The sequence below is a fragment of the Luteimonas sp. Soil_N_1 genome (assembly GCF_057656255.1).
In genome coordinates, this window is record NZ_JBDGKS010000001.1 from 2,831,475 (window position 1) to 2,889,145 (window position 57,671).

The window sequence follows — 57,671 nt, forward strand, 5'->3', positions numbered from 1 at the left end:
CCGCCGCGCAACGCCGTTTAGCGTCCGCTTAGCCGAGCCGACCGGCGACCCAATCCGGGACCTCGCCCAGGGCTGCCAGCAGTGCCGGCCCGTCCTCGCCACCACCCTGCGCGAGATCCGGCCGCCCGCCGCCCTTGCCGCCCGCTTTGGCGGCCACGTGGGACAGCAGTTCACCGGCTTTGACACGCCCGGCGGCCGCACCACCGACGCCGGCCACCAGCGCAGCCTTGCCGTCACTCGTGCCCGCCAGCAGGACGACGACATCGCCGAGCTGCTGCTTGAGGCGGTCGACCGCATCACGCAGCGCCTTGGCATCGAGTCCCTCGATGCGCGCGGCCACGATCTTGATGCCCTGCACGTCGACAGCCGACGCGCCCAGGTCCGCGGTCGCGCCACTGGCGGCCTTGGCCTTGAGCGATTCGAGTTCGCGCTCCAGCTGCTTCTGACGATCGAGCAGCGCGCGCAGTCGCTCGCCCACTTCGCCGGCGGTGCCGCCGAGCAGACCGGCCGCCTGACGCATACGTTCTTCGTCGCTGCGCACGTGATCGAGCGCGGCCTGACCGGTCAGTGCTTCGACACGGCGCACGCCCGACGACACACCGCCTTCGGACACGAGCTTGAACAGACCGATGCGGCCGGTGCGATCGACATGCGTACCGCCGCACAGCTCGACCGATTCGCCCATCGTCACCACGCGCACGCGCTCGCCGTACTTCTCGCCGAACAGCGCCATCGCGCCGGAGTCGAGCGCGGATTGCATGTCCATCTGCTCGATGCTCACCGGATGGTTGGCGCGCACTTCGACGTTGACGCGGCGTTCGATCTCGGCGAGTTCCTCGGCCGTCACCGGCTGGAAGTGCGAGAAGTCGAAACGCAGACGCTCGGGCGCGACCAGCGAGCCCTTCTGCGCGACGTGCGTGCCGAGCAGATCGCGCAGCGCGCCGTGCAGCAGATGCGTCGCGCTGTGGTTGAGCACGATGGTGCCGCGACGTGCGGCATCGATCGCGCCACGCACCTGACCACCGCGCTGCAGCGTGCCCGACACCAGACGGCCGACGTGGCCGTGGAACTGGCCCGCGAACTTCTGCGTGTCGTCGACTTCGAAACGCACACCGTCGGCTTCGAGCACGCCGGTATCGCCGACCTGGCCGCCGGACTCGCCGTAGAACGGCGTGCGATCAAGGATCACGACGACCTCGTCGCCGGCCGATGCGGCCTCGACCGGACGCCCGCCCACCAGCAGCGCGAGAATCTGAAGACCATCGGCCTCGTCCTGGTCGTCGCCGACGAAGACGGTCGGCGACAGCTGGGCGACGAGATCGGCCGACAGGCCGGCGCTCGAAGTGAACTTGCCGGCCGCGCGCGCGGTCTCGCGCTGGCGCTGCATGGCGGCGTCGAAGCCGGGCAGGTCGACCTCGAGACCGCGCTCGCGTGCGATGTCTTGGGTGAGGTCGAGCGGGAAGCCGTAGGTATCGAAGAGGCGAAACGCGTCCTCGCCCAGAATCGCACCGTTGCTGCGCGAGGCCACGTCGTCGAAGATCCGCATGCCGGCGTCGAGCGTCTCGGCGAAGCGTTCTTCTTCGGCCTTGAGCGCGCGTTCGACCAGATCGCGCTTCTCGCGCAGCTCCGGATACGCATCGCCCATGACGTCATCGAGCGTGCCGACCATCGCGCTGAAGAACGGCCGGCGCACGCCGAGCATCCAGCCATGGCGAAGTGCGCGGCGGATGATCCGGCGCAGCACGTAACCGCGGCCTTCGTTGGACGGCAGCACGCCGTCGACGATCAGGAAGCTGCAGGCGCGGATGTGATCGGCGATCACGCGCAGCGACTTGTTCTCCAGATCCTGCGTGCCGGTGAGTTCGCCGGCCTTGCGGATCAACGCCTGGAACAGGTCGATCTCGTAGTTGCTGTGCACGCCCTGCAGGATCGCGGCGAGGCGCTCCAGGCCCATGCCGGTATCGACGCACGGTGCAGGCAACGGCACCAAGGTGCCGTCGGACTGCTTGTCGAACTGCATGAAGACCAGGTTCCAGATCTCGATGAAGCGGTCGCCGTCTTCATCGGGTGAGCCCGGCGGGCCGCCAAAATGCGCAGGACCATGGTCGTAGAAGATCTCGGTGCACGGCCCGCAGGGACCGGTGTCGGCCATCTGCCAGAAGTTGTCGGAGGCGAAGGGCGCGCCCTTGTTGTCGCCGATGCGGACGATGCGCTCTTCCGGAATGCCGACCATGTCGCGCCACAGCGCGTAGGCCTCGTCGTCGGTCTGGTAGACGGTGACCAGCAGGCGTTCGGCCGGCAGCTTCCAGACCTGGGTGAGCAGTTCCCACGCCCAGGCGATGGCGTCCTTCTTGAAGTAGTCGCCGAACGACCAGTTGCCGAGCATCTCGAAGAAGGTGTGGTGACGCGCGGTGTAGCCGACGACGTCGAGATCGTTGTGCTTGCCGCCCGCGCGCAGGCAGCGCTGGACGTCGGCCGCGCGCACGTAACTGCGCTTCTCGGCGCCCAGGAACACGTCCTTGAACTGCACCATGCCGGAGTTGGTGAACAGCAGCGTGGGATCGTTGCCGGGCACCAGCGGTGCCGAGGGCACGATGGTGTGGCCCTTGCCCTTGAAGAACTCGAGGAAGTCGCTGCGGATCTGGGCGGTGCTGGTGGGGGTCTGCGTGGTCATGGGCCTGGCGTGACGGACGTACTGGAGGGGGTAAGGGCATCCCCGGCAGCCGCGCGCGCCGTCATCTCGACAGGTGCCGGTCCGGAGCCGTGCCCACAGCCGCAAAGGGTAGCAGGCCCTCCGGGGGCCACGCGCGCCCGGGCCGCGTGCTTCTGCCGCACCTCAGCCCTCCCGCAACGCCCGGACCGCGCCGTAGGCGGTCTCGCCATCGAACCCCCTGCGCAACAGGAAATCCACGGCCTTGCGCCGCAGCGCCGGATCGTCCGCGAATGCACGGGTGTCGTATCTGCGCTCCAGCAGGCTGCGTGCCCGCTGCGGCCAGTCGTTCTCGCCGTCTTCGGCCAGTGCGTCGAACGCGCCGGCGACAACAGCCGCATCGAGCCGGTGGGTGGAGAGCTCGGCCTCGATCCGCAGCGGACCGTAGCCGCCGGCCGCCCGGCTGCGGGCCAGGCTGGCCGCGAACCGGCCGTCGTCCTGCCAGCCCGCATCGGTCATCGCATCGACCGCTGCTGCAGCCGCTTCGGCCTCGATGCCGCGCGCGGCAAGCTTGCGCAGCAGTTCCGGTCGGGAATGTTCGCGCCGGACCAGCAACGACAACGCCCGCTGTGCGGGCGTCATCTGTGGGCGCTTCTTCTTCCGCCCGCCGGGTGGCGCCTCGGGATCAGGCGCAATGCCGGACGTCACACCCCAGGCCTCATCGACTGCGCTGTATGCGGACCCGCCAGCAGGCAGGTCCACATCACTCTCCGCGGCAGCGCCGCCCGCAGCCATCTCAGTCAGCGTCTTCTTGCTCACCGTCCACCGCAACGACCGCCGGCAGCAGCTTCTCGCGGATGCCCGCCTCGATGCGCGCGGCCACTTCCGGGTTGTCCTTGAGATACTGGCGGGCGTTTTCCTTGCCCTGCCCGATCCGCTCGTCACCCGCGCTGTACCAGGCGCCCGCCTTCTCGATCAGCTTCGCCTCGACACCCATGTCGATCAGCTCGCCCTCGCGGCTGATGCCTTCGCCGTAGAGGATTTCGGTGATGACCTGCTTGAAGGGCGGCGCCATCTTGTTCTTGACGACCTTGATGCGGGTCTGGTTGCCGATGATCTCGTCGCCCTTCTTGATCGCGCCGATGCGGCGGATGTCGAGGCGGACCGAGGCGTAGAACTTCAGCGCGTTGCCGCCGGTCGTGGTCTCGGGGCTCTGGCCCGGCATCATGATGCCGATCTTCATGCGCAGCTGGTTGATGAAGAACACCATGCAGTTGCTGCGCTTGATGTTGCCGGTCAGCTTGCGCAGCGCCTGGCTCATCAGACGGGCCTGCAGGCCCGGCAGCTGGTCGCCCATCTCGCCTTCGATTTCGGCGCGCGGGGTCAGCGCGGCGACGGAGTCGATGACGACCATGTCGACCGAGTTCGAGCGCACCAGCATGTCGGCGATCTCGAGCGCCTGCTCACCGGTGTCGGGCTGCGAGACCAGCAGATCTTCGACGTTGACGCCGAGCTTCGCGGCGTACGTCGGATCGAGCGCGTGCTCGGCATCGATGAACGCCGCGACGCCGCCGAGCTTCTGGCACTGCGCGATCGTCTGCAGGGTCAGCGTGGTCTTGCCGGACGATTCCGGACCGTAGACCTCGATGACGCGGCCGCGCGGCAGGCCGCCGATGCCGAGTGCGAGATCGAGCTGCAGCGAACCGGTCGGGATCACCGGGACCACTTCCGACACGCGGTCGCCCATACGGATCACCGAGCCTTTGCCGAACTGCTTCTCGATCTGGCTCAGGGCTGCGGAGAGCGCGCGCTTCTTGTTCTCGTCCATCGTGGTGGTCCTCGTCATTCGTGTTCCGGTCTGGTGGAGGCATCCTCGCAATCGCAGGTCGCACAGGCTGCGACGCTGCGGAGAGGAAGCAAAATTAAGTGGGTAGATGCGTGCCGGTCAGCGGCGCGCGACGCGGATGCCCGTCGGGGAACACCGCGCATGCCATGCGCCGGAGCGGCAAGTCGCTCAACGGTTCGGCCTGACCAGCCCGCAATACAGGCCTTCGATCGCGAAGTCCTGGTCGGGCAGCACCTCGATCGGTGCGTAATCGGGGTTGCGTGGCATCAGACGGATGCGGTCCTTGCCGATCTTCAACAGCTTGACCGTGATCGCATCATCGACGCGGGCGACGACGATCTGGCCCGAGCGCGCATCGCGGGTGCGGTGCACTCCGATCAGGTCGCCTTCGAAGATGCCTTCGTCGCGCATCGAGTCGCCCTTGACCTTGAGCAGGTAGTCGGGCGACGGCGAGAACAGCACGCGGTCGAGGACGAGGTAATCGTCGGAGCCGATGTCGGCACCGATCGGTGCGCCGGCGGCGACCTGCCCGAGCACCGGCAGGCGGAGCGCGTCGCTTGGCGTCGCGCCCAGGGCCAGCGCGTGCTGCGCGTGCTGCACCGGGACCAGCACGCGGATGCCGCGTGCCCGGCCCGGCACCCGCTCGATGGCACCGGCGGCTTCCAGCGCATCGAGGTGGTACTGCGCGGCGCGGACGCCGCTGAAGCCGAATGCGCGGGCGATCTCGGTCTGCGAAGGCGGCATGCCTTCGGCCGCGATGCGCTCGCCGATCATCTCGAGAATTGCGTGCTGGGTCTGGGTCAGGTCCATGGTGAGTAGTATTACTACTAACGCATGGAGGCTGCAAGCTTGGCGTGAGGGAAACCGCGTTGGACGTCAGTCTGTCAGCGGGGCATTGCGAGGTGGGTGGCGTCGAGAGCCTTGCCTGCGCCGCGCGGTGTGGTCTGAATCGAGGCATCCGCCGGCAACGCGCCCTTGCCGTCCAGGTGTGCGTCGACACGGTCGAGCGCGGCGTACACATACGGCAGCAGCGGCACATAGCGCGCGGCGTAGTCCGGGAGGCCGAGGAATCCATCGAAGTGCTGCGCGTTGGCGACCTGCCACAGGCGCACGTCCCGCCCGGCCGCTTGTGCCCAGCCGACGTAGGGCGTGCTGGTGAAGGCCATCGGGATCAGCCCGTCGTCGGTGCCATGGACCACGACCACCGGCAGGCCCGCGCGTGGCAGGCCGACCTGCGTCTCGGCGATGCCGGCCTGGACGCGTTTCGCGGCCGCATCGTCGCCATCGTTGAGCGCGCGCAGGCACTGCAGGCCTGGCAGCAGCGGATCCGCGCCCTCCATGCGTGTGTCGACGAGGCCAACGCCGGCGCCCGGCGGAATGCCGCTGCCGTCGCTCCACCAGGACGCACGCTCAGTCGCGGTCGACGGACGCGGACTGCCATCCGGGCCCTGCGCCGCGTAGCGATAACCGCAAGGATGCGCGTCTGCATCGAAGCGGCCATACGCGGATGCATAGGTCGCGGCGATCGCGCGCCACAGATCGAAGCCGGCCGACAGGGAACCCGCGCGCAGCGCGCCATCGGTCCAGCCATGCGTGCGCAGAATCTCCAACGCAGACCGCGACTGCGCCGCAGGGTCGTTGCCTTCGACCAGACCGGCCGCGCGCAGCGAGGCGCAGCGCGCGGTCCATAGCGGTGCGACCTGTGCGGTCAAAGGTGGCTGCGGCAGGTTGTCGAAGGCGAGCAGCGCGCACGGCATCAGCAGCGCAGCTTCGGTGGTGTAGTCGTAGAGCGAACGCGCGCCCGGTGCATCGACGTGGATGCTGGGCTCACCGGCGACTACGGCATCGAGCCAGTCGCCTTCGAGTTCGGCCGCGCGCAGCACCGCGCCGCCGCCATTGGAGATGCCGACCGCGATGACGCGGGTGCTGTCGAAGTGGAACGGCGCGTCGTCGGGATACGCCTCGCCCAGCGCCTGCAGCGCGAACTCGGCAGCCTGGCGCACGTGGCGGCCCCAGTCGGCCTCGGGGTTGTCGCCGGAATGCGCATGCTTGAACGCAACGCCCTGCCCCGCACCATCCGGCGCGAAGACGGCCTGCGTGCGATCGGCGGACGGCGTGCCGTCGGCCGCGATGCCGATGCCCACATCGGCGTCGAAGTAGTCGGTGCCTGCGCCCTTGTCGGTGTAGGCGACGGCGCAACCCTTCGGCAGACCCCAGGCGCCGGCGACCGCGATCGCGCCGTAGATGCCGCGCGAGCCGGACGACGCCGTGACCACGATGCAGCGGCGTGTGCGGTCGAAGCCGTCGGGCACCTGCACCAGCACGCGGTGCGGCTGCGAGGCGCCGGGTACCGTCGCCAGCGCGTGGAATTCGCGGCCGGGGACACTGGCCAGACTGCCGTAGAGCGTGCCGTAGCCGCCGCCCGGTGCGAGGTCGGCGATGCCGCGCCAGTTCGCCCACAGCGCACGCCGGCGTGCTTCGGCGGCAAGTGGATGTTCGGGGTCAGCGAAGGTCGGCGGCGTCATCGCCTGCAGGCCGGCGAGACCGAGGCCGGCTGTCAGCAGATCGTCGTCGCCCCGGTGGAGGCTGGTGCGCTGGGCGCTGAACATCGTGGCGTCGTCTCCGCGCATCGAGGCAGGATCGCTGCGCGTCGCACTGCCGGCACAGGCGGCGAGCGAGAGCGCAAGGGTGGCGAGGCACAGCGGCCGGAGCATGCGGGTCTTGGTCATGCAGGCACCGTAGCAGCGCGTTCGCCGGCGGCCATCGTACTTTGGTACCAGCCGCGCGGCTGGTCAGGGCTTGCTAGTGTGGCGATCGGATCCGGACGCGGTATTCGACGCCAGCGTTGGCTCCCACCGCGCCGACTCCCGATTCCGAACCCTTGATCCCGGCCCCCGAATGCCCAAGCTGCTGATCGCCGACGACCACCCGCTGTTCCGCGCCGCCCTGCGTGGCGCGGCAGCCGACGCGGCGCCCGACGTCACCACGCGCGAGGCCGAGACGCTCGACGGCGTGCTCGAAGCACTGGAGAACGAGGACGACATCGACCTCGTGCTGCTGGATCTGCACATGCCGGGCAACCACGGGCTGGCAGGACTGGCCGCGATCCGCGCGCAGTTCCCGGCAGTGGCGGTGGTGCTGGTGTCGGCGAACGAGGATCCGCTGGTCGTGCGCCGCGCGCTCGATCACGGCGTCGCCGGCTACATCCCCAAGAGCGCCGGCCTCGACGAACTGCGCGAAGCCATCCGCGCGGTGCTCGATTGCGAGCAGTGGTTGCCGCCCGCGTTGCGCGGCGCGGTCGCGCGCGCGCAGTCGGCGCCGGCCGACATGGATCTCGCCGCGCGCCTCGCGAGCCTGACGCCGCAGCAGTTCCGGGTGCTGCGTCTGGTCGCCGAGGGCCTGCTCAACAAGCAGATCGCCGATCGCCTCGACGTGCAGGAACGCACGATCAAGGCGCACATGTCAGCGATCTTCGAGAAGCTCGGCGCGCGCAACCGCACCCACGCGGGCGTGATCCTGCGCGGCCTGGAAATCAGCGATCCCGCGCTGCGCGTCACCGGTTGAACGCGATCAGTTGGTCCGCCGCAACGGCGGATTGATCCACTGCACCTGCAGACCGCGGCGCTGCGCCTCGCGGTTGACCCGCGCGACATAGTCGTCGTCGGTCGTGATCCGCAGCGGATCCGCTGACTGCATCCGGATGACGCTGGGTGGCGCATCCGCCAGACGGGGCGCGCTGCTGGCGCAGGCCGCCAGCGCGCAGGCCGACAGGACGAGGGTGGTTCGGAGGAAAGACGGCATGGTCGGACTCCGCGGCGACTGGCTCGGCGCAGGCGCGCCGCCGTTACGCACCTGCCCATGCGCTATACACCCGCCTCGCGTACGCCGATCAACCGCCGGTCGGCGCATCCGGTGCGGACCGACGGGCGGCAGCGTTGCCGATCGTGCCGAGTTCGGCGAGCACCGAGGTCGCGTAACAGCCCGCCGGCAATACGAACGACACCTGCAGCCGGTCCGTTGCCTGCCAGGTCCACTGCAGCTCGCCCGGTTGCAGGCGCGTCGCGCGACGTTCCTGCGACAGGCCGGCGGTTTCCAGCCCCTCACGCAGCGCGAGCGCCTGCGGATCTTCGAGCGCCGCGGTTTCGCGTGCGAGTGCTTCGCCGGTGCTGCGCAGCGCGCCGCGGCCCCACAGCGGCGCGGTGGGATGGATGTCCTGCGCAGCGACGCGTGCGTCGAGCTCGGCGCTGGCCGGCTCGGGCCCGAACACGCTGCGGCTGCCGTCAAGCATCCACACCTCGCCATCGAGGCCGGTGTCCCAGTCGCCGGCGTCGACGCGCGCCGCGAGCACGCGGTTGAACAGCGCCGAGCGCGCGGCCGACAACAGCATCGCGCGCTGATCCCGGTCCATGCGCCGACGTGGCGCGGCGAACATGCGCAGCGCCTTGTCGATGTTGCCGCCGTCGTGGCCGAAGCGTTGCTCGCCGAAATAGTTCGGCACGCCGCGCGTGGCGATCGTCTGCAGGCGCGCCTCGATCGCCGCGACATCACTGACCACATCGCGCAGCGTCAGCACGAAACGGTTGCCCGCCAGCGCGCCGCGCGGCAGCTTGCGCGCGTGCCGCGCCTGCGCCAGCACGCGCAGCGACTGGCCATGACCGGTGGCCATGGCTTCGAGCGCGGCGATATCAGGTGCGTCGCGGCCCGGCAGCTGCACGGTGAAACGCTGCGTCGTCAGTGCGTGTCGATCCTTCAGGCCCGCGTAGCCGACCGCGCGGCCGTCGACGTCCGCCCACTGCGCGAGCAGTCGCGCGACGAATGCGGTGTTCATGCCGGTCTTCTCGATCGTCAGCAGCAGGTGCTCGCCCGCGCCGCTGGCCTCGAAGCCGTCGATCTCGTCGACGCGGAAATCCGACGGATGCTGGCGGATCGTCGCCGACAGCACCGGCGCGCCATGCGCGGTCGGCGTACCGGCCGCGATCTCGGCGCTCCCGTCCGGCTCAGCCGACATCGCGCACCAGCAGGCACACCGCCTGCGCGGCGATGCCTTCGCCGCGGCCGGTGAAGCCGAGCTGTTCGCTGGTCGTCGCCTTGACCGAAATGCAGTCGAGCGCGATGCCGAGGTCGTCGGCGATCGCCGCGCGCATCGCCGACGCATGCGGGCCGATCTTCGGCCGTTCGCAGATCACGGTGACGTCGGCATTGCCGACGCGCCAGCCGCGCTCGGCCAGCAGCACGTTGCAATGCCGCAGCAGCGCCCGGCTGTCGGCGCCCTTCCAGCGGTCGTCGGACGGCGGGAAATGCACGCCGATATCGCCGAGCGCGAGCGCCCCGAGCATCGCATCGCACAGCGCATGCAGCGCGACATCGCCATCGCTGTGCGCGAGCACGCCGCGCTCGAACGGGATGCGGACGCCGCCGACCATGACGTGGTCGCCGTCGCCGAAGGCGTGGACATCGAAGCCCTGGCCGATACGGAAATCAGGCGTGGCGGTCATGGGGCGGAGCCTGCAGGAAAACGGGACGGCAGCTTGCCATGGATCGGCGCGCGGGCAAGGCCTGAAGCCGGAAGCGGAAACGCGTGCGCGATGCCGGATCGCGCGGGCACTACGCGACCTGCACCCGTCCAAGCCTCACCCGAAGGGCAAGGCGACAGGTTCGACGGGCGTCACTATCTGCGCGACAACTCGAACTCGAAGCGCGCGAAATCGGCCGGCGTGGTGATCTTGAAGTTGTCCTCGCGGCCTTCGACCAGCAGCGGTCTGGCGCCCTGACGTTCCATGGCCATGGCTTCGTCGGTGACGGCGATGCCGTCGGCGTCGGCAGCTTCCAGTGCGCGGCCCAGTTGCAGGCGGCGGAACAGCTGCGGGGTCAGCGCGCGCCACAAGCGTTCGCGGGGTTCGGTACCGTCGATGCCGCCGTCGTCACCTGCCCGCTTGAGGGTGTCGCGCACGGGTGCGGCAAGGATCGCGCCGACCGGATCCATGCGCCCGCGTTCGAGCAGCGCGTCGAGATCGTCGGCGTGCAGGTTGGGGCGCGCGGCGTCGTGCACCAGCACGAAGTCGTCGGGGCGGACCGATTCGGGCAATGCGTGCAGACCGGCGAGCACCGATGCCGCACGTGTGTCGCCGCCCTGTGCGCGGACCAGCGGCTTGCCGTGCAGCATGGCTTCGGGCAGCAGCGGTGCATCGTCGGCACCAAGCACCAGCACGATGCCGCCGATGCCGGAATGCCCAGCGAGCGCGTCGAGCGTGTGCGCCAGAACGCTGCGCCCACCGGCTTCGAGAAACTGTTTCGGGACCTCGCCACCGAACCGGCTGCCGCGACCGGCGGCCGGCACGATCACCCAGGTGCTCACGGCGTCTGATCCTGCGCGCGGCGCTGCGCGTCCGGATCGAGCGCGTGCTCGGCCGGCAGCGGCGCGATGCGTGCATCGTCGACGACGCGGTAGAAGGTCTCGCCCGGCTTGATCATGCCCAGCTCGCCACGCGCGCGTTCCTCGATCGCCGCCTCACCGGATTTGAGATCGGCGACTTCGGCCGCGAGTGCGGCGTTGCGTTGTTCCAGACCTTCGTTCTGGCGCGCCTGCGTCTCGACACGACCGCGCAGTTCCTCGACCTGCTCGGTCCCGCCCACGCCGAACCACAGCCGGTACTGCAGCCAGGCCAGCAGCGTGGCGAGCACCAGCATCACGACGAGCAAGGCGCGCATCGACGATGTCCTGTGGAATCAGCGCTTCAGCGACACGAACGCATCGCGGCCGGCGTACCGGGCAGCACTGCCCAGGGCCTCTTCGATGCGCAGCAGCTGGTTGTACTTGGCGACACGGTCGCTGCGGCACAGCGAACCGGTCTTGATCTGCGTGGCCGTGGTGGCGACCGCGATGTCGGCGATCGTCGTGTCCTCGGTCTCGCCCGAACGGTGCGACACGACAGCGGCATAACCGGCCGCATCCGCCATCGCGATGGCTTCGAGCGTCTCGGTCAGCGTGCCGATCTGGTTGACCTTGATCAGGATCGCGTTCGCGGTCTTCGAATCGATGCCTTCCTTGAAGATCTTCGGGTTGGTGACGAACAGATCGTCACCGACCAGCTGCACCTTGTCGCCGATGCGGTCGGTAAGCTGCTTCCAGCCCGTCCAGTCGTCCTCGGCCATGCCGTCCTCGATCGTGACGATCGGGTACTGCGCGGCCCAGTCGGCGAGGAAGTCGACGAACTGCTCGCCGCTCAGGCGCTTGTTCTCACCGACCAGGTGGTACTTGCCGTTGTCGTGGAACTCGCTGGAGGCGACGTCCAGACCCAGCAGCACATCGTCGCCCGCGGCGTAACCGGCCTTGCCGATCGCCTCGAGGATCGTGTCGAGCGCTTCGACGTTGCTGCGGAAGTCCGGCGCGAAGCCGCCTTCGTCGCCGACCGCCGTGCTCAGACCGTGGCTCTTGAGCACGGACTTGAGCGCGTGGAAGATTTCGGTACCTGCGCGCAGCGACTCGGAGAAGCTCGAAAAGCCGACCGGCAGCACCATGAACTCCTGGAAATCGACGTTGTTGTCGGCATGCGCGCCGCCGTTGATGATGTTCATCATCGGCACCGGCAGCACCGGCGCGCGGTCGCCGCCGAGCAGCTTCCACAGCGGAATCTTCTTAGACGCCGCCAGCGCATGCGCGTTCGCCATCGAGACACCCAGCAGCGCGTTCGCGCCCAGGCGGCCCTTGTTTTCGGTGCCGTCGAGATCGATCAGACGCTTGTCGAGGCCCGCCTGGTCGGCGGCGTCGAAGCCCTTCAGCGCTTCGGCAATCGCGCCGTTGACGTTGCCGACGGCCTTCTGCACGCCCTTGCCGAGATAGCGCGTCTTGTCGCCATCGCGCAGTTCCACCGCCTCACGGGCGCCGGTCGAGGCGCCGGACGGCACCATCGCACGGCCGAAGCTGCCGTCTTCCAGCGTCACTTCGGCCTCGAGGGTCGGATTGCCGCGGGAGTCGAGGATCTCGCGGGCGTGGATCTTGGCAATGGCGGTCATGGTCGGGTCGAAAGTCTCGTTCGGGGAAAATGGGAGTGCTCAGGCGTCGACGAAGCGCGCTTCCTGGGCCAGGACGTGTTCTGGGATCGGGTGGCCGTCGCGGCGGGCCACGGCCATCTGCGCACGGGTGCCGAAGCCGCCGAGGATACGGCCGTCGTCGAGGAACACCTGCCAGTCCTCGATCTCGGCGACCGCGACGGTCACCGGTTCGGCCGGCAGGGCGCCATCGACGAAGGGCGTGACGATGCGCAGGGTCACCGATGCGGCGTCGAGCGATTCCGGCGTGCCCCAGACGTGTTCGATCTCGTCGGCCGCGTTGCGCAGCGGGATCTTCACCCCGACCTGCAGCGGCGAACCGACATGCGGACGCAGGTCATCGATCGACGCCTGGGCGCGCGCACGCGCCGCGTGCAGCAACGGCTCGTCGCGCGCGACCGGCACGGCGGACTCCGCGATCTTGCGGGCGCTGCGCACGGCCAAGGCGACCGCTGCCGCGCACGACAGCAATGCGATCAGCCAGGGCCACCAGCCGGTCAGAGGTCGGCTTCCGCAAAGCCGGCACGCTTGGTGACGGCGTCGAGTTCCAGCATCGTTTCCAGCAGCGCGCGCATGCGGCCCAGCGGCCACGCATTCGGGCCGTCGCTGAGCGCTTCTTCCGGCTTGGGGTGCGTTTCCATGAAGACGCCCGCCACGCCGACGGCAATTGCCGCGCGCGCCAGCACCGGCACGAACTCGCGCTGGCCGCCGCTGGAATTGCCCTGCCCGCCCGGCAGCTGCACCGAGTGGGTGGCGTCGAACACGACCGGGCAATTGGTCTCGCGCATCACCGCCAGCGACCGCATGTCGCTGACGAGGTTGTTGTAGCCGAAGCTCGCGCCGCGCTCGCAGACCATGATCTGGTCGTTGCCGGTGGACTTCGCCTTCTCGACGACCGGCTTCATGTCCCACGGCGACAGGAACTGGCCCTTCTTGATGTTGACCGGTTTGCCGGCGGCGCAGACCTTCTTGATGAAATCGGTCTGGCGCACAAGAAAGGCCGGCGTCTGCAGCACATCGACGACCGAGGCCACCTCGTCCATCGGCGTGTATTCGTGCACGTCGGTCAGCACCGGCACGCCGAGCTGGCGCTTCACTTCCGCCAGCACGCGCAGGCCTTCTTCCATCCCCGGGCCGCGGAAGCTGCTGCCGGAGGTGCGGTTGGCCTTGTCGAAGCTCGACTTGAAGATGAAGTTGATGCCGAGATCGGAGGTGATCTCCTTCAACTGGCCGGCGACGTCGAGCTGCAGCTGCTCGGACTCGATGACGCAGGGACCGGCAATCAGGAAGAAAGGCTGGTCGAGACCGACCTCGAATCCACAGAGCTTCATGCGTGTGCCTCCTTGAGCAGCGCGCCGCCGGCTTTATGTTCGCGCGAGGCGCGCACGAAGCCGATGAACAGCGGATGGCCGCCGCGCGGCGTGGACAGGAATTCGGGATGCGCCTGGCAGGCGATGAACCACGGATGCTGCGGCAGTTCGACCATCTCCACCAGCAGGTCGTCCATCGACTTGGCGGCGATCACCAGGCCGGCGTCCTCGAGCTGGGTGCGGTAGCGGTTGTTGAACTCGTAGCGGTGGCGATGGCGCTCGCCGACGACATCCTGGCCGTAGACCTCGCGCGACTTCGTGCCGGGCTTGAGGCGCTGTTCCTGCAGACCCAGACGCATCGTGCCGCCCAGATCGCTGTCTTCGCTGCGGCGCTCGACATCGCCCGACTGCGTGCGCCATTCGGTGATCAGGCCGATCACCGGATGCGGCGACTGCTTGTCGTTCTCGGTGCTGTTGGCGCCTTCGAGACCGGCAACGTTGCGCGCCACGTCGACGACGGCGGCCTGCATGCCGTAGCAGATGCCGAAATACGGCAGTCCGGTTTCGCGCGAGTACTGCGAGGCGAGAACCTTGCCTTCGAAGCCGCGGTCGCCGAAGCCGCCCGGCACCAGCACGCCGTCGACATCACCGAGCCACGCGGCGGCGCCGTCGCGCTCGATGTCCTGCGATTCGATCCACTTCAGGCTGACGCGGGTGCGCTGGCGCACGCCGCCATGCTTGAGCGCTTCGCCGACCGACTTGTAGGCATCCTTGTGGTCGACGTACTTGCCGACCACGCCGATCACGACCTCGTCGACCGGATGCTCGACCGCATTGACCACGTCGATCCACTCGGAAAGATCCGCGGTCGGCTTGGCCTTGTCGCCCAGACGCAGGCGCTCGACGACGATCTCGTCCAGACCCTGCGCGTGCAGCCACATCGGGATCTTGTGGATGTTGTCGAGATCGACGGCCGAGATCACCGCCTTCTCCGACACGTTGGTGAACGAGGCGATCTTGCGGCGCTCGCCGTCGGGCAGCGGCTGCTCGCTGCGGCACAGCAGGATGTCGGGCTGGATGCCGATCGAGCGCAGTTCCTTGACCGAGTGCTGCGTGGGCTTGGTCTTCAGCTCGCCGGCGGCCGCGATGTACGGCACCAGGGTCAGATGCATGAAGACGGCCTTGTCGCTGCCGCGGTCGGTGCGGATCTGGCGGATGGCCTCGAGGAACGGCAATGACTCGATGTCGCCCACCGTGCCGCCGATCTCGACCAGGGCCACGTCATAGCCCTGCGTGGCCTCGTCGATGGCGCGCTTGATCGCGTCGGTGATGTGCGGGATGACCTGCACGGTCGCGCCGAGGTAATCGCCGCGGCGTTCCTTGCGGATCACGCTCTCGTAGATCTTGCCGGTCGTGATCGAGTTCTTGCCCGACAGGCGCACATTGATGAAGCGCTCATAGTGGCCGAGATCGAGGTCGGTTTCAGCGCCGTCATCGGTCACGTAGACCTCGCCGTGCTGGAACGGGCTCATCGTGCCGGGGTCGACGTTGATGTAGGGATCGAGCTTCATCATCGTCACCCGCAGGCCGCGGGCTTCGAGAATGGCCGCCAGCGAGGCGGCCGCGATGCCCTTCCCGAGGGAAGAGACCACGCCGCCGGTCACGAACACGAGCGGAGTGATGGAACTGGAAGGAGGCGTCATGGGCACAGCAGGTCGCTGGAAAGCCCCATTCTACAGGCTGTGGCGCAACGGCGCCCGGTCCTGCGCAACAGATCGGCACATCGATGCCCGCCCGTACAGCAGAACGCCCCGGATGACCGGGGCGTTCCTTGGTGATGCCGGGCGCGTGGATCAGGCCGGATCTTCCTCTTCTTCCTCGACCTGCGGCACCGGCTCTTCGGCGGTCTGGACGGCGGCGTCGGCCTGCGCGTCGTAGGCCTCGTTCACCGCGTCGGTCGCGTAATCGGCTTCGGTGGCGGCGGTTTCGGCAGCCTGCGCCGAAGCCTCGGCGGTCTGGGCAGCCTGCTCGGCCTGCTGCGCGGCGAACTGGGCGTCGCGGGCCTGCTGCTCGATGGAGGCATCCTGGGCGAACGCGGGGGCAGCGAAGGCGGTGGCGACGATGGCGGCGAACAGCACGTTGCGGGTCTTCATTGGACTCTCCGGATTTGAATTCGAAAGGTGGAGCAGCGTTGCGTCTTGCAAACCACCCGCGGCGGAGCGGCGGATGAAGGGTGTCGGCTGGATCTGCTCGACGGTTCGAACCTAGCCACCGCGACCCGGCCCGCAACTGAACAACGGCCTGCTTACAGGGGGTCCACACGGCCCTAACTTCACTGCAACCGCTTACATGCCGCGGTGGCGCGGATCGCGCCCTGTCGCGTTACGAGCGGCGTCCGGATCGGCGGATCGGCAATTCCTTTAACATGCGCCGATTCCCGCTGCGCAGCATCGAATGAACACCCGTTACAACGCCGCCGACATCGAAGTCCTCTCCGGCCTGGATCCGGTCAAGCGCCGCCCCGGCATGTACACCGACACCACGCGCCCGAACCATCTGGCGCAGGAAGTCATCGACAACGCCGTCGACGAAGCGCTCGCCGGTCACGCCCGCGAGATCGCCGTCACGCTGTTCAAGGACGGCAGCTGCGAGGTGTCCGACGACGGCCGCGGCATGCCGGTGGACATCCATCCGGAAGAAAAGATTCCGGGCGTCGAGCTGATCCTCACGCGCCTGCACGCGGGCGGAAAGTTCAACAACAAGAACTACACCTTCAGCGGCGGCCTGCACGGCGTCGGCGTCAGCGTGGTCAACGCGCTGTCGACGCTGGTGGAAGTGCACATCAAGCGTGACGGCAGCGAGCACCGCATCACCTTCCGCGACGGCGACCGCGCCTCGCCGCTGGAAGTGGTCGGCACGGTCGGCAAGAAGAACACCGGCACCCGCGTGCGCTTCTGGGCCGACCCGAAGTACTTCGACAGCCCGAAGTTCAGCGTGCGCGCCCTGCGCCACCTGCTGCGCGCCAAGGCCGTGCTGTGCCCGGGCCTGACCGTGACGCTGCTCGACGAAGCCACTGGCGAGCGCGACCAGTGGCTGTTCGAGGACGGCCTGCGCGATTACCTCAAGGGCGAACTGGCCGAACGCGAGCTGCTGCCGCCGGAGTTGTTCGTCGGCGCGCTCAAGAAGGACACCGAGACCGTCGACTGGGCAGTCGCATGGGTCGTCGATGGCGAGCTGGTGCAGGAGAGCTACGTCAACCTGATTCCCACCGCGCAGCACGGCACCCACGTCAACGGCCTGCGCACCGGCTTCACCGACGCGCTGCGCGAGTTCTGCGACTTCCGCAATCTGCTGCCGCGCGGCGTCAAGCTGGCGCCGGAAGATGTCTGGGACCGCGTCGCCTTCGTGCTGTCGATGAAGATGACCGACCCGCAGTTCTCCGGCCAGACCAAGGAGCGGCTGTCGTCGCGCCAGGCCGCGGGCTTCGTCGAGGGCGCCGCGCACGACGCCTTCAGCCTGTGGCTCAACCAGCACACGGATCTGGGCGAGAAGATCGCCCAGCTCGCGATCGATCGCGCCAGCGCGCGGCTCAAGACCGAGAAGCAGATCGTCCGCAAGAAGGTCACCCAGGGTCCGGCGCTGCCGGGCAAGCTGGCCGACTGCATCAGCCAGGATCTCTCGCGCACCGAACTGTTCCTCGTCGAGGGCGACTCGGCCGGTGGCAGCGCCAAGCAGGCGCGCGACAAGGATTTCCAGGCGATCCTGCCGCTGCGCGGCAAGATCCTCAACACCTGGGAAGTGGCGAGCACCTCGGTGCTGGCGTCGGAGGAAGTACACAACCTGGCCATCGCGATCGGCTGCGACCCGGGCAAGGAGGACATCTCCGGCCTGCGCTACGGCAAGGTCGTGATCCTGGCCGATGCCGACTCCGACGGCCTGCACATCGCGACGCTGCTGTGCGCGCTGTTCCTGCGCCATTTCCCGGCGCTGGTCGCGGCCGGCAACATCTTCGTCGCGATGCCGCCGCTGTTCCGCGTCGACGTGGGCAAGCAGGTGTTCTACGCGCTCGATGAAGAAGAGAAGCGCCTGCTGCTGGAGAAGATCGCGCGCGAGAAGCTCAAGGGCCAGATCAACGTGACCCGCTTCAAGGGTCTGGGTGAGATGAATCCCTCGCAGCTGCGTGAATCGGCGATCCATCCCGACACGCGCCGTCTGGTGCAGCTGACGATCGACGACGATCTGCAGACGCATTCGCTGGTCGACATGCTGCTGGCGAAGAAGCGCGCGTCGGACCGCAAGGCGTGGCTCGAAACCAAGGGCGACCTGGCGACACTGGAAGTCTGATGACGCGCCGGCACGTGGCGACGGATCGCGACGCCCCGCACGGCCGCCACACCTGACCGATGCTCGACTACACCATCCCGGTTCTGCTGATCGTCCTGCTCGGCGTCTGGCTGCGGCGCAGCCACTGGACGCCCGAGGGCTTCTTCCCGGCGATCGAGTGGTTTTCGTTCTACGTCGCGTTCCCCGCGCTGCTCTTCATCAACACCGCGCGGCTGGAATTTACCGGCGGTGCGCTGCGGGACCTGACCGTGGCGACCCTGCTGCCGACTCTGGCCATGGTCGCGCTGCTGGTGATCGCATTGCGTTTCGCCCCGCGCCTGCCCGACCCCAGCCGCTCGTCGATCATCCAGGGCGCCGTGCGTCCCAGCACCTACTTCGGCCTCGCGGTCGCATCCTTGCTGTTCGAGGACGACGCAGCCGCACTGGTGATGCTGGCGCTGGCGATCTGCCTGCCGGTGGTCAACGTGGTCGCCGTCGTCGCGCTGGCATGGTGGGGTGGCACGCGCGTCAATGCCGCGCGCATTGCCGTGATGCTGGCGAAGAATCCGATCATCGTCGCCACGGTCGCCGGCGCACTGGTGAATGTCATCGGTCTGCAGGTGCCCGCGCCACTCGGCAACGGGCTCGACATCGTCGGCAGCGCATCGCTCGCGCTGGGTCTGGTCTGCGTCGGCGGCGGACTCGACTTCAACTGGTCGTCGGCGCGACCGCTGGCGCTCGGCCTCACCTCGTCACTGAAACTGCTGGTGCTGCCGCTGCTCGCCGTCGCGACCTGTCGCCTGCTGGGCGCCGACGCAGACGTCACCCGCGCGGCCTGTTTCTACGCCGCGCTGCCAGCCGCTTCGAACGCCTACATCATGGCGAGGCAGATGGGCGGCGACGCACCGTTGATGGCGTCGCTGATCACGCTGCAGACGCTGCTCGCGATCGTCACCGTGCCGCTCGCGCTGCAGTTGCTGGTGTGGTGGCCGGCCTGAGCGGGACGAGGCGTGACCGCAACCGGCGCTGCCCGACGCGTGCCGGACTGTCTCAGGCCTGATCGCTGGTCTCGACGACGCGCCCCGGAATGCGATGGGTGCGGCCCAGCTGGGCGAAGATCGCCGCCGATGCCAGCGTCAGCGCGCCGATGCAGACGAAGGTCCAGCGGAACGCCGCGAGCACCGGCGCATCGCCGACCGGCTCGCCACTGAAGGCGCCGAGCAGACCACCCGCAGTCGCGACGCCCAGGCTCATCGCCAGCATCATCACCATCGACAGCAGGCTGTTGCCGGCGCTCGCCTCCGGGCCACCGAGATCACGCAGCGCCAAAGTGTTCATCGCGGTGAACTGCAGCGAATTGACCGCGCCGAAGATCGCGAACTGCACGATGTGCAGCCAGGTCGGCTGACCCACGTCGACCAGCGCGAAGCTCGCCATCGTCAGACCGGTCAGCACGGTGTTGACCACCAGCACATTCCGGTAGCCGAAGCGCTGTACCAGCGGCACGACGATACGTTTGGAAAACATGCCGGCCAGCGCGACGGGAATCATCATCAGCCCGGCGTGGGTCGGCGGATAGCCGAGCGCAACCTGCAGCAGCAACGGAATCATGTACGGCATGCCGCTGCTGCCGAGGCGCGCGAACAGATTGCCGAGCAGGCCGACGCTGAAGGTGCGCGTGCGGAACAGCGTCAGCGGAAACAGCGGCGCGACGGCGCGCGCAGCGTGCAGCCAGTACGCGACCAGTGCGGCGAGGCCGGTGACCAGCAGCACGACCAGCGCCGCATGCCGCGCGGCGTTGCCCGACAACGCCTCGACCGACAACGAGATCGCGATCATGCCGAACGCAAGCATCGCGTAGCCCGGCAGATCGAAGCGCGAGACCGGCGCGCGCAGATCGGGCATCCACTTCAGTGCCGCGATCGCGCCCAGCACGCCCAGCGGCAGATTGATCAGGAAGATCCAGTGCCAGGACGCGACATCGGCCAGCCAGCCGCCGAGCGCCGGACCGATCAGCGGGCCGATCAGGCCGGGCACGGTGACAAAACTCATCGCCGCGAGGAACGCCGTACGCGGTACCGCGCGCAACACGGCCAGCCGTCCGACCGGCATCATCATCGCGCCGCCGACACCCTGCAGCACCCGCGAGGCCACCAGCGCATCGAGATTCTGCGACAGCGCGCAGGCCAGCGAACCGGCGGAGAACAGCACGATCGCCGCGACGAACAGACGCCGCGTGCCGAAGCGGTCGGCGAGCCAGCCCGACGCTGGAATCAGCATCGCGACCGTCAGCGCGTAGGCGACGACGACCGACTGCATGCGGAGCGGCGACTGGCCCAGATCGACCGCCATCGACGGGAGCGCGGTGTTGACGATCGTGGTGTCCAGCATCTGCATGAACACCGCGGCGGCGACCAGCCACAGCATCGGCTTGAACGGGCGCAGCAGTTCGGCATCGCTGGCGCGTGTGGCACTCATGTGCGGCGCGAATCTCCGCCGGCATATCCGATCGCGTCTTCGATCAGCGTGCGCAGCAGCGGCTGCAGCCGACCGGCGCGTGCCGCGTCCCAGGCGAACGTCTCCTCGTCCATGTAGCAGCGCTGGCTGATTTCCAGCTGCACGGCTTCGACGCCGCTCTCCGGCTGTCCGTAGTGCCGGGTGATGTGGCCGCCCTTGAAGCGGCCGTTGGCAACGAAACCGAACGTCGACTGCGCCTGCAGCTGCGCGGTCATCCGCGCTTCGAGTTCGGGACTGCAACTCGCGCCGCTGGCGGTGCCGAGATTGAGATCGGGCAGCGGACCTTCGAACAGGAACGGCAACGTGCCGCGGATCGAATGCGCTTCCCACAGCACCACCCGGCCATGCGCGGCGCGCAGGCGCGCGATCTCCTCTTGGAGCGCGGCGTGATACGGGCGCCAGTACGTGTCAACGCGCGCGGTGACATCCTCGGGCGACGGTTCGGCCCCCGGCAGATACACCGGACCGCCGTCGAAACGCACCACCGGGCACAGACCGGTCGTGTTCTGGCCGGGATACAGCGAGACATCGTCCTCGGACCGGTTGAGGTCGACGACGTAACGCGAATGCGTGGGTACCAGCATCGAGGCGCCCAGTTCGCGTGCGAATGCGTAGAGATCGGCGACGTGCCAGTCGGTGTCGGGCACGCGGCGCGCCTCGTCCGTCAGTTGCGAGGCGATCGCATCGGGCACGTGCGTGCCGTTGTGCGGGATGCTGATCAGCAGCGGCGCGTCGCCGCGATGGAGGTCGAAGAGGTCGGTGCGCATCGGCGCATTGTAGGCGCGGTCCGGTCGCGCCGGCGCTCAGCGCATCAGCACCACTTCCTCGGCGCTGGTGGGGTGGATCGCGATCGTGTCGTGCAGATCGTCGAGGGTCGCGCCCATCTTCAATGCGACCGCAAAGCCCTGCAGGATCTCGTCGGCCGCATCGCCGAGCAGGTGGATGCCGACCACGCGACGCTCGTCGCCGGTGCAGACCAGCTTGAACAGGCTGCGCTGGCTCGATTCGGCCAGCGCCTCGCGCATCGGACGGAAGTTGCTGCGGTAGATGTGCACGTCGTCGCCGTACTGCGCGCGCGCCTGGGCCTCGGTCAGGCCGACCATCGCCAGCGGCGGATGCGAGAACACCACCGACGGGACGTTGTCGGCATCGAGCTTCGCGTCGGGTTTGCCGCCGAAAAGGCGATCGCACAGACGACGCGCCGCGGCGATCGCGACCGGAGTGAGCGTCGGTCCGCAGCCGCAGATATCGCCCACCGCGTACACGCCCGGCGCCGGCGTCGCCTGCCACGCGTCGACCGGGATATTACCGGCGGCGTCGGGGGTAATGCCGACGGTGTCGAGTCCGAGATCGGCGGTGTTGGGACGGCGGCCGGTCGCGAACAGCACCTGGTCGAAGCGCGTGCGCATCGTGCCGTCTTCGGCTTCGAGCCGCAGGCCATCCGCGTCGCGATGCAGGGCCTTGAGCCCGTAGCCGAACACCAGCTCGATGCCCTGCTGGCAATAGTTGTCCTGCAGCTGTGCGACCAGCTCGGCATCGGCCTGCCGCAGCAGCCGCTGCTCGCGCACGAATACGTCGACCTGGCTGCCCAGCGCCTGCAGCACGCCGGCGAGTTCGATGGCGATGTAGCCGCCGCCGATGATCGCCACGCGTGGCGGCGCCTCGCACCAGCGGAAGAAATCATCGGAGACCGCGCCCAGCGCGGCACCCGGAACGTCGGGGCGCTGCGGATGCGAGCCCGCGGCCAGCACGATGTGCGGCGCGGTCAGGCAGGTGCCGTCCTCGCATTCGACGCGGTCACGCCCGGCCAGTCGGCCGCGCGACGGCAACACGAGGATGCCGTCGCGATCGAGCCGCTTGCGATAGCTGTCGTGGATGCCGTGGATGTAACGCTGGCGATCGGTAATGAAGGACGGCCAGTCGAACGCGACGTGCGCGTCCATCGGCAGATCGAAGCCGAAGCGTGCCGCCTGTTCCAGGCGCAGACGCAGATCGGCCGCAAGCCACATCGCCTTCTTCGGCACACAGCCGACATTGACGCAGGTGCCGCCGAGCGGCTGCGGTTCGAGCACCGCGACGCGCTGGCCGTACTCGGCTGCGCGGAACGCCGCGGCGAGGCCGCCTGAGCCGCCGCCGATGACGATGAGGTCGAAGTGCAGCAGCGCGGAATCGTCGTGTGACGCAGCGCTCATGCGAACCGCGCCGGCGCGTAGGGCGCGGGGTCGAAGCGCGGCGCACTGCCGCAGATCAGATCGCTCATCAGTTGTCCGGTCGCCACACTCATGCTGATCCCGAGCATGCCATGCCCGGTCGCGAGCCAGAGGTGACGATGACCCGGCGCCGGCCCGAGAATCGGCACGTCGTCGACGCTGACCGGACGCCAGCCATACCACTCTTCTTCGCACACCGGACCGACCGGTTCTTGCAGGTAATCGCGCGCCGCGCGCGCCAGTGCATCGAGGCGCACACGGTTGAGCGAGCGGTCGTAACCGGAGAATTCCATGGTGCCGCCGATGCGCAGGCCGCTGTCCCAGGCGGTGACGAACACGCCGCGCTCGCGCAGCATCAGCGGCCGCCGCGGCACGCGCTCCGGCCGCGACCACGTCATCGAATAGCCCTTCCCCGGCTGCACCGGCACGCGCAGGCCGACCTGCCGGGCCAGCCGCGGCGACCACGCACCGGTGGCCAGCAGCAGGTCGCGACCCTCGAACCGGCCGCGGGCCGTGTCCACCTGGGCGCCTGCCGGCGAGGTCTCGAATGCCAGCACCTCGGCGTGTTCGTCCAGACGACCGCCCATGGCCACGAACGCCCGTGCGAGCCCGGCCACGTACCGGTCCGGCCGCAGATGGGCATCGCCGGGGAAACGGACGGCGCCGGCGATGCCGGGCCGGACCGCCGGCTCCTGCTGCAGATACGCCGCAGCTTCGATGCGCTCGGCGACGATGCCGTACTCGTGCAGCTGCCGCAGTTCGTCGTCCACGGCCTCGAACGCCGCGGCGCTGCCGAACACGTAGTCCAGACCCGCCGCCTCGAACTCGCAGTCGATGCCCAGCCGATCCAGCCAGTCCGGCAGCGCGGCGCGGGACGCATCGAGAATCGTTGCGCGTGCCTGCAGCGCGCGCAGCCAGTCCTCGCGATTGCAGTGCCGCGCGAAGCCGGCCAGCCATCGCCAGAGGCCGGGGTCGAACCGGGGGCTGACCCGGAACGGCGCATCGGGGGCCAGCATCCAGCGCAATGCGCGCCCCACCGCACCCGGCGCGGCCAGCGGCGCGGCGTGACTGGGCGTGATGGTGCCGCAGTTGCCGTGGGAGCTGCCGCAGCCCGCAGTGCCGGCTTCGAGCACGCGGACCTGCCGCCCGGCCTGCAGCAGGGCGATGCCGCTGGCCAGTCCGATGACCCCGCCGCCCACGATCAGCACGTCGTCCCGCGCGCTCATCCGCGGCCGCTCAAGACAGCGCAGACGCGCGTCGCCAACCCGGACGGCGTCCGTAGGTCAGCCAGCGCCAGACCCATTCCATCGGTCCATAGCGGTGATGCGACAGCCAGGCGCGGCTGATCAGGATCTGCAGCGCGAACACGCCCAGCACGATGCCGGTCTGCGCCGCGCGCCCCAGTTCGCCGTACAGCCCGAAACCGTAGCCGAAGAACAGGATCGAGCAGACCAGCGACTGGCCCAGATAGTGGGTCAGTGCCATGCGCCCGGCCGGCGCGAACACGCCCAGCACGCGTGCCCCGATGCCGCTGGTCCACGCCAGCACGATCAGCGCGACATAGGCCAGCGACATCGGCAGCGCGCCGCACAGCATCAGTCCCGTCGCCAGCACGCCCTTCGGCTCCATGGCCCCCAGGCCGAACTGCGTGCCGACCGCGACAGCGCCCGCGGTGAACAGCAGCCCGGGCGGCAGGCTCATCGCGAGCAGCCGCCACCAGAAACGGCGGTGCGTGGCGGCCGCCTGCAACCAGCCGCCGGACATCAGCCAACTGCCGACCAGGAACACGCCGAGCACCATCGGCACCATGAAGATCTGGCCCATCAGCCCGATCGTCGCGTAGTCGGTGATGCGCTGCAGGGTCACCGCGAGGAACCCGCCGTCGGGATAGACGATGGCGGCACGCCCGGCGGCCGCAGCGAACGTGCCGGCCATGTCGGCCAGCATCGCATCGGGCATCACGAGCAGGAGGCCGGCATTCGCCACGTAGAACGCGGCCATGCCGCCGTAGAGCAGAAGGCCGATCGTCAACTGCCAGCGTGGCGGTATCGAACGCATCAGCATCAGCAATGCGCCGGCGAGCGCATAGGTATGCAGGATGTCGCCGGACCACATCAGCACGATGTGCAGCCCGCCGAAGGCCAGCAGGGCGGCCATCCGCCGCAGGTAGATGCGCTCGACCGACTGGCCGGACGCGGCAATGCGTCCGCTCATCAACACGAAGCCCATGCCGAACAGCAGCGAGAACATCGTCCAGAACTTGCCGGCCACGAACACGTGCACGACCCAGGCGACGGTATGGTCGAGCCCGGCCGCATCCGGCGGGATGCCCGAGCCCATCTGCTGCATCGGCCGGTTGAACCACTCGATGTTCATCGCGAACACGCCGAGCAGCGCGACCCCGCGCAGCACGTCCATCACCTCGACACGCTCGCCGGTGGGCACCGGGCCAAGCGCGGCCTGCGTCTGCATCAGCGGTCCTCGCGATGTGGAGCACCGCCGGGCGTCAGCGCCGGCGGTGCAGGTCTTCCTCAGTGCTGGTGACCACCGTCGCCGTGCACGTGACCGTGCTCGATCTCTTCGGCGGCAGCTTCGCGCACGTCGATGATCTCGATGTCGAACTGCAGGTCCTTGCCGGCCATCGGGTGGTTGAGGTCGACGTCGACAACGCTCATGCCGACCTTCTCGATCGTCACCGCGCGCGGGCCGAAGCTGGTGTTGAGCACGACCTGCTGGCCCGGGGCGAGCTTCTGGTCGCCGAAGTGCTTCTTGGGCACGCGCTGGCTCATGCCGTCACGGCGATCACCGTAGGCGTCGGCCGCGGTGACGTCGGCCTTGAAGCTCTCGCCTGCCTCACGTCCGTCCATCGCCTTTTCCAGGCCCGGGATGATGTTGCCGTGACCGAACAGGATCGCCAGCGGCTCGCGGTCGCGCGAGGTCTCCACCGGCTCCTGGCCGGCTTCGGCGACGCTGTAATGGAAACGGACGACGCGGTCTTTCTCGATCTTCATGAGCTGGAATATCCGGATAGCGCGGCAGCGCCGCTTGAGGAGGATGTGTGGCTGGGGCAGGATGCCGCGATGCAATCCACCGGGCGCCCCATGCAAGCAACCCCACATTATCCGGACTCCGGCACGCCGGCGCCAACCGCTGCGCGCCGCTGGCTGTTTCCGCTGCTCGTGGGGACCCTCGCGCTGGCCGCCTGCGGACGCGACGACGTGCGCCCCACCCCGCCCGCTGCGAAGCCGCAGGCCGCCACGCGCACCTGGACACCGGTCGCGCCGGCCGACCCGGCGGCGGCGAATGCGGTGCTGATGCGGGCGATCAGCCTCGTCGGCACGCCTTACCGCTACGGCGGCAACACGCCCGAGGGCGGCTTCGACTGCAGCGGACTGGTGAACTACGTCTTCCGCGACATGCTCGACCTGCGCCTGCCACGTACCTCCCGCGAACTGTTTGCCTGGCAGGGCCCGAAGATCGAGGCCGGTCGCCTGGCCACCGGCGACCTGGTGTTCTTCGGCAGCGGCAACAACGTCACCCATGTGGGCATCTATGTCGGTGAAGGCCGGTTCGTGCACGCCCCGAGCACCGGCGGCACCGTCCGCCTGGATCACCTCGACGGCAGCTACTGGCAGCGGAACTACTCCGGCTCCCGGCGCATCCTGCACTGACCGGCACCCGATCCAGGGGTCTGCCGGGTGCCCGTGTCTGCAGGCGGCAACCCGGGGCCGGATGACGCTCGAACACCGCCACGACGGCGAACCGTTGACATGCTCTTCACAGAATTGTGTTCAAAAACGAGCACTTGGCCGCATTCATTAATTTTCATTTAACAACTTCTGCATCTTCGTCCGGTAGCTTCCCCCGCTGGTCCGCGACAAGTGAAACCCACGTGACGATGACAGACGCAACGCCAGGCGCCCGCGCCAAACGCCACAGCCGCCTTCGCACTGCCCTCGTCGCAAGTGTCCTCGCTTTCTCCGCAGCACCCGTTTTCGCAGGCCCCGGCCTCGCCGGCGACTCCGCCGACCAGATCGAAGCGACCACCTCGGTCGCCCGCGCACTCAGCGCCCCGACTGCACAGCTCGCCCAGCCCGAAATGCTGCTGGCCAGCGACATCAACCAGCTCATCGCGATGGAAGTCGACAAGCCGGTCCAGGCCGACGGCCGTGTCGAAGGCCTGCTCAAGCGCGCCCTGAGCTTCATCGGCACCCCGTACCGCTGGGGCGGCTCCAGCCCCGACAGCGGCTTCGACTGCAGCGGCCTGGTCGGATACGTGTTCCGCACCGCGCTCGGCATCGACCTGCCCCGCGTGTCCCGCGACATGGCCCAGAACGGCGAGCGCGTCGAGCGCGCCGCGCTGACCGCCGGCGACCTGGTGTTCTTCGGCCGCCGCGGCAACCGCATCGACCACGTCGGCATCTATCTGGGTGACGGCCGCTTCGTGCATGCCCCGCGCAGCGGCAAGGACGTCATGGTGTCGGAGATGGATTCCGGCTACTGGGCGACCCGCTTCCAGTCCGCGCGCCGCGTCGCCGGCGTCTGAGGGCCCCGCCCCGGACATGAAGAGGCCGCCGCAAGGCGGCCTTTTTCGTAGGCGGGCACGCAGCATCGTGTGGCCCAGGCCTGCGCGCGGCCGGAGGTGGACTGCGGCCACGCGCGATGCCACTTGCGCCAGAGGCCGCAGGCGGCCTCGCCCGGGCCGCGTGCACCCGCCGATGACGGAATCCGAGGCCGTTCCGCAGCGGTGCAGACCACGTGTCGCTATCCGGAGCACTGCGGCAGCTCCAGCCTGCAAGGCACACACACAGAAAAGGCCGCCCGGAGGCGGCCTTTCCATCAACACGGATCGAGCGCGGCATGGACGGCTATGCCGCCCCTGCCGCGCCGCTGATCACGCGCGGCTGTCGCGCCGGCCCTGCTGCGGACGTGCGGCACCCGGACGGTGCTGCTTCGGGCCTGCATGCGCATGTGCGCTGCGATCCGCCGGCTTGCCATGGCCACGATTGCCGGCCTTGCGCGGCGCGCGCTCGCCACCGGGCTTCTGCTCGCCCATGCGCGCACCCGGACGGCCACCGGCCGGCTGGCGACGCTGACCGCCACCGTTCTTCGGGATCGGCGTGTCCAGACGCACCGGCTGGCTCGGCTCGAAGCCGGGCACCGCGGTCAGGTCGATCTCGGCCTTGAGCATGCGCTGGATCTGGCGCAGCAGACCGCCCTCTTCCGGCGAGACCAGCGACAGCGCTTCGCCCGTCGAACCGTTGCGACCGGTGCGGCCGATGCGGTGCACGTAGTCCTCGGCGACCATCGGCAGATCATGGTTGATCACCAGCGGCAGGTTCGGGATATCGAGACCGCGCGCGGCGACGTCGGTGGCGACCAGGATGCGGGCGCGGCCGGACTTGAACGCGTCCAGCGCCTTCTGACGCTGGGCTTGGCTCTTGTTGCCGTGGATCGCGACCGCCGGCAGGCCCGACTCCTCGAGCTGCTGCGCGAGGCGGTTGCAGCCGTGCTTGGTCTTGCCGAACACCAGCACCTGGTCGGTGTGGCGCTGCGACAGCAGTTCGACCAGCAGATCGCGCTTGCGGCTGTTGTCGACCGGATGCGCGCGGTGGGCGATGGTCTCGGCGATGGTGCTGTTGGCCGCCACTTCCACCTGCTTGGGATCGCGCATGAACTCCAGCGCCATCGCCTTGATGCGCGGCTCGAACGTGGCCGAGAACAGCAGCGTCTGACGCTCCTTCGGCACACGGTTGAGGATGCGCTTCATCTGCGGCAGGAAGCCCATGTCGAGCATGCGGTCGGCTTCGTCCAGCACCAGCAGCTCGACCGCGTCGAGCTTGGCGTGACCGCTGTCCATATGGTCAAGCAGACGACCCGGGCACGCGATCAGCACGTCGACGCCGCGGCGCAGGTTGTCGATCTGCGGCTGCATGCCGGCGCCACCGAAGATGGTGGTGACGTTCATGCGCAGATGACGGCCATAGGTCTTGAGGTTGTCGGCAACCTGCACCGCGAGCTCGCGGGTCGGCACCAGGATCAGCGCGCGCGGCTTGCGCGGGCCCTTGGGCGGGGTTTCCTTGGCCAGGCGCTGCAGCAGCGGCAGGCCGAACGCGGCGGTCTTGCCGGTGCCCGTCTGGGCGCCGCCCAGAACGTCGTTGCCGCTCAGGATCAGCGGAATGGCCTGCGCCTGGATCGGCGTGGGCGTGTTGTAGTTGGTTTCGGCGAGCGCGCGCAGCAGCGCGGGCGACAGCCCGAGGTCTTCAAACGTCATTGCAATGGAACTCCTTGCGGCTTCCCCACGCCACCGCCTGCGGATCGTGCAGACGCACGACACCGGACCGGACACGCTGGGAAGTCTTGCTCGGAGCTATCCAGAACCGCGCTGCGAGCAATGATTGAACGGCTGCCGGATGCTCCGGGCCGTGGTCTGCGCGACGAAAGACGTGCGGAATAAGTCCGCGCGGATCAGAAATCGATCAATGCGGAAGGCGTACCAGGATCGTATCCGTCGACGCGGATCGCGTCGGACGGGGGCAGCCGTGTTGCAGAACCCGCGAAGTGTAGCCGATGCGGGGCGGCATCTCCAGCCTGTTCACATCGCCGGACAGCAGGCGGACACCTGCGGCAGCGGCGTCCGGCAGGATGCGCGGGCCGCCATGTCAGACTATGGCCGGCGCCGCGCACTGGAAGAATGCAATCTTGGACTGCCCGCTGGATGTCGTCAGGGATGACGCCCCCACACATCGCGTTGCCCCCCGCCCCGCCCGAACCCTGTACCGGAGCCTGTGTCTGCTCCTGTGCCTGTTGCTCTGCGACACCCTCGCCGCCGCCGAGTGGCAGTACCGGGTGCGACCGGGCGACACCATCTGGGACCTGGCGCGACTGCACCTGCGTGCGGACGTGCCATGGGAGCAGCTGCAGGCACACAACACCGTCGATGATCCCGGCCGGCTCGCGCCCGGGACGACCCTGCGTTTTCCCGTCGCGTGGCTGCGTCGCCAGCCGGCGCCGGCGACGATCGTCGCTTCGGCGGGCGCTGCGACCGCGACCCTGTCGGGCGTCACCACGCCGCAGCCGATCCACGCCGGGATGCGCCTGCCCGTCGGCGCCATCCTGCGCACGGGGCCCGATGCCAGCCTCACGCTCGCGTTCGCCGACGGATCGCGGCTGCAGTTGCATGGCGATGGCGAGCTGCATCTCGACCGGCTCACCGCCTACGGCACGACCGGCATGGTCGATACCCGCGTCCGCCTGCCCAGAGGACGGGTCACCAATCTGGTCGAGCGCCGGCGCGGACCGGCCTCGGGCTTCGTGGTCGAAACGCCGGGGCTGATGTCGAGCGTCCGCGGTACACAGTTCCGGGTCGCCAGCGAAGGCGACCGGACGCGTTCGGAAGTACTGGAAGGTGTGGTCGATGTCAGCGGCGAGGGCCGGCGAATCCGTCTGGTGGCCGGACGCGGCGTCACCGCCGATGCCACCGGCCGCCCCGAGGCCGGACGCGCGCTGCTGTCGCCGCCCGACATCACCGGATGGGATCCTGCGATCGAACGCATGCCGGCCACGCTGACCTGGCCAGCGATGCCGGACGCCCGCAGCTACCGGTTCCTGGTCGCGGCCGATCCGGAGTTCCTGACGCTGCTGCAGGACACGGTCGTCGAGGCGCCGCAGGTGCATCTGCAGGTCGATGCCGATGGCCTGCTGTACGCCCGCGTCCGGGCCATCGACGCGGACGGCCTCGAAGGCCGGGACGCCGTGCGCCCGCTGGAGATCGCCGCGCAGCCAGCACCGCCGTTCGCGGTGGCGCCGACCCGGGGCGGCAGTGTGCCGGGGCCGCGCCCGCGCTTCCGCTGGACACAAGCGCCGCAGCCGCAGACCTACCGTCTGCAGATCGCGGCCACCGGCGATTTCAGCCAGCCCCTGGTCGACCTGACCGGTCTGCAGCGCAGCGAAGTACGCGTGTCGAAGCCCCTGCCGCCCGGTGCCTACCACTGGCGCGTGGGCGCGATCGACGCCCGCAGCAAGGTCGGTCCGTTCGGCGACGCCATCGCATTCGAGATCCACGACGCCGCGCGGCCGCCCGACGTCGTGACCGACACGCCCGACGGCGTCCTGCAGGTGCGCTGGCAGGCCGGCGAATCCGATACGCGCTACCGCTTCCAGCTGTCGCGCAGTGCCGGTTTCGAACGGCTCGTCGTCGACCGGACGATCGACGACACCGTGATCGCACTGCCCGAAGCGCGGTCGGGCACCTGGTACATGCGGGTGCAGTCGATCCACAGCGACGGTCATATCGAGGACTTCGGCACGGTCCAGACCCTGCAGCTCGGCTGTCCGACCTGCCGCTACTGGCTCGGCGGCGCCGCGCTCCTGCTGCTGGCGCTCTGATGCCTCGCCCCCGGCCGCGCGCGTTTCAGGACCGCCTGTACATCGGTGCGGCCGGGATCGTGCTGCTGACGCTGCTGACGTGGTTCGACGCCACGTGGCGTGCCGATGTGGTCGTTTACGATCTGCTGCAGTCCTCCACGACGCCCAAGGTGGACCCGGACATCGTGCTGGTGCTGGTCGACGACCGCAGCCTCCATGCCCTGGGCCGGTGGCCGTGGTCGCGCGCGGTGCATGCGCAGCTGCTCGACCGCCTGCGCGATGTCACGCCACGCGGCATCGCCTTCGACGTGATGTTCGCCGAGCCCGACGGCGACCCGGCTGCCGACGCCGCCCTGGCCGATGCGATCACGGCCCGCGGCCGCGTGGCACTGCCGGTGATGGTCGATGTCCAGCAGTCCGGCGGACTGCCCATCGAGGTGATGCCCCTGCCGGCGCTGTCCGCAGCCGCCGCGGCGCTCGGCCATGCGGAGGTCGAACTGGACCGCGACGGCGTCGCACGCCGGACGTCGCTGTACGCCGGACTGGGCTCGCCCCACTGGCCGGCGCTGGCGCTGGCCCTGCGCGACCTCGATCCGCGCCACCGCAGCACCCCGCTTCCCGGCGAGCGCGCCCATGCGGATACCCCGGACCTCGCATCGCCCTACCACTGGCACCGGGACCGCCGCGTGCTGGTGCCGTTCGCGCCAGCGGATGCGTTCGCAGCGGTGTCCTTCGTCGACGTGCTCGACGGCACCGTTCCCGCGTCGCGGCTGCAGGACCGCTGGATCCTCATCGGCGCCGATGCGGCGGGACTCGGCCAGCGCATCTTCACCCCGGTCACGGCGCCGGGTGGCGGCCAGAGCGCGACCCGCTATCACGCGAACGTCCTCAACGCGCTGCTCACGGACGCGACGATCGCGCCCCTGACCCGCGTGCAGCAGGTGCTCATCGGCGCGTTGCTGCTCTTGGTGCCGCTCGCGCTGTCGCACGCGCCCGCCCGGTCCGGCGGGGCGTGGTGGCGCGCGGCGCTGGCGATCCTGCTGACCTGCGTCACCAGCGTGCTGCTGCTCCGCATCGGACATCTCTGGTTCGCACCGGGCGCGACGATCCTGACCCTGCTCGCCGCAGGCGGCACCTGGATGCTGTTGCGCCTGCGACGGTCCCAGCGGCTGGCGATCTCCGACGCGGTGACCGGCCTGGGCAACCGCGCCCTGTTCGACACCGCGCTCAAGCGCGAAACCGCAGCTGCGCGGCGCTCCGGCAAGCCGCTGTCGCTGCTGCTGGTCGACGTCGACCATTTCAAGCACTTCAACGACACCCAGGGCCACCAGGCCGGCGACGCGGCCCTGCGCGGTGTCTCCACCGCGCTGGCGCAACGCGCGCGCCGGCCACGCGATCTCGCCGCACGCTATGGCGGCGACGAGCTCGCCCTGATCCTGCCCGAGACGCCCAGCGCGTCGGCCGCCCGCATTGCCGATGCGCTCGGCGCCGACATCCGCCGGCTGGCCATTCCGCATCCGGGCGCGGAGACCGCCCCGGTGGTGACACTGAGCATCGGCGTGGCGACCTTCGACCCCGCGCACGACCCGGTCACGCTCGACCTCGTCGAACGCGCGGACGCTGCGCTCTACCGCGCCAAGCACGCGGGACGCGACCGCAGCGCCCTGCCGCCGGACGCGTCGGCCTAGATCGTCCCGGGCACCTGATCCGGGCGCACCGGCACCGGTCGCCCACAGCCGACCGCCCTGCCACCCAAGCACTGTGCGCCGGGCAACCGCCGTGGCACTCTCCTCCCCGCGCTGCACGGCAGCGCGCCCCCACCACGTGTCCACGCGTCCCGGCCTGTCGCCGAAGGCGCCGGACGGGCGATCCCGCCGGACACACGCACACCAATCAAGGAGCCCTCGATGGCTGGCGATACAGGAGTGGCCACCGATCAGCTGGTCAGTGTGGTCGCGCTGCTCGGCGCGGCCGTCGTCGCGGTGCCGCTGTTCCGCAAGCTCCGGCTCGGCTCGGTGCTCGGCTATCTGGCCGCGGGTCTGGCGATCGGGCCGTTCGGCTTCGGCTGGTTCTCCGATCCCGAATCGATCCTCCACGTCGCCGAACTCGGCGTGGTGATGTTCCTGTTCGTCATCGGCCTGGAGATGCGGCCCTCGCATCTGTGGAGCCTGCGCCGGCAGATCTTCGGCCTCGGCGCGCTGCAGATCATCCTCAGCATCACCGCGCTGACCCTGCTCGGCGCCGCGTTCGGCTTTCCGTGGCCGATCGCGTTCGTCGGTGCGTCCGGCTTCGTCATGACGTCGACTGCGGTGGTGATGCAGCTGCTGTCCGAACGCGGCGAGATCGCCCTGCCCCATGGCCAGAAGATCGTCTCGGTGCTGTTGTTCGAGGACCTGCTGATCGTGCCGCTGCTGGCGCTGATCGCGTTTCTCGCGCCGACGCCGGACGCCGCCGTGGATGCGCCCTCGCGCTGGATGTCGATCGCGATCGGCATCGGCTCGCTGGTCGCACTGATCGTCGCCGGCATCTATCTGCTCAATCCGATGTTCCGCATCCTCGCCGCAGCCAAGGCGCGCGAAGTCATGACTGCGGCCGCGCTGCTGGTGGTGCTGGGCGCGGCGCTGCTGATGCAGCTCGGCGGCCTGTCGATGGCGATGGGCGCGTTCCTGGCCGGCGTGCTGCTGTCGGAATCCTCGTTCCGCCACCAGATCGAAGCCGACATCGAACCCTTCCGGGGCATCCTGCTCGGGCTGTTCTTCCTCGGCGTCGGCATGGCGCTGAACCTGACGGTGGTCGCGGCCAACTGGCCGTTGATCGTCGGCGGTGTGTTCGCGGCGATGGCGACCAAGGCGCTGTGCATCTACCTCGTCGCGCGCGTGACCCGCAGTTCGCATCCCGAGGCGCTGGAGCGCGCGGTGCTGATGGCGCAGGGCGGTGAATTCGCGTTCGTGCTGTTCTCGACCGCCGCCGCGACCGGGCTGATCAACGCCGAGGTCAATGCGAACTTCACCGCGATCGTCGTGCTGTCGATGGCGCTGACGCCGCTGGTCGTGCTGATGACCCAGCGCTTCATCGTCAAGGCCAAGGCCGCGCGGCCGGACGACGTGGAAGACGTCGCGGGCCAGAGCGGCAGCGTGCTGATCATCGGTTTCGGCCGCTTCGGCCAGGTCATGAGCCAGTCGCTGCTGGCGCGCGATGTCGACGTCACGATCATCGACACCGATATCGAGATGATCCAGAGCGCGGCCGAATTCGGCTTCAAGGTCTACTACGGCGACGGCACCCGGCTCGACGTGCTGCATGCCTCGGGCGCGCGCACCGCGCGCGCGATCGCGATCTGCATCGACGACCGCGAGGCCGCCGACCGTATCGTCGAACTCGCCAAGCACGAATTCGCCCAAGCCAAGCTGATGGTGCGTGCATTCGACCGCGCCCACGCGCTCAAGCTGGTCAACGCCGGCGTCGACGTGCAGGTGCGCGAGACCTTCGAGTCCGCGGTGCACTTCGGCGCGGCGGTGTTGCGCGAACTGGACGTGTCCGAAGAGGACGCCGACGCGATCGCGACCCAGGTCCGCCGCCTCGACGCCGAGCGCTTCGAGCTGGAGACCGCCAGCAACGACACCCGCGCCGGCATCCCGCTGATCATCAAGAACACCAGTGCACCGGGCCCGAAGCCGACGCCGCTGACCCGTCCGCGCCGCGAGAGCAAGCGGCTCAACGATGCCGCGGCGGCAGCGCCCGGACCGGACGCGCCGTCGCTCTGATCGGTGACGTCCGGGGCGATGCGCCGCATCGCCCCGAAGCCACGCTTCGTTACTGCGTCACCCGCCGCCGGTTGTCCGACGAGACCCGGTCGATCAACTTGTTATAGGGATCGAAGCCGGCCTCGAACGGGGCCTCGTCGACCGTCACCGTGATCACCGGATCGGCGGTCGTGATGTGGTGGCGCTCCAGGTACAGCACTTTCTCGTCGCGTTCCTTGCCCGACGGCCCGCGTGCAAATACGCCGACCTCGATCCAGTCGTCGAGCACGCCCGCTGTCTCGCGACCGGTGCCATCGGCGTAGCGCTTGGCCGCATGCAGGTTGAGCGTGACGTCGTAGCGGCCATCGTCGCGACGCGTCGTCGTCGCCGTCATGACCCGGTTGTCGTAGAAGCTGATCGTCTCGAACAGATCGGTGATCAGCGTCTGCTGGTCGGGGCGCGCTTCGGCCCGGATGTAGTCCAGCAGGTCGCGCGAGGTCGTGTACGGCGGCTGCTGGTAGGCCTTGTCTTCGAGGAACCGCTTGAGCGCGCGATTGAGCGCGGCCTCGCCCATTTCCTCGCGCAGGCGATAGAACACCAGCGAGCCCTTCTGGTAGTGGATGTACTGCTGGTTCTCCACCCGGTAGAGCGGCAGCTCCTCCAGCCGCTCACCGCCGCGGCCGCCGAGGTAGCGGTCCAGTTCGTACTTCAGGAACTGGCGCATGCGCGGCCGGCCGTATTCCTGTTCCATCACCATCAGCGCCGAATACTGCGACAGCGATTCAGACAGCATCGTCGCGCCCTGCACGTTCGCGCCGATCACCTGGTGCGCCCACCACTGGTGTGCGACCTCATGCGCGGTGACGTAGAACACGTAGTCGAGCTTGTCGGCATCCCGCAGGTCGGCGATGAAGCCGATCGACTCCGAGTACGGCACCGTGTTCGCGAACGCCTGGGCGAAGCTGCCGTAGCCCGGGAACTCGATGATGCGCAACTGGCGGTGCTGGTACGGCGTGAAGTTGGCCTCGTAGTAGGCCAGTGACTTCTGCGTCGCCTCGATCATCCGGTCGACATTGAACGGATGCCTGGGGTCGAAGTACACCTCGATCGGGATGTCCTTGTACATCCCCTTGCGGACCTCCCAGCGCGCGGAGAGGAATGCGTAGAAGTGCAGCATCGGGCGATCCATCGCATAGCTGAAGCAGCGACGCCCGTCGCGCTCGAACTCGCGTTCGATGTAGCCCGGCGCCAGCGCGATCTGGTCGAGCGCAGTGCAGATCGTGGTGCTGAAATCGATCCAGTCGGCGTCGTCGGTCAGATAGGTGTTCGCGCGGGCGGCTTCGTCCTCCAGTTTCGGCATGCGCCGCGGTTCGCCGAGATCGCGCTTGCGCCGTTCGTTGCGGTCGCTGATCTCGACACGCGCGCTGTAGCCGAACTGCGGAAACATCCCGCTGTTGAAGAAGCTGCCGTTCTCGACGAACTGCGTCTGCGCCTGGGTGCTGGTGATGCCGGTCGGATGGAAGTCGACCCTGAAGCGGAACTCGCGCGTCTCGCCCGGCGCCAGCGGTGTGGCGAGCCGGTAAATGCGATAGCCCAGCGGCTCGTCGTGCTTGGCGAGCGTCTGCCCACCGAGATCCACGTCGACCAGCGCACGGTCGTCGCTCATGCCGATGTGCACGTCGGTGATCGGCCCGGCATGCGGATTGCGCACGGTGTAGACCAGCGTGCCGGTCATCGATTGCGTTTCGGGGCGCAGGTCGATGTCCGAGCGGCTCGCTACGATGCGTGGCTGCGGCAGCGATTCGTACTGCTTGTAGTCGCGCTCGTAGCGGGCCTGCAGATCGAGCTGGCCATCGGGCGAGACGAAATCGTTGCGGATGTTGGTGTTCCAGAACAGCACGCTACCGACCGCTGCGAACGCGAGCACCGCCGCCGCGAACGCCAGGCCCAGGCCGCCCCGCAGCTGCGCACGCATGCCGGCCAGACGCTGGCGCCAGCCACCATCCACGCCGCGCACCCACAACGCCGCCGCGAGCAGCAGCAGCGCTGCGACGAACAGACCCCAATAGCCGTGGAACGCCAGTTGGCCGGCGAGGAAGTGGCCGTAGCCGTTCATGTCGGAATACGGCGCGTTCGGCCACGCGCCGATCGTGTAGAGGTTGTGGGTGAAGTCGAGCATGCCGAGCACAGCCTGTGCGACGAGCACCAGCACCAGCAGGCCGTAGCCGATGAACTTGTTGTTGGCGAAGACCTGCAACGCCAGCGCCAGCCCGCCCATGATCACGTAGGGAATCGAGTCGAACACCAGCGCCTGCGCGTAGACCAGCGGCTCGAGCTGCACGCTGCCCTTGAATAGCTGGATCGTCATCGCCATCGCCATGCCGATTATCTGGAACAGCGCGATCACCACCAGCAGGGTCAGGAACTTCGCGAGCAGCGGAATGCGGTTCGCGACCGGCATCGCGTCGACCACTTCGTTGAGCTTGGCGCCGCGTTCCTTCCACACCAGTTCGCCGGCGTAGAACATCACCACGATCATCAGCAGGAAGCTGTAGCTGTTGCGCAGCGCATCGAGCATCTGCGAGGTGACCGGGTAGACGGGCGTGCCATACATCGACTGCTGGAACAGCGTCGACGGCACGAAATTGAGGATGCCGAACAGCAGCATCACCAGGAACGGCACGCTGCGCAGCACGCCGGCGGTGTCGAACCGCACCTGCCGCCAGGTCTGCGACCACGCCGTCGCCGCGCCGAACACAGGCTGGACGCGGATCGGTGCGCGAGACGGCACGACCGATGCCACGGTGGCCGGAGCCGTCACGCGTCGATGCCTGAACAGTCCGCGCCCTGTCCCGCTGCGCTCGGTCCGGAAGAGCGCGAAGGCCGCCGCGAACAGCGCCAGCGACACGGCCAGCCACAGCGCGCGATTGGCGAGCAGATACTCGGCCAAGGCAGGCAGGCCGGAATTGCGCTCCTCGGCGGACCAGTAGCGCACCGTGCGCGACAGCGCGCGCGCGCCCAGCGGTTCGACCAGCGTCGCCAGCCAGATGTTGTCGATGTCCTGCATCAGCGTGGCGCTGACGCCGTAGAGCACGAAGAACGCGAGCACACCGATGTAGACCCACAGGATCGAACGCGTGGTGACCGCCAGCAACGCCAGCAGCGCGGTGACGAACAGCAGGTTCGGCAGCACGATCACACCCAGCGACCACAGATACGGCTGCAGCGAGACGGGCCCGAGGCGTGCGGGATCGATCCACGGCATGAACTGCGCGACGAACAGGCCGATGCCGATGACGACGAACACCGCCAGACTCGCCAGCAGCGCGGCGCCGATCCGGCCGAGCAGATAGTCGCGCCGGCGCACCGGTCCGGAGAACAGCAGGTCCGCGGTGCCCTGCTCGAAGTCGCGCAGCAGCGCGGTGCTGACGAAGATCGGCACGATCAGCATCGTCAGCAGGGTGAAGGCGCCGAACAGCTGTGCGACGACGATCGGCGCATTGCGATGCACGTTGCCGATCGCGCCACCGATCTGCACCGCGTCGCTGGAGGCCGCGCCGAACCCGAGCAGCGCGAACAGCACCGCGAGAAACCAGAGCAGCGGCGAACGGAGCTGCTGGCGCAGCTCGAAACGGAAGAATTCGAGGATCATGGCGGGCTCCGGCTCAGACGGCCGGCGCTGCGGCGGCCTGCTGCCGTGCCTGCAGGCGCAGACGCTGGAAGTACACGTCTTCGAGATCCGGATCGATCTGCACGAAGCCGTCCTCGGGCCGATCCGCACTGTGCACGTGGATCACCGGCTGGCCGGCGACCAGGCGCGTCGACAGCACCGTATGCGCGGCCTCGTAGCCGGACAGGGTTTCCTTGGTCACCTGCTTGCGCCAGACCTGCTGCGACAGCGCCTCGATCGCGTCGCTGGGGCGCCCGGTCAGCAGCACCTGACCGCGGTTCATGATCGCCATCGTCGGGCACAGGTCGGTGACGTCCTCGACGATATGCGTCGACAGGATCACCACCACGTCTTCGCCGATCGCCGCCAGCAGATTGAGGAACCGGTTGCGCTCTTCGGGATCGAGACCGGCCGTGGGTTCGTCGACGATCACCAGACGCGGATTGCCGAGCAGCGCCTGGGCGATGCCGAAGCGCTGCCGCATGCCGCCGGAGAACGTGCCGAGCTTGCGCTTGCGCGCATCCCACAGGTTCACCTGCACGAGCAGGCCGTCAACGACCTCACGCCGTTGCTTGCGATCGGTCAGGCCCTTGAGCACGGCGAAGTGTTCGAGCAGATCCAGCGCGCTGACCTTGGGATACACGCCGAAATCCTGCGGCAGGTAACCGAGCTGGCGACGCACGGCATCCTTGTCGCGCAGCACGTCGATCGGACCGTCGCTGCCATCGAGCGTGACGCTGCCGCCGTCGGCCGATTGCAGTGTCGCCAGCGTGCGCATCAGCGAGGACTTGCCCGCGCCGTTGGGACCCAGCAACCCGAACATGCCGCGCGGGATGTCGAGCGTCACGCCGTCGAGAGCGCGCACACCGTTGGCGTAGGTCTTGGTCAGGTCACGGATCGCGAGCATGGGCGTCTCCCTGTGCCATCGGCACGATGGCGCGATCCTCGCGCACCGCGCACGTACGCGCATGGGTCGAACGTCACCGTTCCGGAAAGGTGGCCCGCCACGAACCGCAAAGCGGCGCCCCGCCGGGCCTCGATCGGGCCTGCCCGCGCATGACCTTCGACACCCCCGGCGGCCCGGGGGCAGGCGTAGAGTGCGCGCACACCGGGCGCCGCCCGGCGGTCCTTCCTCTACGGAGATTCCACGTGATTGCTTTCGCTCCCAAGCGTCTGCTGCTGACCTGTTCGGTGGTGCTGGCGCTGTCCGCCTGTTCGGGCGACCAGGACACCCCCGCGACCGCCGGTGCTGCGCCCACCGCCCCGGCTGCCAACGCATCGACGCTGACGCTCGACGAAAGCGCACTGCCCGGCGTGAACCGGTTCGAGATCGCCGATCTCGATACCAGCATGAACGCCTGCACCGATTTCGACGGCTACGCGAACGGCAAGTGGCTCGCCGCCAACGCCATCCCGGGTGACCGGACTTCGTGGGGCGCGTTCGAAATGCTCGACGAGCGCTCGACCGCGATCCAGCGCCAGCTCGCCGAGCAGTCCGCGGCCGACACCGCCGCGACCGGCGTCGAGAAGATCGTCGGCGACTTCTGGGCCACCGGCATGGACGAGGCGAAGATCAACGCCCAGGGCGTCGAGCCGCTGAAGGATCGCCTGACCGCGATCGAAGCACTGGCCGATGGCCCGGCCGTGGCCGAGTACCTGCGCCAGACCTACGCGCGCGGTGAAGGCAGCCTGTTCGGCTTCGGCCCGGAGGCCGACTTCGATGCGCCGACGATGAACATCGCCTACGCGATGCAGGGCGGCCTGGGCCTGCCCGACACCAGCTATTACACCGATGCCGACAAGGCCCCGATCCGCGCGCAGTACGTCGCCCACGTGGCGAAGATGCTCGAGCTGTCGGGCGTGCCCGCCGCCGATGCGTCGACGCAGGCGCAGTCGGTGCTGGCGTTCGAGACCCGCCTGGCGTCGAAGTCCAAGTCCAGCGTCGAGATGTCGCGCGACGTGAAGCTGTTCTACAACCCGGTCACACCGGCCGAAGCCGACGCGCTGACCCCGAACTTCCCGTGGACGACGTTCTTCGAGTCGCAGGGCGTCGCGGTGCCGGCGACGTTCTCGCTGGCGATCCCGGACTTCCACAAGGAAGTCAGCGCGATGATCGGCGACACCCCGGTCGCCGACTGGCAGGCCTATCTGCGTTACCACCTCGTCGACGGCGCCGCGCCGTATCTGGGCGATGCGTTCGTGCAGGAGAACTTCGACTTCTACGGCAACAAGCTGCGCGGCCAGAAGGAACTCAAGGCGCGCGAGAAGCGCGTGCTCGACACGCTCAACAGCCAGGCCGGCGAAACGCTGGGCCAGCTGTACGTGCAGGTCGCGTTCCCCGCCGAGTCGAAGGCGCGCATGGAGACGCTGGTCAAGAACCTCAGCGAATCGCTGAAGGTGCGCATCGAGAACCTGGCCTGGATGAGCGACGAGACCAAGGCCAAGGCAATGGAGAAGTGGGCCTCGTTCACGCCGAAGATCGGCTACCCCGAGAAGTGGCGCGCGTGGGACGGTCTGTCGACCTCGCGCGACAGCTACATCGGCAACGTGCTCGCCGCGACCGAGTTCAACTACAAGTGGATGCTGTCGAAGATCGGCCAGCCGGTCGACAAGACCGAATGGGGCATGACGCCGCAGACGGTCAACGCCTACTACAACCCGCTGCAGAACGAGATCGTGTTCCCGGCGGCGATCCTGCAGCCGCCGTTCTTCGATCCGGATGCATCGGATGAAATGAACTACGGCGGCATCGGCGCGGTGATCGGTCACGAGATGACCCACGGCTACGACGACCAGGGCAGCCGTTTCGGGCCCACCGGCAAGTTCGAGAACTGGTGGACGACCGCCGACTCGACCGGCTTCACCAGCCGCACCGATCTGCTGACCTCGCAGTTCAACGCGTACGAAGCCGCACCGGGCAAGCACGTCGACGGCAAGCTCACCCTGGGCGAGAACATCGCCGACCTGGGTGGCCTGGCGACGGCCTACGACGCGATGAAGCAGGCCGCCGGCGACACGCCCGACCCGATGACCGACGGCCTGAGCCGCGACCAGCGCTTCTTCCTCAACTGGGCCACCGTGTGGCGTCGCAACTTCACCCCGCAGGAACTCGATGTGCGGCTGAAGACCGACTCGCACGCCCCGGCGAACTTCCGCGCGATCGGCGCGCCGTCGAACCTGCCCGCGTTCGCGGCCGCGTTCTCGTGCAAGCCCGGCGATCCGATGGTCCGCACCGGCGACCAGCAGGTCGTGATCTGGTGATCCACGCGACATTGCAGTGACGACGAAGCCCGGCAGCGATGCCGGGCTTTTTCTTTGTCTTCTGTTCTTGTGACCTTTTCCGCGAGAGCGCCTGCCCGGACCTGGATCCGGGCTCGAGGCGCGCTGCGCATCGGGTGCGGGTTGCAGTGCTCACGCGCTCGAATCCGAAGCTGCGCCCGACCTGTCCCATCGCACATCCCTGAACGCGAAATCCCGCGCCGTCCTGCCGTCGCGCGGCTTGCTAGACTTGCGCGATTCATGCCCGCACGGACTCTGCAATGCCGATCCAGCACACGCTTGCCCGCCCCGCCCTGCTCGCCGCCTCGATCGCACTGCTGGTCGGCCTGAGTTCCGATGCCGACGCCCAGCGTCGTCGCGCCGCCGCCCCGAAGGGGCCGCCACCGGTCACCGCCTGTACCGACCTCTACAGCTTCGTCAACAAGGACTGGCTGGCCGCGAACATGGTCGTGGCCGGTCAGGGCACGCGTTCGGCGCTCGGTGAACTGCAGGCGCGCGCGCTCACCCAGCAGCACGACCTGCTCAACAAGGCGATGACGTCGCCGCAGAACGACGTGCAGCGCCTGCTCGGCGACTTCTGGGCCAGCGGTCTGGACGAGGCCGCGGTCGAAGCAGATGGCGCCAAGCCGATCGCCCCGTTGATCGCCCGCATCGACGGCATCCGCCGCACGCGCGACATCGCGCCGGCCCTGGCCGCGCTGCACCAGGTCGGCATTCCGGTGCTGTTCGAATTCGGCGCCGAAGTCGATCTGGCCGATCTCAACCGCCACGTCGGCTACTTCACCCAGGGCGGCCTCGGCCTGCCCGACCCGGCGTACTACAGCCGCGGCGATGCCGAGACGCAGCAGATCGTCTCGCAGTACACGCAGTACGTGCGCAACATCCTCGCGCTGACCGGCACCGCCGAAGACCGCCTCGACGCCGAGACGGCGCTGGTGATCGATCTGGAACGTCGCATCGCCGCAATCTCCAAGCCGCTGGCCGATTTGCGCGATCCGCGTGCGCAGTACGCGCTCGTCGACACCGCCGGTCTCGACAAGCAGTACCGCCGTCTGCAGCTGGGCACGTTCCTGTCGGCGCAGAGCGTGCAGGCGCCGCAGGTGTCGCTGGCGAATCCCGAGCTGTTCACCCAGCTCGACACGCTGGTCAACGCGCTCAAGCCGGATCAGTGGAAGGCCTATCTGCGCTTCCACATCGGCAACGCGATGGCGCCGTACCTGTCGAAGAGCTTCCGCGACGCCGAGTACGACTTCCACGGCCGCATCCTGCGCGGCGAAACCGCGCAGCCGAGCCGTCAGCAGCTGACGCTGGGCGCGATCAACCGCGCCGCCGGTCCGATGATGTCGCGCGAATACGTCGCCGCGTATCTGCCCGACACCACCCGCGCCCGCGCCGAGACGATCGCAGGCCAGGTGCGCGACGCACTGGGCCGCGGCATCGAGCGCAACACCTGGATGACCCCGACCGCGAAGACCGAAGCCAAGGCCAAGCTGGCCGCGCTGAAGATCGAGATCGGCGCGCCGGTGCAGGACATCGACTACACCGTGCAGCCGATGGGCCGCGCCAGCTTCGGCAGCAACATGCTGATCGCATCCACCTGGCGTCACGCGCAGGAAATGCGCCGCATCGGCCAGGCCAACGCCGGTCGCCGCTGGGACGTGCTGCCGCAGACGCCGGCGCTGGCCTACGACCTCGCGCAGAACCGCCTGATCGTGTCCGCCGCCGTGCTGCAGGCGCCGGTGCTCGACGTCGCCGCCGACGCCGCCACGCACTACGGCACCTACGGCGCGCTGGTCGGCCACGAGCTGAGCCGCGCGATCGACATCAAGGGCAAGCAGGTCGATTCGACCGGCACCGTGCGCACCTGGTGGAGCACCGACGACGACGCCGGCTGGCTGACCGCCACCGACAAGCTCGTCGCGCAGTACAACGCCTACGGCTACCCGGGCCTGACCGGCTCGCAGGTCAACGGCGCGCTGACCCGTGACGAGAACGCCGCCGATCTGGCCGGCGTGGAACTCGCCTGGGACGCGCTGCAGCAGGCCAACCCGGAGCTCGCGCAGCCGGCGAAGGAAGCGTTCTTCCGCGGCTGGGCGCAGCTGTGGCGCCAGCAGTCGGCCATCGACACCGCGACCCGCAATGCCGCGACCAGCGTGCATGCGCCGGGCCAGTGGCGCGCGAACGGTCCGGTCGCGAACCTGCCCGGCTTCACCGAGACGTTCAAGTGCGCTGCCAGCGACCCGATGACCCGCACGGCCGAAGACCAGGTGCGTATCTGGCGCTGAGCCGGGGCCACCGTGTGACATGACAATGCGCCGGCTCGTCCGGCGCATTTTTTTGGTGCCGCCTGGAAAGTCAGGCGATTGACGGGCGTCGCTGCCGCCCGACCCGTCCCGTGGACAGGCGCCGGCACTGCGGCGCCCGGAGGACCGGGCGCGGACCGCGACACCCGTCGATGCGGAAAACAGGGACCCGTCAGAGCCTGCGCACGTGGCGCTTGCCGCCGCCGCGACTGAAAGGCGGACGTCCGCGCCAGTGCTGGATCAGCAGCCAGCCGAACAGCATGCCGCCCAGGTGCGCGAAATGCGCCACGCCCGAGCGCGTGCCGGTGATGCCCAGCACCAGTTCGACCAGGCCGTAGACGATCACCAGGGTGCGCGCGCGCATCGGGATCGGCGGGAACAGCAGCACCAGACGCTGGTTCGGGAACAGCACGCCGTAGGCCAGCAGCAGGCCGAAGACACCGCCCGATGCACCCAGCGTGGGATACGGGAATGCGCCCTGTGCCAGCGACCAGCTCACCACCCCGAGCTGGCACAGCCCCGCACCGACCACGCACACCAGGTAGTAGGTGACGAAGCGCCGCGTGCCCCAGGTGTGCTCGAGTTGCGAGCCGAACATCGCCAGCGCCAGCATGTTGAACGCCAGATGCGCGATGTTGCGCGGGTCATGCATGAAACCGTAGGTGACCAGCTGCCAGGGCTGGAATCCCAGCCCGCCCACATCACCGCCACCCAGCGGCCACAGCATGAAAGGCAGCAAGGCATTGCCGATGGCCAGCTGCAGCACGAACACGACGATGTTGATGGCCAGGATCGCTTTGACGGCCGTGGGCAACCTCGGGAACATCCGCACTCCTCAGTTCTTCGGCCGTCATGATAACGACCCGCGCGCGGCAGTGATCGTGCCGGATCAGGCGTCTTCGCCCGGTCCCCACAGCGCCGCATCCAGCGTCCCTGCAGTGGGCATCCGCGCCCGCCGCCCGGTCACGGTGACGCCCTCCGCGCGCAGGCGGCGCACCTGCTCGACGAACCCCGGCGAACCGTCGGAAAATGCGATGCAGCCATCGCTGCGGAGGATCCGATGCCAGGGCAGGTCCGGGTCACCGTGGTCGCGCAGGACCCGGGCCACCAGTCGCGCGCGTCCGGGCAGGCCGGCGCGCCGCGCGATGTGTCCGTAGCCGGCCACGCTGCCTGCCGGCACTGCGCGGATTGCCGCGAGGATGCGGCTGCGGGCGACGGCCGGGCCGTCGCAGGAGGCGTCGTTCATGGCCGCAGTCTGCCACTGCGGCTGCGCGGGACCGGTCAGACCCAGCCGAAGTGGTGGAACATCCGGAACAGGCCGTAGGCGATGCCGCCGGACATCGGGATGGTCAGGATCCAGGCCCAGACCATCTTGTTGACCACCGTCCACTTGATCGCGTTGAGGCGCTTGGCGGTGCCCACGCCCATGATCGCGGTGGAGATGTTGTGCGTGGTCGAGACCGGAATACCCAGCGAGGACGCGGCCAGGATCACCGAAGCGGCACTGGTTTCCGCCGCGAAGCCGTGGATCGGGTGCAGCTTGACCAGCTTGTGGCCCAGCGTCTTGATGATGCGCCAGCCGCCCGCGGCGGTGCCGGCGGCCATGACCACGGCGCAGGTGATCTTGATCCACAGGTCGATGTCACCTTCGGCCAGCGCGGCTTCCGAGGGGTGCAGGAACGCCAGGAAGCCCGGCAGGTTGTCCAGCGTGCCGACGCTCTGGGCGCTGACCAGGGTCAGGGCGACGATGCCCATGGTCTTCTGCGCGTCGTTCATGCCGTGCGCGAAGCCCATGCCGGCGGCCGAGACGATCTGGCTCTTGCCGAAGAAGGCATTGACCCAGCGCGGACGCGCGATGCGGGCGAACACGCCACCGCTGCGCGCCATCATCGAGATGCCGAAGAACAGCACGCCCATCATCAGGAAGCCCGCGGCGAATCCGAGAACGGGTGATGTGACCATGGGCACGACGACTTTCCACAGCACACCGGCGCTGTGCCAGACCGGCTGCGCCGGCTCCGACCAGATCACCACGTCGAAGTTGTTCGACGCCGCGGCCAGCGCGGCGCCGATCAGGCCGCCGATCAGCGCGTGCGAGGACGACGACGGCAGACCGAACCACCAGGTGATCAGGTTCCAGATGATGCCGCCGAGCAGCGCGCACAGGATCAGCTGCGACCCGACGTCGATGACGCCGGCGTCGATCAGGCCCGAGGAGATGGTCTTGGCGACTGCCGTGCCCATCAGCGCGCCGATCAGGTTCATCGACGCGGCGAGGCCGACGGCCTGCATCGGCGAGAGCACCTTGGTCGCGACCACGGTCGCGATGGAGTTGGCGGTGTCGTGGAACCCGTTGATGTATTCGAACACCAGCGCGGTTGCGACCACGATCAGCACGAGGGTCAGCATGTTCTGGAATCCGTCAGGAGTTCTTGAGCACGATCTCGTAGGCGACCACACCCGCCTCGCGGCAGCGGTCGATCGCCTTTTCGAGAATCTCGAAGAATTCCTTGAGCAGGAACATCTGCAGCGGATCCAGCCTGCCGGAGTAGATGTCGCGGTAGAGCTCGAGCATCAGCCGGTCGGCCTCGTTCTCCAGCGCGCGCAGCTCGTCGTTGAGCGCCTTCATCGGCTCGAGCTTCATGCTGCGCAGCGCGCGCACCATCTTCACCACCACCGCCGACGCCTGTTCCAGCATCGCCGCGCGCGGCGCAAAGTCGATGTGCTCCAGATGCTGGGTGGCCAGCGAGTAGCGATCGGCGAACTTCTCGATCTGCTTGGGAATCTTGTACAGCGCCGAGCCCAGTGCCTCGATGTCCTCACGCTCGATCGGCGTGATGAAGCTGTCGACCAGGGCCTGGCTGATCTTGTCCGAGGTTTCCCGTTCGCGCATGCGCGCCAACTTGAATGCATCGAGCGCAGGCTGGCGGTCGGCTTCGCGCAGCATGGCGTGCAAGGCCTTCGCGCTGTCGTTGGCCGCCACCGCGGCCTCTTCGAGCAGCGTGTAGAACTGGTTGCCTTGGCCGAACATCGTTTGCAGGGAGAACATGCTGACGCCTCATATCCGCGCGCCCGCGGGACGGGGCGCTTGCGCAGGGCGCGAATTATGACGGTTCGATGACAGTTCGGGCCAGTGCGGGTGCACCCGGGGTGGACGGAAGTCGTCACGCGGCGTCCTGCTATAGTCCCGGCCGCGCCTCCTGCGCTGTTCATACTTCCAATGGACGACGACCCTAGAACGCCCCCGCCGCACCTGCCCGTTGATGCCTCCCGCGATGCCACGCATCGCATACGACCCGTCTGGAGGCGCCGGAAATGCTCGAGCTGATCCTCATCGTCCTGGCCCTGATCGCCTGCAACGCGTTCTTCGCGTTGTCGGAGATGTCGGTGGTCACGTCCCGCAAACCGCGCCTCAAGCAGATGGCGGCCGAGCATCGCAGCGCGCGGGCCGCGCTGGAACTCGCTGAGCATCCCGAGCGTTTCCTGTCGACCGTGCAGGTCGGCATCACCACGATCGGCGTGCTCACCGGCATGCTCGGCGGCGACGCGCTGGGCAGCCTGATCGGCACGTGGCTGGCGACCAGCCTGCCGATCCTGGGCACCTATGCCTCGACCGTCGGCACCGTGCTCGCGGTCAGCCTGATCACCTTCCTGACCATCGTCTTCGGCGAGCTGCTGCCCAAGCGTCTGGCCCTGCTGGCGCCCGAGCGTCTCGCGTCGCTGGTGGCGGTGCCGATGCACTGGCTGTCACGCATCGCCACGCCGGCGGTCTGGCTGCTCAGCGCCAGCGTGCGCGGGCTGCTGAAGCTGCTGCGCCTCGACAAGACCGAGGCCGCGCAGGTGTCGGAAGAGGAAATCCGCATGCTCGTGAGCGAAGGCCACGAGCAGGGCGTGATCGACGCCGACGAACGCAACATGGTCAACCGGGTGCTCACACTGGGCGACCGCGACGCGGAAAGCCTGATGACGCCGCGCACGCGCATCGCCTGGCTCGACATCGCCGCCGGCTTCGAGGAGAACCTCGCCGAGATGCGCGAGACGCCCTACTCGCGCTATCCGGTGTTCCGCGGCAACGACTCGGACGTGGTCGGCGTGCTCGAGATCAAGTCGCTGATCGACCGGCTCGAGAAGAAGGAATTCGACCTCTTCAAGTACCTGCGCGAGCCGCTGTTCGTGTCGGAATCGACGCCAGCGATGAAGCTGCTGGAGATCCTGCGCGAGAACCAGCAGTCGCTGGCGCTGGTGGTCGACGAGTACGGCGACATCACCGGCATGGTCACGCTCAACGACGTGATGGAGGCGGTGATCGGCCGCACCCAGAGCAGTGGTCTCGATGCGACGCCGCTGGTGGTGATGCGCGAGGACGGCTCGATGCTGGTCGACGGCACGCTGCCGACCGGCGCGCTGCGCGAGCTGCTGGGCGGCGGGCCGCTGCCGGGTGAGGACGAGCACATCTTCCACACCGCGGCCGGCATGACCATCGCGCGCTTCAGCCGCATTCCCAACGTCGCCGAGCATTTCGAATGGCATGGCTGGCGCATCGAGATCGTCGATCTCGACGGCCCCCGGGTCGACAAGCTGCTGCTGCAGCGTCTTCCGGATACGGATACAGGCGGCGATGACGCCTGACGTCCCGTCGCGCGAGGAAGCCAGCACCCGGGAACTGCTCGCCGCGATGGCGCTGGGCGATCCCGATGACCAGCTGCGTTTCGCCGACCTGCTGATCGGCCTGGGCAAGCGCGTGTTCGGCATGATGCTGTTCGTCGCCACCCTGCCCGCCTTCATCCCGATTCCGGGCGTCGGCGGCGCGATCGGCGGCCCACTGGTTGCCCTTGTCGGCGCGCAACTGCTGATCGGCCTGCGCAAGCCCTGGCTGCCCCGCTTCATCGCCGAACGCGGCCCGCACCGCAGCGCGGTGCAGCGTTTCGAAACCGTACTCGAACCCTGGCTGCGCCGCGTCGAACGCTTCAGCCGCCCACGCCTGCCCGGTGTCCTCGATCACCGCGTGGCGGCGATGTTCACCGGCCTGCAGCTGGTGTTGCTCGGCGTGTTGCTGGCACTGCCGATTCCGTTCACCAACTACGTCTTCGGCCTGCTGTTGCTGGCCTACGCACTGGCGCTGCTGGAACGCGACGGCGCGCTGATGCTGTGGGCCTGGGCCGGCGGCCTCGTCGCGATCGGGGTGTTCGGCGTGCTCAGCGGCGCGCTGGCGACCGCTGCCGGCGACTGGATCGGCCGGCTCTTCTGACCCCCGCCCGCGATGGCGGGTGGGGTCTCACGCCAGCAGCGCTTCGAACTCGCGCGCGCTCATCGGCATCCCCAACCAGAAGCCCTGCCCCAGGTCGCAACCGCGGTCGCGCAGCACGGCGTACTGGCCTTCCTTCTCCACGCCCTCGGCGACAACGGTAATGCCGATCGAGTGCGCCATCGAGATGATCGCCGTGGTCAGCGCCAGATCGTCGGGGTCGCGCAGCACGTCGGCGACGAAGCTGCGGTCGATCTTGACCCCGTCCACCGGCACCCGGCGCAGGTGGCTGAGCCCGGAGAAACCGGTGCCGAAATCGTCGAGCCAGATCTTGACCCCCAGGGCCCGCAGCGCGTCGAGCAACTGGCCGACACCCGCCTCGTCGCCGATCACCGCCGTCTCGGTCAGTTCCAGATGCAGGTGCCGGGCGGACAGCCCCGAGGCGTGCAGCGCCGCCTCCACCTCGGTGGCGAACGTCGCGGAACCCAGCTGGCGCGGCGAGACGTTCACCGACACGAACAGGGTCGACGCGGACACGAAGCGCTGCTGCCAGTCGCGTGTCGCGAGGCATGCGGCATGCAGGACCTGCGGCCCGATGATGTCGATCAGCCCGCTCTGCTCGGCGACATCGATGAACACCGACGGGGCGACGTTGCCGAACTCGGGATGGCTCCAGCGCAGCAGCGCTTCCACGCCGAGCAGCGCCTTGTCCTCCATCCGGAACACGGGCTGGTAGGCCAGGCTCAGCTCGCCCCGCTCCCACGCGCCGCGCAGTTCCTGCTCCATGCGCATGCGGCGCTCGACGGCCTGGTCCATTGCGAGGTTGTAGAAGCGGTGTCCGTTCTTGCCCGCGAGCTTGGCCTGGTACATCGCGATGTCGCCGTTCTTGAGCAGCATCGCCGCACTGGTGGCGTCTTCTGGAAACAGGGTGATGCCGATCGAGATGCCGAGGAACACGCGACGGCCTTCGACCTCGATCGGTCGCGCGACCTCCTCGACGAGTCGCGTCGCCAGGTTGCCGGCTACCGTGCGCAGGTCGGCGCTGCTGGCATCGGGCAGCTGCAGCAGCACCACGAACTCGTCGCCGCCGAACCGGGTGAGCAGCAGGTCCGCGACATCGAACTCGCGCACCGCCGCGTCGATGCGGGCGGTGAACTGCATCAGCGCCTCGTCACCGGCATCGTGGCCGAGGGTGTCGTTGACGCGCTTGAAATCGTCCACGTCGGCGAACAGCAACGCCAGGCGCCCTGCCGCGCCCTGCATTTCCAGCAGGCGGTTGTCGAGCGATTCGCGCAAGGCCAGCCGGTTGGCCAGCCCGGTCAGCGGATCGGTGTAGGCCATCCTGCGGATGTCGCGATCGTGGCGGGCGATGCTGTCGCGCATGCGGTCGAAGGCCCGCACCAGATCACCGATCTCGTCGCGGCGGTCGTCCGCCGGCATCACCGCATCGTAGTGTCCGGACTCGATCCGCTGCGCGGCGCGGGCGAGCCGGCGCACGGGCTGTACCAGACGCCGCTGCAGCAGCGTCGCGACGCCCAGCCCGAGCGCCGCGAGCACGGCGAGCAGCCATGCCACGTCCACGATCTGGCGCCGGGCGATCTCGTCCAGGCGGGCGCGCATCGTCGCCGCCATCGCGCCTTCGTCCTGGCGGGCGGTCGCGAGCGAGTAGCCGATGCGCACACCGCCCAGGCGCTGGTCGCCGATGCGGATCGGCGTCGAGACGTCGAGCAGGTCGCCGTTGCTCTGCATGTGCTGGCCGTCCGCTGCGACGACTTCCAGCGCGAACGGATCCTCCATCCGCTGCCCGTAGCGCTCGATGTCCCGGCTGCCGTCGTGGACGATGTTGCCGTCCGCGTCGTAGACGACCACATAGCTCACGTCGGGCTGCCGCAACACGTTGCCGATCGTGACGCCGATGGCCTCGAGATCGAAGTAGTACACCGGGTTCACCAGCGCCTCGGCCACCTGCGCCGACACTGCTTCACCGCGCAGCAGCAGACGCTGCGTGGCCAGTGCGTGCATCGAGCGCTGGCTCAGGGTGAGGATCTGCTGCTGGGCCAGCTGCTGCTGCCGCACCATCAGCGCCACCGACAGCAGACCGACGAGCACGGCGACACCCACCAGCGTCAGGAAGGTGGCCTGCAGGCCGGGCCGGAGCCTCATTCGACCTCCGAGGTGACACGCAGGACGCCGCTGTGCAGCCGCTCGAGTTCCGTGCGCGTCTCCGCGTCCAAGGGCAGGAACGCGGTGGTGCGGAAGAAGCGCTGCAGCGCAGGCGCCGCCGCAGGGTCCTGACTGGCCTCGAGCAGCACATCGCGCAGCCGTTCGGCGACGCGCGTCTCCAGGTCGCCCCGCACCATCTCCAGCGCCCGCGGGAACGGCGCGCTTTCCCCGATGATCACGAAGTCGCGCTTGAAGGACTCCGGCACCCGGCGGGTGCTGTTCCAGTCGATGTTGCTCATCGCGCCCGCATCGACCAGCCGCTTGTGCACCCACGAGGACATGTTGAGTTCGGAGCGCGCGAACAGGTACCCGACGGACGTGGCTTCGGGCTGGTCGCGCGGCGACAGCAGCACTTCCAGCTTCATGCCGTGGGCGAGCAGTTCGGCGGCCGGCACGAAGTAGGCGCTGGTCGACTGGCGGTTCTGGAACGCGATGCTGTGGCCACGCAGGTCGTCGAGCGCGCGGATGCCGCTGTCGCGGCGCGCGAAGTACACAGTGTGATAGCGACTGACGCCATCGCGTTCGGTCAGCAGCAGCGGCTGCGCGCCGGCGCGCTTCTCGAGCAGCATCGCGCCGCTCGCGGTCTCGGTCACCCAGTCCACGCGCCCGCGTCGCAGATAGCTCTGCATCTGCTGCACGTCGCGCGCCATCAGCACGCGCCCCTCGGTGATCCCCACATCGCCCATGCGGGACACCACGTAATCGAGCAGCGGCTTGAGTTGTTCGTAGTGCGCCTGGGGATCGTCACTGATCCGCCCCAGCACGAGCACGTTGCGCGGTTCGGCCGCGACGGGCCCCGCGGATGCCACAACCAGCAGCGTCAGCAGCACGCCTGACGTGAGCCAACGGAGGAAGAGGCGCGGGTCCAAGGTGGATCCTGCTGGTAATGAAGCGACAAGCCTATCCGAAGCCTTTACGCCGCAACAGACGCTGCAGGCCTATTGGTGACCGCGATCGCGTGCCAGGCGCGCCATGCGCTGTGCATCGGCGAGGATGCCGCGCAGCAACCGCACTTCCTTCTGGTCCAGTCCGGTCCGCACGAACAGCCGCCGCAGCTTGCGCATCGCAGAATCCGGCGCGCGACCCTTGTGGAAATCGATGTCCTCGAGCGTGTCGGCCAGTTGCCCGAAGAAGCCTTCGAGCTCGGCATGCGGCACCGCATCCGGGTTCGCCGGCGCGATCGCCGCCGACGGCGCGTCGGTGCCCTCGCCCAGCAACGCCAGACGCACCTCGTAGCTCAGCACCTGCACGGCCGCCGCCAGATTGAGGGAGCTGTAGCCGGGATTGGCGGGGATGTGCACCGCGGCGTGGCACAGCTGCAGTTCCTCGTTCTCCAGTCCGGTGCGCTCGCGGCCGAACACCAGCGCGACCTCGCCACCGGAAGCGGCTTCGGCATAGACGGACGCGGCGGCATCGCGCGGACGCAACTCGCGCAGCTGCACGCGGCGGCTGCGTGCGGTGCAGCCCAGCACCAGCCGGCAGTCGGCCACGGCTTCGGCCAGCGTCGCCACTTCGACCGCGGCGTTGAGCACGTCCTCGGCGCCGGCGGCCATCATGTCGGCCTCGTTGTGCGGGTACTTCTGCGGCGCCACCAGCACCAGCCGGTGCAGGCCCATCGTTTTGATGGCGCGCGCGGCGGAGCCGATGTTGCCGGGGTGCTGGGTGCCGACGAGCACGATGCGGATGCGGGCGGCGGGGCCGTCCGCGGTGGCGATGTCCGGTGCGGACTCTGGATTCAGGGGCGCTTGCATGACGCGAATGGTAAACTGCGCGACCGGCCTGGCGCCGGTACTGCTCTTTTCCCCCTCGATCCTGCCCGCGCCCGGAGTCGTCCGCGATGCTTCAACCTGCTGTCAATGTCATGGTCAAGGCGGCGCGCGCCGGCGGTGGCGTCCTGTTGCGCAACATGCACAAGCTCGACGCGCTCAACGTCGTCGAGAAAGCGCGCCACGATTACGCGAGCGAAGTCGATGGCCTCGCCGAAGAGGCGATCGTCAAGGAACTGCGTCGCGCCTATCCCGAGTACGCCGTGCTCGGCGAAGAAGGCGGCGCCAAGCCGGGCCGTGGCGGCCCGAGCCGCTACACCTGGGTCATCGATCCGCTCGACGGCACCAGCAACTATCTGCGTGGCCTGCCCCACTGGTGCGTGTCGATCGCGCTGGTCGAAGGTGGCGAGCCGCTGCATGGCGTGATCTTCGATCCGCTGCGCAACGAGCTGTTCACCGCTACCCGCGGTGCCGGCGCCCAGCTCAACGAGCGTCGCATCCGCGTGTCCGAACGACGCGAACTGACCGGCGCGATGCTCAGCACCGGCTTCGCACCGCGCGAGCGCAAGCGTGTCGGTGCCCAGCTGCGCGCCGTCGAAGCGCTGCTCGAATCGGCCGAGGACGTGCGCCGCACCGGTTCGGCTGCGCTGGACCTGGCATATGTCGCCGCTGCCCGTACCGACGGCTACTTTGAAGCCGGTGTGCATCCCTGGGACATCGCGGCCGGCGTGCTGCTTGTCCGCGAGGCCGGTGGCCGGGTCAGCGATTTCAAAGGCGCTGCAGGCGGTCCGTTGAATGTGGCCCTCGCCGGCGGTCGCCAGGTCGTCGCCGGCAACGTGCACATCGTCGCGCCGTTGCAGAAGACGCTGGTCGAGTCGGGATACGCGAAAGAATTCGCGTAAGCGCCGTCGGACCTGCTGGCACCGGAAGGCCGCGCGCAAGCGCGGCCTTTTCCGTTGCAGGCAGGCCGACCTGTTTTCCGGCGCCGCACCCGCCAGTGCCCCCCACGAAGAAGCCGCGCAATGCGCGGCTTCTTCGTGCAACCGGTCCGGTCCGCATCACGCGGGCCGGGCGTTCCGGATCAGGGGCGACGCGACAGCGCCGCCTCGTCCTTCGCCTTCGGCAGCAGGTCCTGTTTGGTGACGCGCAGGATGCCGTAGGTCAGCAGCGGACAGGCGATGAAGATCGACGACAGCGTACCGACCACCGCGCCCATCATCTGGGTCAGCGCCAGGCCTTCGAGCGAACCGCCGCCGTAGAGGAACAGCGCCAGCACCGACAGGAAGAACACCAGCGAGGTGATGATCGTGCGCGACAGCGTCTGGTTGATCGAGCGGTTGAAGATCTCCAGCGGATCGGCGCGGACGCCGCGGAAGTTCTCGCGCACACGGTCGAAGACCACGATGGTGTCGTTGATCGAGAAGCCCATCACCGACAGCAGGCCCGCCAGCACGGTGAGGTCGAACTCGCGGCCGGTCAGCGCGAACATCGCGGCGACCACCATGACGTCGAACAGCGTGGTGACGCTGGCCACCACCGCGAACTTCCACTCGAAGCGCACGCTGATGTACAGCAGGAAGCCCACCAGCACGAAGATCGCGGCATAGATCGCGTTCTTGCGCAGATCGCCGGACACCTGCGAACCGATCGACTCGGTACTCAGGATGCGGCCGGGATTGGCCTCGCTGGAGGCTGCGGCGAGCACGTCCTGCGCGAGCTGGGTGTTGCCGTCCACGCTCACCTGGTCCTCGTCGCCACGGACGCGGATCAGCAGATCGTTGCCGCTGCCGAAGGTCTGCACCTGGGCATTGGTGATGCCGGCGGTCTCGAGCCGCTCGCGCACATCGTCCACGCCGACGGGCTTGTCGAAGCGGACATTCACCGCGGTACCGCCGGTGAAGTCGAGCGCGAAATTGAAGCCCTTCAGACCGACGACGGCGAACGAGCCGACAAACAGCAGCAGGAACATGGCGACCCAGACATGACGCAGCCGCATGAAATCGATGCGGGTGCCACTGGGAACGAGGGTCAACGGAAAAATTTTCATAAGGTCTCTTCCGTCAGATCGCCAGGGACTTGAGCTTCTTGCGCGGCGCATAGATCAGCGTGACCAGCGCGCGCGAGACGACGATTGCGGTGAACATCGAAGCGGTGATACCGATCACCAGCGTCACCGCGAAGCCCTGCAGCGGGCCGGTGCCGAAGGCGTACAGCGCGATACCCGCGATGATGCCGGTGAGGTTGGAGTCGAAGATGGTGTCCGACGCCTTCTCGTAGCCGGTCACGATCGCCGCCTTGGGCGGCATGCCGGCCCTGAGCTCTTCGCGTATGCGCTCGTTGATCAGCACGTTGGCGTCGACGGACAGACCGATCGACAGCGCCAGACCGGCGAAGCCGGGCAACGACATCGTGGCGCCGAACAGCGACATCACCGCAACCACGATCAGCAGGTTCAGGATCAGCGCCAGACAGGTGACGATGCCGAACATGCGGTAATAGAACATGAAGAAGATCAGGGTGAAGAAGAACGCGTAGAGCACAGCGGTCAGACCGCGCTCGACGTTCTCGGCGCCCAGGCTCGGGCCGACGACGCGCTCTTCGACGAAGTCCATCGGCGCGGCCAGTGCGCCGGCCTTGAGCTGGCTCGCCAGATCGGTGGACTCCTCGCGGCTCAGACCGGTGGTCTGGAACTCGCGGCCGAACACGCCACGGATCGTCGAGGAACTGATCACACGCTCGACGCTGCGGGCCGAGCGCACTTCCTCGCCGTCGACGATGCGCACGGTGGGAATGCGCTCGACATAGACGATGCCCAGGCGCTGGCCGACGTTCTGCAGGGTGTGGTCGAGCATGCGCTTGCCGCCGGCGCTGTTGAGCGTGATGCCCACCGCCGGGGTGCCGGTCTGCGAATCGGTCTGCGGGTTCGCGTTGATCAGCTGGTCACCCGACACAAGAATGCGGCGCGACAGCAGCAGCGGCCGATCGTTCTCGTCGTAGTAGATGCGCGAATCGGCCGGGATGTTGCCCGATGCGACCGCGGCCGCCGCCTGGTTCTCGTCGCCGGTCACGGCGCGGAACTCGAGCGTCGCAGTGGCGCCGATCAGGCGCTTGGCCTCGGCAGTGTCCTGCAGGCCGGGCAGCTGGATGACCAGACGGTCTTCGCCCTGGCGCTGCAGCACAGGCTCGGCGACGCCGATCGCGTTGATGCGGTTGGAGATCACGGTGCGGTTCTGCTCGACCGCGTCGCTGGCGATGCGCGAGATCTCACCCTGCGACAGGCGCACGGTGATTCGGTTGCCCTCGGTCGTGATCTGCGGACCGCTGCCGCTCAGGCCCTGACCCGACGCGCTGGCCAGGCTGTCGGCGATCTGCGTGCGCGCCGCATTGACGTCGGCGCCCTCGGTCAACACCACACCGATGCTGTTGTCATTGCGGCGTTCGACGCTGGAATAGCCGATGCGCGCGTCGCGCAGCACCGTGCGGATGCCGTCGGCGTAGCCCTCGACGCGCTTCTGCAACGCCGCGGCCTGATCGACCTGCATCACGAAGTGCACGCCGCCCTGCAGATCCAGGCCCAGCGTCATCGGACGCGCGCCCAGATTGGACAGCCAGTCCGGCACGGTGGATGCAAGATTCAGCGCCACCGAATAGTTCTCGCCCAGCACCGGGCGCAGCGTGTCGGAAGCCGCCGTCTGCGCATCCGCGTCATGCAGGCGCAACAGCAGATGGTTCTCGTCGATCTCGGTGCCGACCGGGGTGACGCCCGCCTCCTGCAGCAGACCGTCGACGCGCGCCTTGAACGCCTCGTCGATGCGCGCCTCGCTGGTGCTCGGCGTGATCTGCACGGACGGATTCTTCTGGTAGGCATTGGGCAACGCGTACAGCGTCGCCAGCGCGAGTATCACCAGGATGAGGACGTACTTCCAACGCGGGAATTCAAGCATTGCCTTGCCTCGGGCGCCGCACACGGGCGGCGCCTTGAGAGATGACGGAACCGGCGATCAACGATCGGCGATCGTGGATCAGGCGGACTTCAGCGTGCCCTTGGGCAGCACGTTGCCGACCGCACCCTTCTGCACGCGGATTTCGACGCGCTCGGCGATTTCGATCGTCAGGAAGCTGTCGCCGATGTTGCGCACCACGCCGGCGATGCCGCCGTTGGTGATGACT

General features: G+C 68.5%; 47 protein-coding genes (1 of these 47 only partly in view). 13 read left to right on the forward strand and 34 right to left on the reverse strand.

Annotated features, from left to right (window positions below):
* Positions 1-28: 28 nt before the first annotated feature.
* The 5 genes from alaS to AC3A4E_RS13195 form a co-directional block, all read right to left on the reverse strand.
* A complete protein-coding gene (alaS, locus tag AC3A4E_RS13175) occupies positions 29-2,674 on the reverse strand; it encodes an alanine--tRNA ligase (RefSeq protein ID WP_487631872.1) in 2,646 nt (881 codons plus the stop codon).
* Positions 2,675-2,836: 162 nt separating this feature from the next.
* A complete protein-coding gene (locus tag AC3A4E_RS13180; protein ID WP_487631873.1) occupies positions 2,837-3,292 on the reverse strand; it encodes a regulatory protein RecX in 456 nt (151 codons plus the stop codon).
* Positions 3,293-3,446: 154 nt separating this feature from the next.
* Positions 3,447-4,478, reverse strand: coding sequence for a recombinase RecA (gene recA / locus AC3A4E_RS13185; protein WP_487632076.1), 1,032 nt, complete (start codon positions 4,476-4,478; stop codon positions 3,447-3,449).
* Positions 4,479-4,664: 186 nt separating this feature from the next.
* Positions 4,665-5,306, reverse strand: a complete 642-nt coding sequence (gene lexA / locus AC3A4E_RS13190) for a transcriptional repressor LexA (RefSeq protein WP_487631874.1) — start codon at positions 5,304-5,306, stop codon at positions 4,665-4,667.
* 74 nt (positions 5,307-5,380) lie between these two features.
* The gene (locus AC3A4E_RS13195) at positions 5,381-7,225 is read right to left on the reverse strand and encodes a 3-hydroxybutyrate oligomer hydrolase family protein (RefSeq protein WP_487631875.1); all 1,845 of its coding nucleotides are present in this window, start codon (positions 7,223-7,225) and stop codon (positions 5,381-5,383) included.
* A gap of 169 nt (positions 7,226-7,394) precedes the next feature.
* Here AC3A4E_RS13195 and AC3A4E_RS13200 point away from each other — a divergent pair, with 169 nt between their 5' ends.
* Positions 7,395-8,060, forward strand: coding sequence for a response regulator (locus AC3A4E_RS13200; protein ID WP_487631876.1), 666 nt, complete (start codon positions 7,395-7,397; stop codon positions 8,058-8,060).
* 6 nt (positions 8,061-8,066) lie between these two features.
* Here the strand turns inward: AC3A4E_RS13200 and AC3A4E_RS13205 are convergent, their stop codons facing one another.
* The 10 genes from AC3A4E_RS13205 to AC3A4E_RS13250 all read right to left on the reverse strand — a co-directional run bounded on the left by AC3A4E_RS13205 (position 8,067) and on the right by AC3A4E_RS13250 (position 16,008).
* Complete coding sequence (locus tag AC3A4E_RS13205; protein ID WP_487631877.1) at positions 8,067-8,297, reverse strand: hypothetical protein; 231 nt, start codon at positions 8,295-8,297, stop codon at positions 8,067-8,069.
* An 88-nt stretch (positions 8,298-8,385) separates the two neighbouring features.
* A complete protein-coding gene (gene truD, locus AC3A4E_RS13210) occupies positions 8,386-9,504 on the reverse strand; it encodes a tRNA pseudouridine(13) synthase TruD (RefSeq protein ID WP_487631878.1) in 1,119 nt (372 codons plus the stop codon).
* Entirely contained in the window at positions 9,494-9,991 is a 498-nt protein-coding gene (ispF, locus tag AC3A4E_RS13215; RefSeq protein WP_232149873.1) for a 2-C-methyl-D-erythritol 2,4-cyclodiphosphate synthase, read from the reverse strand. Before ispF ends, truD begins: the two co-directional genes overlap by 11 nt.
* Positions 9,992-10,164: 173 nt before the next feature.
* A complete protein-coding gene (gene ispD, locus AC3A4E_RS13220) occupies positions 10,165-10,851 on the reverse strand; it encodes a 2-C-methyl-D-erythritol 4-phosphate cytidylyltransferase (RefSeq protein ID WP_487631879.1) in 687 nt (228 codons plus the stop codon).
* The gene (gene ftsB / locus AC3A4E_RS13225; RefSeq protein ID WP_487631880.1) at positions 10,848-11,204 is read right to left on the reverse strand and encodes a cell division protein FtsB; all 357 of its coding nucleotides are present in this window, start codon (positions 11,202-11,204) and stop codon (positions 10,848-10,850) included. The genes ispD and ftsB overlap by 4 nt, the downstream gene beginning before the upstream one ends.
* A gap of 18 nt (positions 11,205-11,222) precedes the next feature.
* A complete protein-coding gene (eno, locus tag AC3A4E_RS13230) occupies positions 11,223-12,509 on the reverse strand; it encodes a phosphopyruvate hydratase (protein ID WP_487631881.1) in 1,287 nt (428 codons plus the stop codon).
* Between the two features lie 39 nt (positions 12,510-12,548).
* The gene (locus AC3A4E_RS13235) at positions 12,549-12,989 is read right to left on the reverse strand and encodes a hypothetical protein (protein ID WP_487631882.1); all 441 of its coding nucleotides are present in this window, start codon (positions 12,987-12,989) and stop codon (positions 12,549-12,551) included.
* Between the two features lie 53 nt (positions 12,990-13,042).
* The gene (kdsA, locus tag AC3A4E_RS13240) at positions 13,043-13,876 is read right to left on the reverse strand and encodes a 3-deoxy-8-phosphooctulonate synthase (protein WP_487631883.1); all 834 of its coding nucleotides are present in this window, start codon (positions 13,874-13,876) and stop codon (positions 13,043-13,045) included.
* Positions 13,873-15,537, reverse strand: a complete 1,665-nt coding sequence (pyrG, locus tag AC3A4E_RS13245) for a CTP synthase (protein WP_487632077.1) — start codon at positions 15,535-15,537, stop codon at positions 13,873-13,875. The genes kdsA and pyrG overlap by 4 nt, the downstream gene beginning before the upstream one ends.
* 171 nt (positions 15,538-15,708) lie before the next feature.
* Positions 15,709-16,008, reverse strand: a complete 300-nt coding sequence (locus tag AC3A4E_RS13250; protein ID WP_487631884.1) for a hypothetical protein — start codon at positions 16,006-16,008, stop codon at positions 15,709-15,711.
* 301 nt (positions 16,009-16,309) lie between these two features.
* Here AC3A4E_RS13250 and parE point away from each other — a divergent pair, with 301 nt between their 5' ends.
* Both parE and AC3A4E_RS13260 read left to right on the forward strand, forming a co-directional pair.
* Positions 16,310-18,199 (forward strand): DNA topoisomerase IV subunit B, encoded by a 1,890-nt coding sequence (gene parE, locus AC3A4E_RS13255; protein WP_487631885.1) that lies wholly within the window; start codon positions 16,310-16,312, stop codon positions 18,197-18,199.
* A gap of 59 nt (positions 18,200-18,258) precedes the next feature.
* The gene (locus AC3A4E_RS13260) at positions 18,259-19,176 is read left to right on the forward strand and encodes an AEC family transporter (RefSeq protein WP_487631886.1); all 918 of its coding nucleotides are present in this window, start codon (positions 18,259-18,261) and stop codon (positions 19,174-19,176) included.
* Between the two features lie 52 nt (positions 19,177-19,228).
* Here the strand turns inward: AC3A4E_RS13260 and mdtD are convergent, their stop codons facing one another.
* The 6 genes from mdtD to AC3A4E_RS13290 are packed head-to-tail and all read right to left on the reverse strand — an operon-like array spanning position 19,229 to position 25,916.
* Entirely contained in the window at positions 19,229-20,656 is a 1,428-nt protein-coding gene (gene mdtD / locus AC3A4E_RS13265; protein ID WP_487631887.1) for a multidrug transporter subunit MdtD, read from the reverse strand.
* Positions 20,653-21,462: an N-formylglutamate deformylase gene (gene hutG / locus AC3A4E_RS13270; protein ID WP_487631888.1), complete on the reverse strand. Its 810-nt coding sequence runs from the start codon at positions 21,460-21,462 to the stop codon at positions 20,653-20,655. Before hutG ends, mdtD begins: the two co-directional genes overlap by 4 nt.
* 36 nt (positions 21,463-21,498) lie before the next feature.
* Positions 21,499-22,887 (reverse strand): glutathione-disulfide reductase, encoded by a 1,389-nt coding sequence (gorA, locus tag AC3A4E_RS13275; protein WP_487631889.1) that lies wholly within the window; start codon positions 22,885-22,887, stop codon positions 21,499-21,501.
* A complete protein-coding gene (locus tag AC3A4E_RS13280; protein WP_487631890.1) occupies positions 22,884-24,131 on the reverse strand; it encodes an NAD(P)/FAD-dependent oxidoreductase in 1,248 nt (415 codons plus the stop codon). Before AC3A4E_RS13280 ends, gorA begins: the two co-directional genes overlap by 4 nt.
* 10 nt (positions 24,132-24,141) lie before the next feature.
* Entirely contained in the window at positions 24,142-25,377 is a 1,236-nt protein-coding gene (locus AC3A4E_RS13285; protein ID WP_487631891.1) for a DUF418 domain-containing protein, read from the reverse strand.
* A gap of 59 nt (positions 25,378-25,436) precedes the next feature.
* The gene (locus AC3A4E_RS13290; RefSeq protein ID WP_487631892.1) at positions 25,437-25,916 is read right to left on the reverse strand and encodes an FKBP-type peptidyl-prolyl cis-trans isomerase; all 480 of its coding nucleotides are present in this window, start codon (positions 25,914-25,916) and stop codon (positions 25,437-25,439) included.
* Between the two features lie 90 nt (positions 25,917-26,006).
* On the opposite strand from AC3A4E_RS13290, the gene AC3A4E_RS13295 reads away from it, so the two are divergent.
* Both AC3A4E_RS13295 and AC3A4E_RS13300 read left to right on the forward strand, forming a co-directional pair.
* The gene (locus AC3A4E_RS13295; protein WP_487632078.1) at positions 26,007-26,576 is read left to right on the forward strand and encodes a C40 family peptidase; all 570 of its coding nucleotides are present in this window, start codon (positions 26,007-26,009) and stop codon (positions 26,574-26,576) included.
* Positions 26,577-26,803: 227 nt separating this feature from the next.
* Positions 26,804-27,451 (forward strand): C40 family peptidase, encoded by a 648-nt coding sequence (locus AC3A4E_RS13300; protein WP_487632079.1) that lies wholly within the window; start codon positions 26,804-26,806, stop codon positions 27,449-27,451.
* A gap of 348 nt (positions 27,452-27,799) precedes the next feature.
* Here the strand turns inward: AC3A4E_RS13300 and AC3A4E_RS13305 are convergent, their stop codons facing one another.
* Positions 27,800-29,179, reverse strand: a complete 1,380-nt coding sequence (locus tag AC3A4E_RS13305; RefSeq protein ID WP_487631893.1) for a DEAD/DEAH box helicase — start codon at positions 29,177-29,179, stop codon at positions 27,800-27,802.
* A 533-nt stretch (positions 29,180-29,712) separates the two neighbouring features.
* On the opposite strand from AC3A4E_RS13305, the gene AC3A4E_RS13310 reads away from it, so the two are divergent.
* From AC3A4E_RS13310 to AC3A4E_RS13320, 3 genes are all read left to right on the forward strand, one after another.
* Positions 29,713-31,293 (forward strand): FecR family protein, encoded by a 1,581-nt coding sequence (locus tag AC3A4E_RS13310; protein ID WP_487631894.1) that lies wholly within the window; start codon positions 29,713-29,715, stop codon positions 31,291-31,293.
* Positions 31,293-32,960, forward strand: coding sequence for a CHASE2 domain-containing protein (locus AC3A4E_RS13315; RefSeq protein ID WP_487631895.1), 1,668 nt, complete (start codon positions 31,293-31,295; stop codon positions 32,958-32,960). The genes AC3A4E_RS13310 and AC3A4E_RS13315 overlap by 1 nt, the downstream gene beginning before the upstream one ends.
* Positions 32,961-33,179: 219 nt before the next feature.
* A complete protein-coding gene (locus AC3A4E_RS13320) occupies positions 33,180-35,036 on the forward strand; it encodes a monovalent cation:proton antiporter-2 (CPA2) family protein (protein ID WP_487631896.1) in 1,857 nt (618 codons plus the stop codon).
* A gap of 49 nt (positions 35,037-35,085) precedes the next feature.
* On the opposite strand, the gene AC3A4E_RS13325 is transcribed toward AC3A4E_RS13320, so the two are convergent.
* Together AC3A4E_RS13325 and AC3A4E_RS13330 are read right to left on the reverse strand one after the other, a co-directional pair.
* The gene (locus AC3A4E_RS13325) at positions 35,086-38,667 is read right to left on the reverse strand and encodes an ABC transporter permease/M1 family aminopeptidase (protein WP_487631897.1); all 3,582 of its coding nucleotides are present in this window, start codon (positions 38,665-38,667) and stop codon (positions 35,086-35,088) included.
* A gap of 13 nt (positions 38,668-38,680) precedes the next feature.
* Positions 38,681-39,592 carry an ABC transporter ATP-binding protein gene (locus AC3A4E_RS13330; protein WP_487631898.1) on the reverse strand — a complete coding sequence of 304 codons (912 nt, stop codon included), beginning with the start codon at positions 39,590-39,592 and terminating at the stop codon, positions 38,681-38,683.
* A 266-nt stretch (positions 39,593-39,858) separates the two neighbouring features.
* Between AC3A4E_RS13330 and AC3A4E_RS13335 the strand changes: the two genes are divergently transcribed.
* Entirely contained in the window at positions 39,859-41,946 is a 2,088-nt protein-coding gene (locus tag AC3A4E_RS13335) for a M13 family metallopeptidase (protein WP_487632080.1), read from the forward strand.
* 278 nt (positions 41,947-42,224) lie between these two features.
* Positions 42,225-44,249, forward strand: coding sequence for a M13 family metallopeptidase (locus tag AC3A4E_RS13340; RefSeq protein ID WP_487631899.1), 2,025 nt, complete (start codon positions 42,225-42,227; stop codon positions 44,247-44,249).
* Between the two features lie 190 nt (positions 44,250-44,439).
* Here AC3A4E_RS13340 and AC3A4E_RS13345 read toward each other — a convergent pair whose 3' ends face one another.
* From AC3A4E_RS13345 to AC3A4E_RS13360, 4 genes are all read right to left on the reverse strand, one after another.
* Positions 44,440-45,093, reverse strand: a complete 654-nt coding sequence (locus AC3A4E_RS13345) for a rhomboid family intramembrane serine protease (protein WP_487631900.1) — start codon at positions 45,091-45,093, stop codon at positions 44,440-44,442.
* A 63-nt stretch (positions 45,094-45,156) separates the two neighbouring features.
* Positions 45,157-45,513 carry an MGMT family protein gene (locus AC3A4E_RS13350; protein ID WP_487631901.1) on the reverse strand — a complete coding sequence of 119 codons (357 nt, stop codon included), beginning with the start codon at positions 45,511-45,513 and terminating at the stop codon, positions 45,157-45,159.
* Positions 45,514-45,548: 35 nt separating this feature from the next.
* A complete protein-coding gene (locus AC3A4E_RS13355; protein ID WP_487631902.1) occupies positions 45,549-46,676 on the reverse strand; it encodes an anion permease in 1,128 nt (375 codons plus the stop codon).
* A 13-nt stretch (positions 46,677-46,689) separates the two neighbouring features.
* Positions 46,690-47,316 (reverse strand): DUF47 domain-containing protein, encoded by a 627-nt coding sequence (locus tag AC3A4E_RS13360; protein ID WP_487631903.1) that lies wholly within the window; start codon positions 47,314-47,316, stop codon positions 46,690-46,692.
* A 266-nt stretch (positions 47,317-47,582) separates the two neighbouring features.
* Between AC3A4E_RS13360 and AC3A4E_RS13365 the strand changes: the two genes are divergently transcribed.
* Positions 47,583-48,896 (forward strand): hemolysin family protein, encoded by a 1,314-nt coding sequence (locus tag AC3A4E_RS13365; protein WP_487631904.1) that lies wholly within the window; start codon positions 47,583-47,585, stop codon positions 48,894-48,896.
* Positions 48,886-49,515: an exopolysaccharide biosynthesis protein gene (locus AC3A4E_RS13370; protein WP_487631905.1), complete on the forward strand. Its 630-nt coding sequence runs from the start codon at positions 48,886-48,888 to the stop codon at positions 49,513-49,515. Before AC3A4E_RS13365 ends, AC3A4E_RS13370 begins: the two co-directional genes overlap by 11 nt.
* A 27-nt stretch (positions 49,516-49,542) precedes the next feature.
* On the opposite strand, the gene AC3A4E_RS13375 is transcribed toward AC3A4E_RS13370, so the two are convergent.
* The 3 genes from AC3A4E_RS13375 to AC3A4E_RS13385 all read right to left on the reverse strand — a co-directional run bounded on the left by AC3A4E_RS13375 (position 49,543) and on the right by AC3A4E_RS13385 (position 53,486).
* Positions 49,543-51,675 carry a putative bifunctional diguanylate cyclase/phosphodiesterase gene (locus tag AC3A4E_RS13375; protein ID WP_487631906.1) on the reverse strand — a complete coding sequence of 711 codons (2,133 nt, stop codon included), beginning with the start codon at positions 51,673-51,675 and terminating at the stop codon, positions 49,543-49,545.
* On the reverse strand, positions 51,672-52,604 hold the full coding sequence (locus AC3A4E_RS13380) for a phosphate/phosphite/phosphonate ABC transporter substrate-binding protein (RefSeq protein ID WP_487631907.1): 933 nt from the start codon (positions 52,602-52,604) through the stop codon (positions 51,672-51,674). The genes AC3A4E_RS13375 and AC3A4E_RS13380 overlap by 4 nt, the downstream gene beginning before the upstream one ends.
* A 69-nt stretch (positions 52,605-52,673) precedes the next feature.
* Positions 52,674-53,486: an RNA methyltransferase gene (locus tag AC3A4E_RS13385; protein WP_487631908.1), complete on the reverse strand. Its 813-nt coding sequence runs from the start codon at positions 53,484-53,486 to the stop codon at positions 52,674-52,676.
* Positions 53,487-53,572: 86 nt separating this feature from the next.
* On the opposite strand from AC3A4E_RS13385, the gene AC3A4E_RS13390 reads away from it, so the two are divergent.
* Positions 53,573-54,403, forward strand: a complete 831-nt coding sequence (locus tag AC3A4E_RS13390) for an inositol monophosphatase family protein (protein WP_487631909.1) — start codon at positions 53,573-53,575, stop codon at positions 54,401-54,403.
* 179 nt (positions 54,404-54,582) lie between these two features.
* Here AC3A4E_RS13390 and secF read toward each other — a convergent pair whose 3' ends face one another.
* From secF to yajC, 3 genes are all read right to left on the reverse strand, one after another.
* The gene (secF, locus tag AC3A4E_RS13395; RefSeq protein WP_487631910.1) at positions 54,583-55,548 is read right to left on the reverse strand and encodes a protein translocase subunit SecF; all 966 of its coding nucleotides are present in this window, start codon (positions 55,546-55,548) and stop codon (positions 54,583-54,585) included.
* A gap of 13 nt (positions 55,549-55,561) precedes the next feature.
* Complete coding sequence (gene secD, locus AC3A4E_RS13400; protein WP_487631911.1) at positions 55,562-57,445, reverse strand: protein translocase subunit SecD; 1,884 nt, start codon at positions 57,443-57,445, stop codon at positions 55,562-55,564.
* A gap of 78 nt (positions 57,446-57,523) precedes the next feature.
* On the reverse strand, positions 57,524-57,671 hold the 3' end of the coding sequence (gene yajC / locus AC3A4E_RS13405) for a preprotein translocase subunit YajC (protein ID WP_332078594.1). The gene runs 191 nt beyond the window's last position; 148 of the gene's 339 nt are visible here — the last part of the coding sequence; its start codon lies beyond the right edge, outside the window; it ends in the stop codon at positions 57,524-57,526.

Coding starts and splice junctions, on each gene's coding strand:
- eno (WP_487631881.1), bottom strand. CDS start 12,509: ATGACCGCCATTGCCAAGATCCACGCCCGCGAGATCCTCGACTCCCGC.
- gorA (WP_487631889.1), bottom strand. CDS start 22,887: ATGAGCGCTGCGTCACACGACGATTCCGCGCTGCTGCACTTCGACCTC.
- lexA (WP_487631874.1), bottom strand. CDS start 5,306: ATGGACCTGACCCAGACCCAGCACGCAATTCTCGAGATGATCGGCGAG.
- AC3A4E_RS13355 (WP_487631902.1), bottom strand. CDS start 46,676: ATGCTGACCCTCGTGCTGATCGTGGTCGCAACCGCGCTGGTGTTCGAA.
- AC3A4E_RS13315 (WP_487631895.1), top strand. CDS start 31,293: ATGCCTCGCCCCCGGCCGCGCGCGTTTCAGGACCGCCTGTACATCGGT.
- secF (WP_487631910.1), bottom strand. CDS start 55,548: ATGAAAATTTTTCCGTTGACCCTCGTTCCCAGTGGCACCCGCATCGAT.
- AC3A4E_RS13260 (WP_487631886.1), top strand. CDS start 18,259: ATGCTCGACTACACCATCCCGGTTCTGCTGATCGTCCTGCTCGGCGTC.
- AC3A4E_RS13280 (WP_487631890.1), bottom strand. CDS start 24,131: ATGAGCGCGCGGGACGACGTGCTGATCGTGGGCGGCGGGGTCATCGGA.
- truD (WP_487631878.1), bottom strand. CDS start 9,504: ATGTCGGCTGAGCCGGACGGGAGCGCCGAGATCGCGGCCGGTACGCCG.
- AC3A4E_RS13350 (WP_487631901.1), bottom strand. CDS start 45,513: ATGAACGACGCCTCCTGCGACGGCCCGGCCGTCGCCCGCAGCCGCATC.
- AC3A4E_RS13305 (WP_487631893.1), bottom strand. CDS start 29,179: ATGACGTTTGAAGACCTCGGGCTGTCGCCCGCGCTGCTGCGCGCGCTC.
- mdtD (WP_487631887.1), bottom strand. CDS start 20,656: ATGAGTGCCACACGCGCCAGCGATGCCGAACTGCTGCGCCCGTTCAAG.
- AC3A4E_RS13325 (WP_487631897.1), bottom strand. CDS start 38,667: ATGATCCTCGAATTCTTCCGTTTCGAGCTGCGCCAGCAGCTCCGTTCG.
- AC3A4E_RS13370 (WP_487631905.1), top strand. CDS start 48,886: ATGACGCCTGACGTCCCGTCGCGCGAGGAAGCCAGCACCCGGGAACTG.
- AC3A4E_RS13300 (WP_487632079.1), top strand. CDS start 26,804: ATGACAGACGCAACGCCAGGCGCCCGCGCCAAACGCCACAGCCGCCTT.
- AC3A4E_RS13390 (WP_487631909.1), top strand. CDS start 53,573: ATGCTTCAACCTGCTGTCAATGTCATGGTCAAGGCGGCGCGCGCCGGC.
- AC3A4E_RS13365 (WP_487631904.1), top strand. CDS start 47,583: ATGCTCGAGCTGATCCTCATCGTCCTGGCCCTGATCGCCTGCAACGCG.
- AC3A4E_RS13195 (WP_487631875.1), bottom strand. CDS start 7,225: ATGACCAAGACCCGCATGCTCCGGCCGCTGTGCCTCGCCACCCTTGCG.
- ftsB (WP_487631880.1), bottom strand. CDS start 11,204: ATGCGCGCCTTGCTCGTCGTGATGCTGGTGCTCGCCACGCTGCTGGCC.
- recA (WP_487632076.1), bottom strand. CDS start 4,478: ATGGACGAGAACAAGAAGCGCGCGCTCTCCGCAGCCCTGAGCCAGATC.
- AC3A4E_RS13385 (WP_487631908.1), bottom strand. CDS start 53,486: ATGCAAGCGCCCCTGAATCCAGAGTCCGCACCGGACATCGCCACCGCG.
- AC3A4E_RS13285 (WP_487631891.1), bottom strand. CDS start 25,377: ATGCAGACGCAGGCCGCGCTTGGCCCGGTGCCCACCGGCGAGCGTGTC.
- parE (WP_487631885.1), top strand. CDS start 16,310: ATGAACACCCGTTACAACGCCGCCGACATCGAAGTCCTCTCCGGCCTG.
- AC3A4E_RS13205 (WP_487631877.1), bottom strand. CDS start 8,297: ATGCCGTCTTTCCTCCGAACCACCCTCGTCCTGTCGGCCTGCGCGCTG.
- secD (WP_487631911.1), bottom strand. CDS start 57,445: ATGCTTGAATTCCCGCGTTGGAAGTACGTCCTCATCCTGGTGATACTC.
- kdsA (WP_487631883.1), bottom strand. CDS start 13,876: ATGAAGCTCTGTGGATTCGAGGTCGGTCTCGACCAGCCTTTCTTCCTG.
- AC3A4E_RS13330 (WP_487631898.1), bottom strand. CDS start 39,592: ATGCTCGCGATCCGTGACCTGACCAAGACCTACGCCAACGGTGTGCGC.
- AC3A4E_RS13200 (WP_487631876.1), top strand. CDS start 7,395: ATGCCCAAGCTGCTGATCGCCGACGACCACCCGCTGTTCCGCGCCGCC.
- AC3A4E_RS13250 (WP_487631884.1), bottom strand. CDS start 16,008: ATGAAGACCCGCAACGTGCTGTTCGCCGCCATCGTCGCCACCGCCTTC.
- AC3A4E_RS13375 (WP_487631906.1), bottom strand. CDS start 51,675: ATGAGGCTCCGGCCCGGCCTGCAGGCCACCTTCCTGACGCTGGTGGGT.
- AC3A4E_RS13345 (WP_487631900.1), bottom strand. CDS start 45,093: ATGTTCCCGAGGTTGCCCACGGCCGTCAAAGCGATCCTGGCCATCAAC.
- AC3A4E_RS13360 (WP_487631903.1), bottom strand. CDS start 47,316: ATGTTCTCCCTGCAAACGATGTTCGGCCAAGGCAACCAGTTCTACACG.
- hutG (WP_487631888.1), bottom strand. CDS start 21,462: ATGCGCACCGACCTCTTCGACCTCCATCGCGGCGACGCGCCGCTGCTG.
- ispF (WP_232149873.1), bottom strand. CDS start 9,991: ATGACCGCCACGCCTGATTTCCGTATCGGCCAGGGCTTCGATGTCCAC.
- alaS (WP_487631872.1), bottom strand. CDS start 2,674: ATGACCACGCAGACCCCCACCAGCACCGCCCAGATCCGCAGCGACTTC.
- AC3A4E_RS13180 (WP_487631873.1), bottom strand. CDS start 3,292: ATGACGCCCGCACAGCGGGCGTTGTCGTTGCTGGTCCGGCGCGAACAT.
- AC3A4E_RS13320 (WP_487631896.1), top strand. CDS start 33,180: ATGGCTGGCGATACAGGAGTGGCCACCGATCAGCTGGTCAGTGTGGTC.
- AC3A4E_RS13340 (WP_487631899.1), top strand. CDS start 42,225: ATGCCGATCCAGCACACGCTTGCCCGCCCCGCCCTGCTCGCCGCCTCG.
- AC3A4E_RS13295 (WP_487632078.1), top strand. CDS start 26,007: ATGCAAGCAACCCCACATTATCCGGACTCCGGCACGCCGGCGCCAACC.
- AC3A4E_RS13290 (WP_487631892.1), bottom strand. CDS start 25,916: ATGAAGATCGAGAAAGACCGCGTCGTCCGTTTCCATTACAGCGTCGCC.